55 protein-coding genes and 1 riboswitch (2 of these 56 cut by a window edge) are annotated in these 55,713 nt (G+C 71.0%); of the genes, 28 read left to right on the top strand and 27 right to left on the bottom strand.

Annotated elements, in window-relative coordinates; all coding sequences use genetic code 11:
* A protein-coding gene (gene guaB1 / locus QSK39_RS05120; RefSeq protein WP_285476492.1) for a GMP reductase crosses the window boundary here: on the bottom strand, positions 1-110 show its beginning. 1,330 nt of this gene lie to the left of the window's left edge; 110 of the gene's 1,440 nt are visible here — the first part of the coding sequence; the start codon lies at positions 108-110; its stop codon lies beyond the left edge, outside the window.
* A 67-nt stretch (positions 111-177) separates the two neighbouring features.
* Between guaB1 and QSK39_RS05115 the strand changes: the two genes are divergently transcribed.
* Positions 178-645: a DUF309 domain-containing protein gene (locus QSK39_RS05115; RefSeq protein WP_285476491.1), complete on the top strand. Its 468-nt coding sequence runs from the start codon at positions 178-180 to the stop codon at positions 643-645.
* Positions 639-1,145, top strand: a complete 507-nt coding sequence (locus QSK39_RS05110; RefSeq protein ID WP_285476490.1) for a hypothetical protein — start codon at positions 639-641, stop codon at positions 1,143-1,145. Before QSK39_RS05115 ends, QSK39_RS05110 begins: the two co-directional genes overlap by 7 nt.
* Here QSK39_RS05110 and QSK39_RS05105 read toward each other — a convergent pair.
* The 7 genes from QSK39_RS05105 to QSK39_RS05075 all read right to left on the bottom strand — a co-directional run bounded on the left by QSK39_RS05105 (position 1,142) and on the right by QSK39_RS05075 (position 8,797).
* Positions 1,142-1,765, bottom strand: a complete 624-nt coding sequence (locus QSK39_RS05105) for an MBL fold metallo-hydrolase (protein ID WP_285476489.1) — start codon at positions 1,763-1,765, stop codon at positions 1,142-1,144. The genes QSK39_RS05110 and QSK39_RS05105 overlap by 4 nt on opposite strands.
* Positions 1,762-2,394: a Pr6Pr family membrane protein gene (locus tag QSK39_RS05100; protein ID WP_285476488.1), complete on the bottom strand. Its 633-nt coding sequence runs from the start codon at positions 2,392-2,394 to the stop codon at positions 1,762-1,764. The genes QSK39_RS05105 and QSK39_RS05100 overlap by 4 nt, the downstream gene beginning before the upstream one ends.
* Before the next feature lie 212 nt (positions 2,395-2,606).
* On the bottom strand, positions 2,607-3,101 hold the full coding sequence (locus QSK39_RS05095) for a hypothetical protein (protein WP_285476487.1): 495 nt from the start codon (positions 3,099-3,101) through the stop codon (positions 2,607-2,609).
* 100 nt (positions 3,102-3,201) lie between these two features.
* Complete coding sequence (locus tag QSK39_RS05090; protein WP_285476486.1) at positions 3,202-4,494, bottom strand: S53 family peptidase; 1,293 nt, start codon at positions 4,492-4,494, stop codon at positions 3,202-3,204.
* Positions 4,495-4,630: 136 nt separating this feature from the next.
* The gene (locus tag QSK39_RS05085; protein ID WP_285476485.1) at positions 4,631-6,163 is read right to left on the bottom strand and encodes an ATP-dependent DNA ligase; all 1,533 of its coding nucleotides are present in this window, start codon (positions 6,161-6,163) and stop codon (positions 4,631-4,633) included.
* 40 nt (positions 6,164-6,203) lie between these two features.
* On the bottom strand, positions 6,204-7,883 hold the full coding sequence (locus tag QSK39_RS05080; protein ID WP_285476484.1) for a PstS family phosphate ABC transporter substrate-binding protein: 1,680 nt from the start codon (positions 7,881-7,883) through the stop codon (positions 6,204-6,206).
* A gap of 50 nt (positions 7,884-7,933) precedes the next feature.
* On the bottom strand, positions 7,934-8,797 hold the full coding sequence (locus QSK39_RS05075) for a helix-turn-helix domain-containing protein (RefSeq protein WP_285476483.1): 864 nt from the start codon (positions 8,795-8,797) through the stop codon (positions 7,934-7,936).
* Between the two features lie 99 nt (positions 8,798-8,896).
* Between QSK39_RS05075 and QSK39_RS05070 the strand changes: the two genes are divergently transcribed.
* Entirely contained in the window at positions 8,897-9,922 is a 1,026-nt protein-coding gene (locus QSK39_RS05070; protein ID WP_285476482.1) for an aldo/keto reductase, read from the top strand.
* A 32-nt stretch (positions 9,923-9,954) separates the two neighbouring features.
* On the opposite strand, the gene QSK39_RS05065 is transcribed toward QSK39_RS05070, so the two are convergent.
* Both QSK39_RS05065 and QSK39_RS05060 read right to left on the bottom strand, forming a co-directional pair.
* Positions 9,955-10,119, bottom strand: coding sequence for a hypothetical protein (locus tag QSK39_RS05065; protein WP_285476481.1), 165 nt, complete (start codon positions 10,117-10,119; stop codon positions 9,955-9,957).
* Positions 10,120-10,347: 228 nt separating this feature from the next.
* A complete protein-coding gene (locus QSK39_RS05060) occupies positions 10,348-11,745 on the bottom strand; it encodes a class II fumarate hydratase (RefSeq protein ID WP_285476480.1) in 1,398 nt (465 codons plus the stop codon).
* Between the two features lie 149 nt (positions 11,746-11,894).
* On the opposite strand from QSK39_RS05060, the gene QSK39_RS05055 reads away from it, so the two are divergent.
* The 3 genes from QSK39_RS05055 to QSK39_RS05045 all read left to right on the top strand — a co-directional run bounded on the left by QSK39_RS05055 (position 11,895) and on the right by QSK39_RS05045 (position 14,963).
* Positions 11,895-13,205, top strand: a complete 1,311-nt coding sequence (locus QSK39_RS05055; protein WP_285476479.1) for a lipase family protein — start codon at positions 11,895-11,897, stop codon at positions 13,203-13,205.
* Positions 13,206-13,258: 53 nt separating this feature from the next.
* A complete protein-coding gene (locus tag QSK39_RS05050) occupies positions 13,259-13,906 on the top strand; it encodes a TetR/AcrR family transcriptional regulator (RefSeq protein WP_285476478.1) in 648 nt (215 codons plus the stop codon).
* A gap of 67 nt (positions 13,907-13,973) precedes the next feature.
* A complete protein-coding gene (locus QSK39_RS05045) occupies positions 13,974-14,963 on the top strand; it encodes an NAD(P)/FAD-dependent oxidoreductase (RefSeq protein ID WP_285476477.1) in 990 nt (329 codons plus the stop codon).
* A 1-nt stretch (position 14,964) separates the two neighbouring features.
* Here the strand turns inward: QSK39_RS05045 and QSK39_RS05040 are convergent, their stop codons facing one another.
* The 6 genes from QSK39_RS05040 to QSK39_RS05015 form a co-directional block, all read right to left on the bottom strand.
* A complete protein-coding gene (locus QSK39_RS05040; RefSeq protein WP_502873269.1) occupies positions 14,965-15,702 on the bottom strand; it encodes a S1 family peptidase in 738 nt (245 codons plus the stop codon).
* A 20-nt stretch (positions 15,703-15,722) separates the two neighbouring features.
* On the bottom strand, positions 15,723-16,772 hold the full coding sequence (gene glpX / locus QSK39_RS05035; RefSeq protein ID WP_285476476.1) for a class II fructose-bisphosphatase: 1,050 nt from the start codon (positions 16,770-16,772) through the stop codon (positions 15,723-15,725).
* Between the two features lie 177 nt (positions 16,773-16,949).
* Positions 16,950-17,177 carry an exodeoxyribonuclease VII small subunit gene (locus tag QSK39_RS05030; protein ID WP_285476475.1) on the bottom strand — a complete coding sequence of 76 codons (228 nt, stop codon included), beginning with the start codon at positions 17,175-17,177 and terminating at the stop codon, positions 16,950-16,952.
* Entirely contained in the window at positions 17,174-17,542 is a 369-nt protein-coding gene (locus QSK39_RS05025) for a hypothetical protein (RefSeq protein ID WP_285477932.1), read from the bottom strand. Before QSK39_RS05025 ends, QSK39_RS05030 begins: the two co-directional genes overlap by 4 nt.
* A 32-nt stretch (positions 17,543-17,574) precedes the next feature.
* Complete coding sequence (xseA, locus tag QSK39_RS05020) at positions 17,575-18,810, bottom strand: exodeoxyribonuclease VII large subunit (protein WP_285476474.1); 1,236 nt, start codon at positions 18,808-18,810, stop codon at positions 17,575-17,577.
* Complete coding sequence (locus QSK39_RS05015) at positions 18,807-19,523, bottom strand: lipid droplet-associated protein (protein ID WP_285476473.1); 717 nt, start codon at positions 19,521-19,523, stop codon at positions 18,807-18,809. The genes xseA and QSK39_RS05015 overlap by 4 nt, the downstream gene beginning before the upstream one ends.
* A 151-nt stretch (positions 19,524-19,674) precedes the next feature.
* Here QSK39_RS05015 and QSK39_RS05010 point away from each other — a divergent pair, with 151 nt between their 5' ends.
* Positions 19,675-20,670 (top strand): 4-hydroxy-3-methylbut-2-enyl diphosphate reductase, encoded by a 996-nt coding sequence (locus QSK39_RS05010; RefSeq protein WP_285476472.1) that lies wholly within the window; start codon positions 19,675-19,677, stop codon positions 20,668-20,670.
* A 372-nt stretch (positions 20,671-21,042) separates the two neighbouring features.
* Here QSK39_RS05010 and QSK39_RS05005 read toward each other — a convergent pair whose 3' ends face one another.
* Both QSK39_RS05005 and QSK39_RS05000 read right to left on the bottom strand, forming a co-directional pair.
* Positions 21,043-21,948, bottom strand: a complete 906-nt coding sequence (locus QSK39_RS05005; protein ID WP_285476471.1) for a DUF6542 domain-containing protein — start codon at positions 21,946-21,948, stop codon at positions 21,043-21,045.
* Positions 21,949-22,970: 1,022 nt separating this feature from the next.
* Complete coding sequence (locus tag QSK39_RS05000) at positions 22,971-23,885, bottom strand: DNA recombination protein RmuC (protein WP_284747575.1); 915 nt, start codon at positions 23,883-23,885, stop codon at positions 22,971-22,973.
* Between the two features lie 226 nt (positions 23,886-24,111).
* On the opposite strand from QSK39_RS05000, the gene QSK39_RS04995 reads away from it, so the two are divergent.
* The 3 genes from QSK39_RS04995 to QSK39_RS04985 are packed head-to-tail and all read left to right on the top strand — an operon-like array spanning position 24,112 to position 28,418.
* Positions 24,112-25,263 (top strand): exonuclease SbcCD subunit D, encoded by a 1,152-nt coding sequence (locus QSK39_RS04995; RefSeq protein WP_285476470.1) that lies wholly within the window; start codon positions 24,112-24,114, stop codon positions 25,261-25,263.
* The gene (locus QSK39_RS04990; RefSeq protein WP_285476469.1) at positions 25,260-28,211 is read left to right on the top strand and encodes an AAA family ATPase; all 2,952 of its coding nucleotides are present in this window, start codon (positions 25,260-25,262) and stop codon (positions 28,209-28,211) included. Before QSK39_RS04995 ends, QSK39_RS04990 begins: the two co-directional genes overlap by 4 nt.
* Before the next feature lie 15 nt (positions 28,212-28,226).
* The gene (locus QSK39_RS04985; protein ID WP_285476468.1) at positions 28,227-28,418 is read left to right on the top strand and encodes a DUF1737 domain-containing protein; all 192 of its coding nucleotides are present in this window, start codon (positions 28,227-28,229) and stop codon (positions 28,416-28,418) included.
* A gap of 86 nt (positions 28,419-28,504) precedes the next feature.
* Here QSK39_RS04985 and QSK39_RS04980 read toward each other — a convergent pair whose 3' ends face one another.
* A complete protein-coding gene (locus QSK39_RS04980) occupies positions 28,505-29,902 on the bottom strand; it encodes an AlkA N-terminal domain-containing protein (RefSeq protein ID WP_285476467.1) in 1,398 nt (465 codons plus the stop codon).
* A 102-nt stretch (positions 29,903-30,004) separates the two neighbouring features.
* Here QSK39_RS04980 and ychF point away from each other — a divergent pair, with 102 nt between their 5' ends.
* From ychF to QSK39_RS04960, 4 genes are read left to right on the top strand one after another with little or no spacing between them, the layout of a single operon-like run.
* The gene (gene ychF / locus QSK39_RS04975; RefSeq protein ID WP_285476466.1) at positions 30,005-31,087 is read left to right on the top strand and encodes a redox-regulated ATPase YchF; all 1,083 of its coding nucleotides are present in this window, start codon (positions 30,005-30,007) and stop codon (positions 31,085-31,087) included.
* Positions 31,088-31,138: 51 nt separating this feature from the next.
* A complete protein-coding gene (locus tag QSK39_RS04970) occupies positions 31,139-31,726 on the top strand; it encodes an ArsR family transcriptional regulator (RefSeq protein WP_285476465.1) in 588 nt (195 codons plus the stop codon).
* The gene (locus QSK39_RS04965; RefSeq protein WP_285476464.1) at positions 31,726-32,193 is read left to right on the top strand and encodes a hypothetical protein; all 468 of its coding nucleotides are present in this window, start codon (positions 31,726-31,728) and stop codon (positions 32,191-32,193) included. The genes QSK39_RS04970 and QSK39_RS04965 overlap by 1 nt, the downstream gene beginning before the upstream one ends.
* Entirely contained in the window at positions 32,190-32,528 is a 339-nt protein-coding gene (locus tag QSK39_RS04960; protein ID WP_285476463.1) for a hypothetical protein, read from the top strand. Before QSK39_RS04965 ends, QSK39_RS04960 begins: the two co-directional genes overlap by 4 nt.
* Before the next feature lie 459 nt (positions 32,529-32,987).
* On the opposite strand, the gene QSK39_RS04955 is transcribed toward QSK39_RS04960, so the two are convergent.
* Complete coding sequence (locus QSK39_RS04955) at positions 32,988-33,272, bottom strand: 4a-hydroxytetrahydrobiopterin dehydratase (RefSeq protein WP_285476462.1); 285 nt, start codon at positions 33,270-33,272, stop codon at positions 32,988-32,990.
* A gap of 32 nt (positions 33,273-33,304) precedes the next feature.
* Positions 33,305-33,412, top strand: a riboswitch (TPP riboswitch).
* Positions 33,413-33,433: 21 nt separating this feature from the next.
* On the opposite strand from QSK39_RS04955, the gene QSK39_RS04950 reads away from it, so the two are divergent.
* The 3 genes from QSK39_RS04950 to QSK39_RS04940 are packed head-to-tail and all read left to right on the top strand — an operon-like array spanning position 33,434 to position 37,109.
* Positions 33,434-34,486 carry a thiamine ABC transporter substrate-binding protein gene (locus QSK39_RS04950; RefSeq protein ID WP_285476461.1) on the top strand — a complete coding sequence of 351 codons (1,053 nt, stop codon included), beginning with the start codon at positions 33,434-33,436 and terminating at the stop codon, positions 34,484-34,486.
* The gene (locus QSK39_RS04945; protein WP_502873244.1) at positions 34,462-36,102 is read left to right on the top strand and encodes an ABC transporter permease; all 1,641 of its coding nucleotides are present in this window, start codon (positions 34,462-34,464) and stop codon (positions 36,100-36,102) included. Before QSK39_RS04950 ends, QSK39_RS04945 begins: the two co-directional genes overlap by 25 nt.
* Positions 36,102-37,109 (top strand): ABC transporter ATP-binding protein, encoded by a 1,008-nt coding sequence (locus QSK39_RS04940; RefSeq protein ID WP_285476460.1) that lies wholly within the window; start codon positions 36,102-36,104, stop codon positions 37,107-37,109. Before QSK39_RS04945 ends, QSK39_RS04940 begins: the two co-directional genes overlap by 1 nt.
* Before the next feature lies 1 nt (position 37,110).
* Here QSK39_RS04940 and QSK39_RS04935 read toward each other — a convergent pair whose 3' ends face one another.
* Positions 37,111-37,920 (bottom strand): helix-turn-helix transcriptional regulator, encoded by an 810-nt coding sequence (locus QSK39_RS04935; RefSeq protein ID WP_285476459.1) that lies wholly within the window; start codon positions 37,918-37,920, stop codon positions 37,111-37,113.
* A gap of 134 nt (positions 37,921-38,054) precedes the next feature.
* Between QSK39_RS04935 and QSK39_RS04930 the strand changes: the two genes are divergently transcribed.
* On the top strand, positions 38,055-38,786 hold the full coding sequence (locus tag QSK39_RS04930) for a dienelactone hydrolase family protein (protein ID WP_285476458.1): 732 nt from the start codon (positions 38,055-38,057) through the stop codon (positions 38,784-38,786).
* Here QSK39_RS04930 and QSK39_RS04925 read toward each other — a convergent pair.
* The 3 genes from QSK39_RS04925 to QSK39_RS04915 are packed head-to-tail and all read right to left on the bottom strand — an operon-like array spanning position 38,756 to position 41,705.
* Positions 38,756-39,634 carry an ABC transporter permease gene (locus QSK39_RS04925; protein WP_285476457.1) on the bottom strand — a complete coding sequence of 293 codons (879 nt, stop codon included), beginning with the start codon at positions 39,632-39,634 and terminating at the stop codon, positions 38,756-38,758. The two genes, QSK39_RS04930 and QSK39_RS04925, sit on opposite strands and share 31 nt — an antisense overlap.
* Positions 39,631-40,617 (bottom strand): ABC transporter ATP-binding protein, encoded by a 987-nt coding sequence (locus tag QSK39_RS04920; RefSeq protein ID WP_285476456.1) that lies wholly within the window; start codon positions 40,615-40,617, stop codon positions 39,631-39,633. Before QSK39_RS04920 ends, QSK39_RS04925 begins: the two co-directional genes overlap by 4 nt.
* Positions 40,614-41,705, bottom strand: a complete 1,092-nt coding sequence (locus tag QSK39_RS04915; RefSeq protein WP_285476455.1) for a LolA family protein — start codon at positions 41,703-41,705, stop codon at positions 40,614-40,616. Before QSK39_RS04915 ends, QSK39_RS04920 begins: the two co-directional genes overlap by 4 nt.
* A gap of 147 nt (positions 41,706-41,852) precedes the next feature.
* Between QSK39_RS04915 and QSK39_RS04910 the strand changes: the two genes are divergently transcribed.
* The 3 genes from QSK39_RS04910 to QSK39_RS04900 all read left to right on the top strand — a co-directional run bounded on the left by QSK39_RS04910 (position 41,853) and on the right by QSK39_RS04900 (position 44,420).
* On the top strand, positions 41,853-42,569 hold the full coding sequence (locus tag QSK39_RS04910; RefSeq protein ID WP_285476454.1) for a response regulator transcription factor: 717 nt from the start codon (positions 41,853-41,855) through the stop codon (positions 42,567-42,569).
* Positions 42,566-43,885 (top strand): sensor histidine kinase, encoded by a 1,320-nt coding sequence (locus QSK39_RS04905; protein ID WP_285476453.1) that lies wholly within the window; start codon positions 42,566-42,568, stop codon positions 43,883-43,885. Before QSK39_RS04910 ends, QSK39_RS04905 begins: the two co-directional genes overlap by 4 nt.
* 145 nt (positions 43,886-44,030) lie before the next feature.
* The gene (locus QSK39_RS04900) at positions 44,031-44,420 is read left to right on the top strand and encodes a (deoxy)nucleoside triphosphate pyrophosphohydrolase (protein WP_285476452.1); all 390 of its coding nucleotides are present in this window, start codon (positions 44,031-44,033) and stop codon (positions 44,418-44,420) included.
* Here QSK39_RS04900 and trpS read toward each other — a convergent pair.
* Positions 44,413-45,378 carry a tryptophan--tRNA ligase gene (gene trpS / locus QSK39_RS04895; protein WP_285476451.1) on the bottom strand — a complete coding sequence of 322 codons (966 nt, stop codon included), beginning with the start codon at positions 45,376-45,378 and terminating at the stop codon, positions 44,413-44,415. The genes QSK39_RS04900 and trpS overlap by 8 nt on opposite strands.
* Positions 45,379-45,548: 170 nt before the next feature.
* On the opposite strand from trpS, the gene QSK39_RS04890 reads away from it, so the two are divergent.
* On the top strand, positions 45,549-45,848 hold the full coding sequence (locus QSK39_RS04890) for a YciI family protein (protein ID WP_285476450.1): 300 nt from the start codon (positions 45,549-45,551) through the stop codon (positions 45,846-45,848).
* Positions 45,849-45,861: 13 nt separating this feature from the next.
* On the opposite strand, the gene QSK39_RS04885 is transcribed toward QSK39_RS04890, so the two are convergent.
* Positions 45,862-46,011 carry a hypothetical protein gene (locus tag QSK39_RS04885; RefSeq protein ID WP_284747598.1) on the bottom strand — a complete coding sequence of 50 codons (150 nt, stop codon included), beginning with the start codon at positions 46,009-46,011 and terminating at the stop codon, positions 45,862-45,864.
* Between the two features lie 194 nt (positions 46,012-46,205).
* On the opposite strand from QSK39_RS04885, the gene typA reads away from it, so the two are divergent.
* From typA to QSK39_RS04855, 6 genes are all read left to right on the top strand, one after another.
* On the top strand, positions 46,206-48,131 hold the full coding sequence (typA, locus tag QSK39_RS04880) for a translational GTPase TypA (RefSeq protein WP_285476449.1): 1,926 nt from the start codon (positions 46,206-46,208) through the stop codon (positions 48,129-48,131).
* 381 nt (positions 48,132-48,512) lie between these two features.
* The gene (locus QSK39_RS04875; protein ID WP_285476448.1) at positions 48,513-50,249 is read left to right on the top strand and encodes an ABC transporter family substrate-binding protein; all 1,737 of its coding nucleotides are present in this window, start codon (positions 48,513-48,515) and stop codon (positions 50,247-50,249) included.
* A 285-nt stretch (positions 50,250-50,534) separates the two neighbouring features.
* Positions 50,535-52,346: an ABC transporter family substrate-binding protein gene (locus tag QSK39_RS04870; RefSeq protein WP_285476447.1), complete on the top strand. Its 1,812-nt coding sequence runs from the start codon at positions 50,535-50,537 to the stop codon at positions 52,344-52,346.
* Positions 52,347-52,531: 185 nt separating this feature from the next.
* Positions 52,532-53,548: an ABC transporter permease gene (locus QSK39_RS04865; RefSeq protein ID WP_285476446.1), complete on the top strand. Its 1,017-nt coding sequence runs from the start codon at positions 52,532-52,534 to the stop codon at positions 53,546-53,548.
* Positions 53,541-54,470 carry an ABC transporter permease gene (locus QSK39_RS04860; protein ID WP_502873243.1) on the top strand — a complete coding sequence of 310 codons (930 nt, stop codon included), beginning with the start codon at positions 53,541-53,543 and terminating at the stop codon, positions 54,468-54,470. The genes QSK39_RS04865 and QSK39_RS04860 overlap by 8 nt, the downstream gene beginning before the upstream one ends.
* Before the next feature lie 79 nt (positions 54,471-54,549).
* Positions 54,550-55,566: an ABC transporter permease gene (locus tag QSK39_RS04855; RefSeq protein WP_285476445.1), complete on the top strand. Its 1,017-nt coding sequence runs from the start codon at positions 54,550-54,552 to the stop codon at positions 55,564-55,566.
* A 64-nt stretch (positions 55,567-55,630) separates the two neighbouring features.
* Here the strand turns inward: QSK39_RS04855 and QSK39_RS04850 are convergent, their stop codons facing one another.
* Positions 55,631-55,713, bottom strand: the final stretch of a protein-coding gene (locus tag QSK39_RS04850) for an ABC transporter ATP-binding protein (protein WP_285476444.1). 1,699 nt of this gene lie beyond the right edge of the window; 83 of the gene's 1,782 nt are visible here — the last part of the coding sequence; its start codon lies beyond the right edge, outside the window; it ends in the stop codon at positions 55,631-55,633.

The raw sequence follows: 55,713 nt of genomic DNA, 5'->3' as shown, positions 1-55,713 counted from the left end.
GTGGAGAGGTCTACGTCGAAGCGGGACTCCACGTCCGAACGGTTCGGCAGCAGGAACACGTCGTCGTAGGTCAGGTCGTGAGCGGGCCGGTGGCCGTCGAGGAAACGCACGAGTCCCCAGGCTACGTGGCTCGCCGGGAGACGGCGAACGCGGCCGGGCCCGTGGCAGGATCGGGGCATGAGCCGCCGCGACCGGGACGCCGAGGGACGCGCACGCAACGCACGGCCGCGCGACGGCCTGGGCCGCCCCCTGCCGTACGGCGCCGACGGTGTCGAGCGCCAGCCGGAAGGCATCGCGAGGACCCCGGCGCAAACGCTTGCGGAGGCCCAGCAGCTCCTCGACGACGGCAAGCCGTTCCACGCGCACGAGGTCTTCGAGGACGCCTGGAAGACGACCGACGGGCCCGACCGCGAGCTGTGGCGCGGGCTCGCCCAGCTGGCGGTGGGGCTGACGCACGCGGCACGCGGCAACACGGCGGGGGCGGCGTCGCTGCTGGAACGCGGCGCCGAGAACATCGAGCCGTTCCGGGGTGACCCGCCGCACGGCATCGACGTCGCGGGACTGCAGGAGTGGGCGCGAAGCCTGGCCGACGAGGCGAAGCAGCACGTGCGGGTGTCGCCGACGCCGCCGAGGTTGACGTGCTGACGGCGGTCGGTGCCGCGAGCATCGCGGCCATCGCCTCGCTGGTCGGGGTGACGCTGGGGGCGCTGCTCGAGCCGTGGAAGCTCAACGCGGCACGGCGCGCGAAGCTGCGAAACGACCGCGCCGACCGCTGCGGCCGGTTCATCGAGGCCGCGGCCCGGGCGCGGCAGCACCTCATCAGCCTCAATGTCAGTCACCGCCAGCACAAGCTCGCCGGAGCCGAGGCCGATCGCGTCGCGGGCTACGAAGACGACTACTACACGGCGCGCGCGGAGGTGCGGTCCCTGCTCGGGCTCCTGGTGATGAGCGGGCCGGACGAACTGGTCAGCGCGGCCAAGAACGTGCGGAAGCAGGACATGAACCTGCACCACGTGCGCCACGAGGTGGACGAAGGCGCCAAGTTCGACCGGCTCCGGCTGCCGCCGCTCGTGCAGACGGCCGTGGCCGCGCTGGACCGGGCGATCGAGGAGTTCGCCCTCGTCGCCCGGAAGCACACGGCCTAAGCTTCGTCCCAGCCGCTCGAAGCGGTCTTCTCCGCGCCGAGCGTCGTGCCCTCGCCGTGGCCGGTGTGCACCTTCGTCGCCTCCGGGAGCGTGAACAGCTTCTCGCGGATGGACTTCACGATCGTCGGGTAGTCCGAATAGGACCGTCCGGTCGCGCCCGGGCCGCCGTGGAAGAGCGTGTCGCCGGTGAACAGCACGCCCAGCTCCTCCGCGTACAGGCACACCGCGCCCGGAGCGTGCCCCGGCGTGTGGATGACGCGCAGCGCCGTGCCCGCGATCGTGATCGTCTGGCCGCCGGCCAGCTCGCCGTCCGGCGCGCGGTCCGGGTGGGTCTGGTCCCAGAGGACGCGGTCGTCCGGGTGCAGCAGGATCGGCGCGCCGGTGGCCTCGGCGAGCTCCGGGGCCGCGTTGACGTGGTCGTTGTGCGCGTGGGTGCAGACGATCGCCGCCAGCTTCCGCTCGCCGACGACGTTCTCGATCGCCTTCGCGTCGTGGGCCGCGTCGATCACGATCACTTCCGCGTCGTCGCCCACGATCCACACGTTGTTGTCGACGTCCCAGCTGCCCCCGTCGAGCTGGAAGGTGCCGGACGTCACGAGGTTCTGCACGATCGCCGTCATGCGCCCGACCCTAACGCGGTCGGCCGGGTGTTCGACAGCCGGCGATCCAAGAAGCGCGCCCCGATCGCCAGCGCGGTGAAGAACAGGCCGATGACGATGCAGTTGAGGGTCACACGGCCGTAGCCGAGCGCGGTGGCGTCGACGAACGGGTACGGGTAGAAGCCGGTGATCGCGCCGCGCGGCAGGGTGAAGGCGAGCCAGGCCAGCGGGTAGAGCAGCGACCACCAGACCGTGCGCCAGGTCAGGGCGCCGCGCGGGCCGGCGACGAGCCAGCCGAGCACGAACAGGATCGGCGTGACCTTGTGCAGCATGGTGTCGGCGAACAGCGAGAGGCCGTGCAGCTCGTACAGGCCGGCGAGGGCGACCTGGTAGACGATGCCGGTCACGATGATGCCGACCAGCGCGTCGAGCCAGAGGACGGCGAACAGCTTCGTGCGCGCGGTGCCCAGGGCGACCAGCGCCGAGGTCGCGGCGACGAGCAGGTTCGAGTCGATGGTGAAGAAGCAGAGCAGGTTCGCGAGCCGGCCGCCGGGATCCGTCGCGGTGGCGATCACCTGGGTGACGAGGCCGGTGAGCGCGACCAGCGTGGTGACCGCGAACCAGCCGCGGGTGAGCTTTTCGCTGCGCATTCCCGGAGGATAGTTCCACTGTGGACCACCCGATCGAGTCGAGCCGCTCACCCGGCGCGTCCTATTGTCGGCGGAGATGGTCTGCGCCGGCGGGCCGCTGAGGGGCGGGGCGACGAAGGTCGTCTCGCACGGCGTGCTCGGCGCCCCGCCCGTCCGGCCGCTGCCACTGAAGCCGGACGCGCCCCGGTGTGGTGCACCGGGGCGCTCGGTCGTCAGGCCGTGGTGAGGGCGTCCCGGAGGGTGGTGAACGCCTCGTACTCGGCCTTCTGCTCGACCGGCAGCTGGTAACTGGCGGCGAGGAGCTTCGGCACGGAGGGGAGGATGCTGAGCTTGAAGCTCTGCCCCTCCGTCGTCTTGATCACGAACCGGCCCTGCAGATCACGCTTCTTGACCGACGCCCGGTTCGCGTCCGTGATCGTCAGCGGGGTGCCCGCCGTGACCGTGCCGCTCTTTTCCTCGAGCGGCACGATCACGAGGTCGGTCTGCCCCGGCCGGAAACCCACCGCGAAATTGCTGACGGTGGTGGTGCGGAAAACGATGAAGTTCTTTTGCTTGATTTCCGCGGCGTACACCTTGGTGTAACCCGTCCCGTCGGCGACGGCCGCGTCGAAAGCGGCGTGGATCGCCGCTTTCAGTTCTTCCTTGCTTGCCACTTGTACTCCTCCATGACCGCTCGGGGAGTGAGCGGGTTCTCCGAGGAGCAGCATCGTACTGACGGACGCCTTCGCGATCTGTGGGGAAAATTGCTGACACCGGCGCGGATTTCCGCGTCGAATAAACCGAATGCCACCGATTCCGGTGAAATGGTCAGCGCAGTGCTTTCACCAGTGCGGGGACGAAGACCGACGCGTCGACCGTGCCCCAGCCGCTGGCGATGTCGAATCCCTTCGCCGCGGTGAAGCCGGTGACACCGTCCTGGCTGTTGTCGCCTTCGGTCACGTCGACGATGCCCGCCTTCGGGCCGGCCGGGCCGAGCTTCGTGTACAGCGCCGGGTTGATCTGGCCGAGCTTGCCGCCCTTGGCCTGCACCGCGAGCGCGAGCACGCCGGCGAACAGCGGCGCGGACTGCGACGTCCCGAAGACGCCCTCCATGCTGATGTCCGGGAACGAGCGCATCTTGCTGCCGGTGATCTTCTTGACGCCGTCCTGCCAGTTCGGCCGCGCGTAGGTCTTCGACAGCCCGGAGCCCTCGGAGAAGCCGTTGTCCGCGACGTTCACGACGTCGTCCGCCTTGGTGCGGTTGCCGTTCGCGTCGAGGTGCAGCTGCGTGCCGCCGAGCGTCGTGACGCGCGGGTCGGACGCCGGCCAGCTCGCGACGCGGTACGGGTAGTTGCCCGGGCCGTAGAGGTACCCGCCGGTCGGGCCGTCGTCGCCGGAGGAGGCGACCATCGTGATCCCGGCCTTGCTCGCGCGGTCCAGCGCCGGGTCGAGCGTCTTGATCGAGTCGAACGACGGGAAGTTCTCCTCGGTGGTGCCGAAGCTCATCGAGATGACGTCGGTCAGCTTGTGCTCGGTCATGTAGTCGACCGCGTGCATCATCTCGGGCAGGCCGGTGAAGCCCTGCGTCTCCGCGACCGGCGTCGCCGCGACGATGATCTTCGCGTTCGGCGCGAGGGCGTGCATCATCGTGACGTCGAGGTCGGTTTCGCCGCCCCAGCCCTGGCAGGTGGCGGTGTCGACGCCGGGGTCGGTGCACGCGGGCACCGGGCCGGACGGCTGGATGACCTCGACGTTCGCCGGCGGCAGGCCGTGGTTCTTCGAGTACGTGTCGAGCACCTGCTTGACCTGGTCGTCGCCGAAGGACACCAGCGTCGCGACGGTGCTGCCCGCGCCGGTGATGCCGGCGTTCCACAGCTTCGTCGCGTTGTACGCGGTGCTCTCCTTCGGCAGCGACGCCATCGCCGCCTCCAGCTTGGCGACGCGCTTCTCCACGGTGTTCGCGCCGACGAACGACTGCGCGGCCGCCGAGAAGTGGTGCTTCGACGGCTGGTGCCCGGCGCCCGGCGTGTTCGGCACCGGTGTGGCCGAAGCCGGTGCGGCGAACGCGGTCACGAGCAGCGTGGTGCTCGCGAGCAAGCCGGACACAGCGCGCAATCTCATGCTTTCTCCCTGGCTGAAGGAAAACTCCGTCAGCCACTCTGCTCAGATGCGGGAGAAGGCAACATCGACTTTCGTCTTTCCTTTTACGAGGAAAGCACCCCGAAGACGCGCGATGTCGCGATCGAGACTTTCGTAGTCAGCTCCCTTCCGACCGGTCGCCGTGCAGGAGGCCGCGGACCGTGTCGATCGTGTCCGCGTCCGCCGGGTCCTTGTCCGGGCGGTAGCGGACCACCCGTGCGAACCGCAGCGCCAGCCCGCCCGGGTAGCGCGTCGACACCTGGGCGCTGTCCAGTTCGATCTCCACAACGACCTCCGGGCGGACGTACACCGTCCAGTCGTCGCGGTGGGTTTCGATCTCCTGGAACGTCCTCGTCTGCCACGCCAGGATCTCGTCGGTCATGCCCTTGAACGTCTTGCCCACCATGATCGGCGGGCCGCCGTCCGGGTCGCGCGCGCCCAGGTGCAGGTTCGACAGCGTGCCCGTGCGCCGGCCGTGGCCCCACTCCGCCGCGAGGACCACCAGGTCGATCGTGTGCACCGGCTTGACCTTCAGCCACGCCCGCCCGCGCCGCCCCGCCGCGTACGGCGACGCCAGGTCCTTGACCATCACCCCTTCGTGCCCGGCTTCCATCGCCGCCTCCAGCACTTCGGCCGCACGCGAAACGCCCAGCTCGCCGGGGATCACGTGCGCCCCGGCGACCTTGCGCAGCACCGCGTTGCGCTCGGACAGCGGCGCGTCCAGCAGGTCGACGCCGTCGAGGTGCAGGCAGTCGAAGAAGTACGGCCGCAGCAGCAGCGCCTTCACCTGCTCCTCGCGCGTGCTGCCGAACCGGCTCATCGTGTCCTGGAACGGCCGGGGCCGCCCGGCGTCGGTCAGCGCCAGGGTTTCGCCGTCCAGCACCACCGATTCGCACGGCAGCGCCCGCACGAGCTCGACCAGCTCCTGCACGCTGCCGGTGATCTCGCGCAGCGTCCGCGTCCAGACGTGCACCTCGTCACCCTGGCGGTGCACCTGGATCCGCGCACCGTCCATCTTGTACTCGACGATCGCCTCGGCGTGCTCGGCGACCGCTTCCTCCAAGGACTCCGCCGGCGACGCCAGCATCGGCTTGACCGGCGTGCCCAGGGTGAGCCGGAACTCCGCCAGCGCCGCCTGCCCGCCGGTCAGCGCCGCGACACCGGTGACGCCGAGCTTCCCGGACAGCATGAACGCGCGCCGCACGTCCACGGCCGGCACCTCGGCCGCCGCCGCGATCGCGTCGACCATCACGCCCTCCAGTGCACCTTGCCGCAGCTCGCCGGTGACCAGCCGGAACAGGAACTGCTGCTCGTCCTGCGTCAGCCGCTCGAACAACGCGCGCAGGATCTCTTGACGACGCCCCGCGGAGCCCGTGCCCGCCGCGACGCCGGCCGCGGAGGTCAAGGCCGTGTCCACTTCGAGCACCGTCACGACCGGGCCGGGAGCCGGTGCCGCGCCGAGCCCGGCCAGGGTGCGCCAGCCCGCACCCAGCCTGTCCTGCGCCGTCTGCCCGGTGAGGTACGCGATCACCGTGGCCAGCTCGGTGCTCCCGGCCGCGCGCAGCACCGAGGCCAGGAGGGCGATCTTCGCCTTCCTGGACCGCGTCGCCGCCAGTTCGGCGGACGTCCGGACTATCTCGCTGAGCAACACCCGGACATCATGACCCGGACCACCGACAATTTCCTGCCGATCAGATGTCCGGCCTGGTGCAGAGGGGGTCGAGCAGGCCGTCCTTGGCCACGCACGGCGTGTACCCGGCGTCCTGCAGCTCGGCCCGCGCGGTCGGGCTCGCCAGGTAGTCGAGGAACCGCTTCAGCACGCTCCCGTTCGAGGGCACGCCCTTCGTGTAGAGGTACTCGACGGTCCAGAACCGGTACCCGGCGCCGACGGTCGTGACGTCGGGGTAGTGGCCGTCGAGCTGCACGACCGTCACCTGCTGGTCGCGGGCGGCCGCGGTTTTGGCCGCCGGGACGTCGGCGTACCCGATCGCGCCCGGCACCGCGCCGACCTCGGTGAGCACCTCGGCGGTCGTGCCGCGCTCGCAGCGCGTGGTGGCCGCCGCCGGGTCGCGCTCCGGCTTGCGGCACGAGTCCGACGTCAGCCGGTCTTCCGCGCCGCCGAGCACTTTCTGCTCGAACGTCTTGCGCGTGCCCGACTCCTGCCCGCGCCCGACGATCCCGATCGGCACCGACGGGCCCGGCCGCAGCTGGTCCCAGTTCCGCACCCGGCCGCTGAAGATGTCCTTGACCTGCTGGGTCGTCAGCTTGTCGACGCCGGCCGCGCGGTTCACGACCAGGCTGTACACGACCACCGCGACGGCCTTTGCCTCCAGGTCGGGGCCGGCTTCCCCGGACCGGCCGTCCGAGAGCACCGCCAGCTCGTCCTTGCCCGCCGCGCCGACCGGGGCGAGCGCGCGGACGCCGGTGACGCTGCCGGTCGCGCGGGTCGTGATGGCCGCGCCGTCGCACTGGCCGTGGTACTCGGCGGCGATGCTGTCGATGATCGGCACGAACGCGCTCGACCCCTCGACCGACAGCTTCCCGGTGGCGCACTGCGCGGAGTCGGCCGGCCGGGACCACGAGACGAGCAGCGTGGCCAGCAAGGCACCCGTCAGCAGCACCCCGACCGCTGTCGTGATGACCGGCCAGCCGAACCGGCGCTGCTTGCGGTCGTCCTTGATCCGGCCGGCCGCGAGCCGGGCGTGGTGGTCGATCTCCTTGCTGATCTCGCCTTCGTGGCCGTCGGACTCCCGCAGCACGACGACCAGCTTGAACTTCTCCTTGCGCTTCAAGGAAAGCCGCGCGAACCGCACGCCGTGCCACTCGGGTGCCTCAGGCGGGACTTCGGACGCGGCGAGCCCGGCCAGCCGTTTCGGCAGCAGCGCGCGCACACGCGACAGCTTCACGCCTTCGACGGGCCGTTGCGGTGTCTCGCGCGTGAAGAACTCGAGGCCGTCGCGGACGTGCTGGCGCAGGCCGTCGTCGGTCGCGTCGGACACCCGCGCGTCCCAGACGATCCGGCTGCCGAAGGTGAACGACAGCGGGATCTCGAAGTCGTCCGGCGCGATGTCGAACCCGCCGGTGTTGTGGATCCGGATCACGACGACGCTCATCCGGTTCAGCAGCCGCGCGGTGCGTTCCAGCTGCGGATCCGCCTGTGCGCTGCCGTTCTCGCCGTCGTGCAGGTCGATCGGGGAGAGCCCGATCTTGGAGTTGTAGAGGACGCGGAACGTCAGCCGGCGCCGCCGGATGAAGTAGCGGTCGATGAACGGCGCGGCGATCGCGACCAGCGCGGCGATGCCGAGGACGAGGCTGCCGGAGTCCGAGCTCAGGATTTCGGCGAGGGACTGCATCGTCGCGCCGACGCCCACCGGACTGCTCCTCTACCCCGACTCCCCAGGGCAAACAGCCTAGGCAGCCGTTACGCCGGGTGGGTGCGTGATGGCCGAGTGTTCACCGGTCGTTCATCGGCGGCGATCCAGCTGGCCAGCAGGCCGAGCGCGCGTTCGGTCTCCGAGCCCGGTTCGGCGTGGTAGATCACCATGCCCTGGTCGGGGTCCTGGGGCAGGCGCAGCGTCTCGTAGCGCAGCCGCAGCTCGCCGACGACGGGGTTGCGCAGCACCTTCCAGCCCTGGGCCTTCTCCTGCACCGCGTGCTCGGCCCACAGCTTCCGGAACTGCTCGCTGGCCAGCGAAAGTTCGCCGATGAGCTGGGCGAACCGCGGGTCGCCGGGGTGGCGGCCGCTTTCCGCGCGCAGGTTCGCGACGAGCTCGCGGCAGACGGCGTCGTACTCCGGGTGCAGCTGCTTCGCGCGTTCGTCGGTGAAGATGAGCTTCGGCATGTTGCGCTCGTCGAGGTCGGCGAAGGCGAACGCGACGGCCCCGCCGAGCGCGTTCCACGCCAGCACGTCCATGTACTGGCCGAAGACGAACGCCGGCGCCTGGATGGCGTCGAGCAGCTGCTGCAGCTCGGGGCGGACCCGCTCCGGCGCGCGCTCGTCCCGGCGCGTCGGCGCGGCGAGGTTGCGCAGGTAGGCCTCCTCGCCGGCGTTGAGCCGCAGCGCGCGGGCCAGTGCGTCGAGAACCGCGTCCGAGACGTTCTTCGCGCGGCCCTGCTCCAGCCGCGTGTAGTAGTCGACGCTGATGCCGGACAGCTGCGCCAGCTCCTCGCGGCGCAGGCCCTGGACGCGCCGCTGCGTGATCCCGGGCGGCAGGCCCAGGTCGGCGGGGTCCAGTGCGGCGCGGCGCGCCTTCAGGAAGGCGCCCAGCTCGGCTGCGTCACTCATGCCTCCAGTATCCCCGCCTCGCGGCTGCCCGCCTGGTACTGGCAGACCCAGGTTGAACGTGACCTGGTCCGTGCTTCTCGCTCGCCGCAGGGTGGTGGCATGAAACGACGAATTCTGGGCGGCACGGGGATCTCGGTCAGCGAGTACGCGTTCGGCGCGATGATGCTGGGCAAGTGGGGCAATCCGGACCACGAAGAGGGCGTCCGGATGCTGCACACGGCGCTCGACGCCGGGGTCAACTTCTGGGACACCGCGGACATGTACAGCGACGGCGAGAACGAGCGGATCGTCGGCCAGGCGCTGAAGGGCCGCCGCGACGAGGTCGTGCTGGCCACCAAGGGCTTCTTCCAGATGGGTGCCGACCCCAACCAGGGCGGGCTTTCCCGGCGCTGGCTCACTCGCGCGCTCGACGACAGCCTGCGGCGGCTCGACACCGACTACGTCGACCTCTACCAGGTGCACCGGCCGGACCCGACGACCGACATCGAGGAGACGCTGTCGGTGCTGACGGACTTCGTGCGCGCCGGGAAGGTCCGCGCGATCGGGTCGTCGGACTTCCCGGCCGAGCAGATCGTGGAAGCCCAGTGGGTGGCGGAAAGGCGGGGCCTGGCCCGGTTCCGCGCCGAGCAGCCGCCGTACTCGATCTTCAACCGGGCGATCGAGGCGGCGGTGCTGCCGACTGCGCAGAAGTACGGCATGGGCGTGCTGACGTGGAGCCCGCTGGCCAGCGGCTGGCTGTCCGGCAAGTACCTGAAACCGTCCGATGTGGACCTTTCCGAAGGCCGCCGGACGTTGCAGGCGCACAAGTTCGACCCGGCGCTACCGGAGAACGCCGTCAAGTTCGAGGCGATCGCGCAGCTGAAGAAGATCGCCGACGACCTGGGCCGCCCGCTCACGCACCTGGCGACGGCGTTCGTCCGGGCGCACCCGGGCGTGACGTCGGCGATCATCGGCCCGCGCACGCCGTCCCAGCTCGACGACCTGCTCGCGGGCGCGGACCTGGTGCTGGACGACGAGGTGCTGGACCGGATCGACGAGATCGTCCCGCCGGGCACGGACTTGAACTCGGCCGAGAAGGACTACACCCCGCCGGCGCTGGCGGACAAGCGCCTGCGCCGGCGGTAAGGAGTCACTTGCCGCCGCGAACGGGTTTGCCCTCAGATCGCCTTGACCGCAACGACGATCGCGAACGTCAGAGCGCCAACCCAGCAGATGATCTTGAAGGTCGCCTCGGCGCCGACTGCTTTCCCGAGCATCCTGACAAGGTTGACGACGAAAGCCGTCGCGAGTCCGATTCCGAGGTATGTGAAGAAGTGCCCCACCAGTGATCCGTTCGTCCGTGAGCTGTTCGACTCGTCGTTTGCGGATCGGGGTGGGCTGGCGTGGCGTTACGGATCGTCACCGGGGCGAGTCCGGTTCATGGCTTCGCGACGGGTGCACCTCACGAACGAGAATCGCCTGGTAGATCGGCCAACCGGCAGCCGAACTCGCCGGAAACTGGCTCGGCTGCCGGTATCGAGTTGTTACTCGCAGCTACACTTCGGTGGCGGTCACTTGCCGCCGCGGGCCATGCGGAGGACGTCGAGTGCTTCGTCCAGCTGCTCTTCGGTCAGCTTGCCGTCCTTCACGTACCCGCGCTCGATGACCACTTCGCGGATCGTCTTCAGCTCCTTCAACGCCTGCTTCGCCACCGCAGCCGCCTCTTCGTAGCCGATGTACTTGTTCAACGGCGTCACGATCGACGGCGAACCCTCGGCGTAAGTACGCGTGCGCTCGGTGTTCACGGTGATGCCCGCGAAGACCTTGTCCGCCAGCAGCCGCGAGACGGCGGCGAGCAGGCGCGCCGATTCGAGGACGTTGCGGGCGATCACCGGCAGGTTGACGTTGAGCTGGAAGTTGCCCGCGGCACCGGCGAAAGCCACGGCCGCGTCGTTGCCGATCACCTGCGCGACGACCTGCAGCGTCGCCTCCGGGATCACCGGGTTCACCTTGCCCGGCATGATCGACGAGCCCGGCTGCAGATCCGGCAGCGCCAGCTCGGCCAGGCCGGTGCGCGGGCCGGAGCCCAGCCAGCGCAGGTCGTTGGCGATCTTGTTGAGCGACACGGCGATCGTGCGCAGGTGGCCGGACGTCTCGACGACGCTGTCCTGCGTCGCCTGCGCCTCGAAGTGGTCGCGGGCCTCGGTCAGCGGCAGGCCGGTCACGGTGGCGAGTTCCGCGGCGACCGAAGCGCCGAAGCTGTCCGGCGCGTTGAGGCCCGACCCGACGGCGGTGCCGCCGATCGGCAGCTCGCCGAGGCGCGGCAGGCCCGACTTCAGCCGTTCGATGCCGAACCGGACCTGCGACGCCCACGCGCCGGCTTCCTGGCCGAGGGTGATCGGCACGGCGTCCATCAGGTGCGTGCGGCCGGACTTCACGACGTCGGTCCACTCCGCGGCGCGCACCTCGATGGCGCCGGCGAGGTACTCGAGCGCCGGGATGACGTCCTTGAGGACGGCTTCGGTGGCGGCGACGTGGATGGTCGTCGGGAAGGTGTCGTTCGACGACTGCGACGCGTTGACGTGGTCGTTCGGGTGCACGTCCCGGCCGAGGGCGCGGGTGGCCAGCGTCGCGATGACCTCGTTGGCGTTCATGTTCGACGACGTCCCGGACCCGGTCTGGAAGACGTCGATCGGGAAGTGCGCGTCGTGGGCGCCCTCGGCGACCTCGTCGGCGGCGGCCGCGATGGCGTTCGCGACGTCGGCGTCGAGCACGCCGAGCTTGAGGTTCACGCGCGCGGCGGCGGCCTTGAGCAGGCCGAGCGCGCGGATCTGGGCGCGCTCCAGGCCCCGGCCGGAAATGGGGAAGTTCTCGACGGCCCGCTGGGTCTGCGCCCGGTACAGCGCGTCGGCCGGCACGCGGACCTCGCCCATCGTGTCGTGTTCGATCCGGTATTCCTGATCAGCCATGACACCGATTCTGGACCTGTTCGCGAGTCACCGCGTGGTGTCGTTGCGCACCCGCGGTCCGTCGATCGTGTACGCGGCTGTACATGACACCTACTCGCTGGTAGGTTACGGCGATCCGCGTGATCCACCTCATGATTCAAAGGGGAGTCATGATCCGTACCCGCGTTCGCTTCGCCGCGCTCACCGCCGCATTCGCGCTGACGCTCGCCGCCGCGCCGGCGAGCCCGGCCGCCGCCGCGTCGTCCGATTCCTTCTACTCCTACGACGGCAGCGCACCGCTGTCGTCGTACGCGCCCGGGACGGTCCTCAAGACCCGGACGCTGAACTACCACGTCGTCGGGCTCCCGACGCCGGTGAAAGCCGTCCAGCTGCTCTACCGCACGACCGACGCGCAGGGCCGGCCGGCCGCCAACGTCACCTCGGTCGTCCGCAGCATCACCGGCGACACCACCAAAGCCGTGTCGTACCAGTCGGCCTACGACTCGCTCGACCCCGCCGACGCGCCGTCGCGGGCGATCGCCGGGGACTTCACCCTCGGCGGCCTGCTGCCCAACGGCGAGTCGCTGCTGCTCCTCCCGTCGCTCCTGCTGGGCTACAACGTCGTCGTGCCCGACACCGAAGGGCAGACCGCGAACTTCGCCGCCGGGCCGGAGTACGGCACGAACACGCTCGACTCGATCCGCGCCGTGACGAGCTCGGCCGCCACCGGCATGAACGACGGCACGAAGTTCGGGCTCCTCGGGTACTCGGGCGGCGCCATCGCGACCGGCTGGGCGGCCGCGCTCGCGCCGAGCTACGCCCCGGACGTCAACCGGAAGCTCGTCGGCTTCACCGAAGGGGGCGTGCTCGTCGACCCCGCGCACAACCTGAAGTACGTCGGCGGGAGCCCGGTCTGGTCCGGGGTCATCCCGATGGCGCTGATCGGCGTCGCGCGCGGCTTCGGCATCGACCTGCGGCCGTACGCAAGCGAGTACGGCCTGAAGGTGCTCGACGACCTCGAGCACGCGTCGATCATCAACGCCCTCGGCCGGTACCCGGGGCTGACGTGGCAGAAGATCGCGAAGCCGGAGTACGCGAACCCGAACTCGGTGCCGCCGTTCGTCGACGCGGTCAACAAGGTCAACATCGGGTCCGCGCCCACCCCGTCGGTGCCCGGCTTCATCGCCCAGGGCAACGCCGGATTCCTCGAAGGGACCACGAGCACCCTCCCGGGCATCGGCACCGGCGACGGCGTGATGGTGGCCGGCGACGTGCGGGCGCTCGCCCGGCAGTACTGCGCCACCGGCAACGGCTCGATCAAGTACACGCAGTACGACCTGCTCAGCCACGTCGGCGGCGCGGCGGCCTGGGCGCCGACGGCGATCGCCTGGCTGGCCGACCGCTTCGCGGGCAAGCCGGCGCCGACGAGCTGCGGGCACATCCCGGCGGGCAACTCCCTGGCTCCGGAGCAGCCGGCCTGACCCGCCCCGGCGGACCGGTCCTCTCGGCCGGTCCGCCGGGTACGGTGCCGCGGATGAGAACCGAGGACCGCCGGCTGCCCAAGGGGCCGCACAGCCTCAGCCGTGCGGAAGTGGCCGGGGCCCAGCGCGCCCGGCTGATCGAGGCGGTGCTGGCCAACGTCGGCGAACGCGGTTACGCCGCGACGACGGTCGGCCACGTCACGGCGTCCGCCGGAGTGTCGCGCACGTCGTTCTACGAGCAGTTCACCGGCAAGCAGGACGCGTTCCTCGCCGCCTACCGCGCGCTGACGGGGGAGTTCCTCGACCAGGGTGTCGCGGTCGCGACCGAGGCGCCGAGCCCGCTGGCCGCCGTCACCGCGTGCGGCGACTTCGTCGTCGGGTACGTGCGCCGCCGTCCGGTGGTCGCCCGCGCGGTCCTCCTGGAGATCTACGCCCTCGGCGACGTCGGCCTCGAAGCGCGTGAAGAGGTGCTGCGCGCGGGTGAAGCGGTGTTCGACCGGACGGCCGTGTGGCTGCGCACGACCGATCCGGACCTGCCGCTCCCGCCTCCGTTCACCGCGCGCACCGTCATCGCCGCGACGATCGAGCTGCTCACCCAGGCCATCTGGCTCGCCTCCGACGAGGCCTACGACCGCGCTCGCGAAGCCATCCGCCACACCTGGCTGCTCGGCTTGTTCGGGCACCGCGACATCCCCGCCTGACGCGTCCGGCAACGCTAGGATCGGCTGTGTTCTCGATCACCGCCATCCACCGCTGGCTGGAGCGAGCATGACTGAAGCTTCTGGGGACTCCTACGACCTCGTGATCATCGGCGCGGGCCCGACCGGGTTGTTCGCCGGCTACTACGCCGGGTTCCGCGGGCTCTCGATGGCCATCGTCGACTCGCTGCCGGAGCCCGGCGGCCAGGTGACGGCGATGTACCCGGAGAAGATGATCTACGACGTCGGCGGGTTCGCCGAGGTCCGCGGCCGCGACCTCGTCGACGGGCTGGTGCGGCAGGTCGCACCGTGGAAGCCGAAGTACCTGCTGGGGCGCAAGGCCGAGAAGCTCGAGACGCTCGAAAACGGCGTCGAGCTGACCCTCGACGGCGGTGAGACCCTGCGCGCGGGCGCCGTTCTCGTCACCGCGGGCATCGGCGAGTTCACCCCGCGCCCGCTGCCCGCCGGCGACGGCTGGCTCGGCCGCGGCATGGTCCACTTCGTCCCCTCGTTCGACGCACACGCGGGGCAGCACGTCGTGATCGTCGGGGGCGGGGACTCGGCGTTCGACTGGGTGCTCGCGCTGCACCCGGTCGCGGAGAGCGTGACGCTCGTGCACCGCCGCGCCAAGTTCCGCGCGGCCGAGTCCATCGTGCGGCAGGCCCGCGAGCTCGGGATCCGGATCATCACCGACGCCGAGGTCACCCGGTTCGTCGAGAACGAAAGCGGTGCACTCGAAGCCGTCGACCTCGCGATCAAGGGGGCCGGCGACGAGCGGCTGCCGGCCCACGCCGTCGTCGCCGCGCTCGGGTTCACCGCCGACCTCGGCCCGATCGAGAGCTGGGGCCTGGAGATCGACCACCGCGCCATCGCGGTCGACTCGACGATGGCGACCGCGCGCGACCGCGTCTACGCCGCCGGCGACGTCGCCGCGTACCCGGGGAAGGTCAAGCTGATCGCGACCGGCTTCGGTGAGGCGGCGACGGCCGTCAACAACATCGCCGTGCTGCTCGACCCGGAAGCCCACCTGTTCCCGGGCCACTCGAGCAACGCCGAATAGCTCAGGCCTTCGTCTTCTCCGCGATCCACGGCGCGTACGCGACGACGGACGTGTAGATCGACGGCGCCGACGCGCACACCGGGTCGTTGTTGCCCGGCCGGCTCGTGACGCCCACGAGCAGCCAGTGGTCGCCGTCGCGCACGACCTCCGGGCCGCCGGAGTCGCCGAAGCACGCTCCGGCCTTGCCGCCGGGGTTGTCCGTGCACAGCTCGGCCGTGCCGTCGAACACCGACGTGCACTTCGCGCCCTCGACGATGTGCGTGTCGAGCTGCTGCAACGTCGTCGGGATCTGGCCGCAGTTCACCTTCGGGCAGGTCTGGCCCCAGCCGAGGATCCGGGTGGCCGTGCCCGGCGCGGCGGCCGTCGCCAGGGCGATCGGGGCGGCCTTGGCCGGTGTCGCCAGCCGCAGCAGCGCGATGTCGCCCGCCGGGCTCTGGGTGTTGAAGGCCGGGTTCACGACGATGGCGGCGACCTGGTCGACTTCGCCGCCCTGGCCCACCTCGCTCGTGCCCGCCCGCACGGAGATCCCGGCGGGGGCCTTGTCGAACGCGCAGTGCGCGGCCGTCACCACCCAGCTCGGGGCGATCAGCGCACCGGCGCAGAACAGCTTGCCGGTCGAGGAGTGCAGCGACACCGCGAACGGGTACGGCTGGTCGGCGTCGCCGCCCCCGACGATGGCGGGTTCGGCCGACGCGGTGGCGGGGACCGAGGCGAACATCAGGACCAGCAGGGCCAGCAGTCGCCTGGGCACGGAACTCCTTACGGCAGCGGGGGAACGACGTCGTCGTCGGGCGCGTCCAGGTGGCCGTCGAAGTTGACCGAGGAGTACGCCCGCAGCTTGGTGAGCCGGTGGTAACCGTCGATCATTCTGACGGTCCCGGACTTGGACCGCATCACGATGGACTGCGTCGTCGCGCCGCCCTCGCGGTAGTGGACGCCGCGCAGCAGGTCGCCGTCGGTGACGCCGGTGGCGCAGAAGAAGACGTTGTCGCCGGTCACCAGGTCGTCGTTCAGCAGCACGCGATCGAGGTCGTGCCCGGCGGCGAGGGCCTTCTCGCGCTCGGCGTCGTCCTTCGGCCACAGCCGGCCCTGCAGCTCGCCGCCGAGGCACTTCATCGCGCAGGCCGCGATGATGCCTTCGGGGGTGCCGCCGATGCCGATCAGCATGTCGACGCCGGTGGTCGGGCGGGCCGCGGCGATCGCGCCCGCGACGTCGCCGTCGGAGATGAACCGGATCCGCGCGCCCGCGTCGCGGATCTCCTTGATGATCTGCTCGTGGCGCGGCCGGTCGAGGACGCACACGGTGACGTCGCCGACGCTGCTGTTCTTCGCCTTGGCGACCCGCCGGATGTTCTCCGCGATCGGGGCGCCGAGCTCGACCTTGCCCGCCGCCTCCGGCCCGACGGCCAGCTTCTCCATGTAGAACACCGCGGACGGGTCGAACATCGCGCCGCGCTCGGCGACCGCCAGCACGGCGAGAGCGTTCGGCATGCCCTTGGCCATCAGCGTCGTGCCGTCGACCGGGTCGACCGCGACGTCGCAGTCCGGGCCGTCGCCGTTGCCGACCTCTTCGCCGTTGAACAGCATGGGCGCTTCGTCCTTCTCGCCCTCGCCGATCACCACGACCCCGCGCATCGAGACGGTCGACACGAGCTGGCGCATCGCGTCGACGGCCGCGCCGTCCCCGCCGATCTTGTCGCCGCGGCCGACCCAGCGGCCGGCCGCCATCGCGGCGGCCTCGGTCACCCGGACCAGTTCCATCGCGAGGTTGCGGTCGGGCGCTTCACGACGGCTTTCTGCGGTGGACATCATTGCCTCCCGGATCGTGGAACTGGCGGGTCAACGGTGAACCTTATTCAGCCGTCGGCCGGCGCGAGAGTCACCGCAGGCGGATCGGTTGCGTTCCGTAGCGCCAGCCTTGCCCGAATAAGGTTCAGTCTGTCAGATGACCTGTCCGGTTTCCCGATGCCGAAGGCATGGCAAACGTCACTGATCGTTGCCGGTTTCGTCCTCCACGGACGCCAGAGCAGCCTCGATGCGCTCGCGGGCGCCTTCGAGATGGCGCTCACAGACCTTCGCGAGCTTCTCGCCCTTCTCCCACAGCGCGAGCGACTGCTCGAGGGACAGACCGCCGGCTTCGAGCTCGCGGACGACCTCGACGAGGCGGTCCCGGGCCTGCTCGTAGCCGAGTTCCTCGCTGGCTGCTTCACTCACGCTGGGCGTTCTCCGACCTTCCGGCTTGGGCTGTGCGCGCACACTACCGCGCTGGCCATGGCGTGGTCGTACCCGACGAACGCCAGCGCGAACTCCTGGCCGTCACCCTCCGCAATCGCCTCTTCGAGGTTCTCCTGCGCCCCGGCGACGCGCTTGCGGTGCCCCGCGCCCTCGGCGAACCACCAGCGCGAGCCGACCTGCATCGAGGTCGCCTCGGACAGCCGCCGCAGCTGCGGCCCCAGCTCGCGGCGGGCGGCGCCGCCGCAGCCGGCGAGCAGCGCCGTCCAGCACTCGGCGGCCGCCCGGTCGGTGCGGATCGCCTGGTCCAGCAGCGGACGCGCGCCCAGGCGCCGGGCCGCGTCCATGGTGAGGGGGAGGAACGTCGCCGCCTTCAGCGTCACTCCTGTGCTCCTTCCGCCACCGCGCCGATCGCGCCGTCACCCACCCGCACGCGCAGCTGGGCTCCGGCCTCGACTTCGGAGACGGAGCGGAGTACCTGGAGGTTGCCTTCGGAGTCGAGGAACTGCACGACGGCGTAGCCGCGGGCGAGCGTCGCGGCCGGGCCGAGCGCGGTCAGCCGGGCCCGCGCGCTCGCGAGCTCGGCCTGGTCCTTGGCGAGCAGCGTCAGCATGGCGCGGCGCGCGCGTTCGCGGTGGACGTCGACGTCGTCCTGGCGCCGCTGGACCGGGCCGAGCGGATCGGCCAGCGACGGACGGCTCCGCAGCTGGGTCAGCAGGCGCGCCTGCGTGTCGACCCAGCCGTGGAGGGCGCGGCGCCCGCGGTCGCGCATCTGCCGGACCCGCTCGGTCTCCTCGCGGTGGTCCGGCACGATCCGCTTGCTCGCGTCGGTCGGCGTCGAGCAGCGCAGGTCGGCGACGTAGTCGAGCAGCGGGGTGTCGGGCTCGTGCCCGATGGCGCTGACCACCGGCGTCCCGGCGGCCGACACCGCGCGGCAGAGCGCCTCGTCGGAGAACGGCAGCAGGTCCTCGACACTGCCGCCGCCCCGGGCGATGACGATGACGTCGATCTCGGGGTCGGCGTCGAGGATGCGCAGCGCGCGCATGACCTGCGGGACGGCCTGCGAGCCCTGCACGGCGGTGTTGATGACCTTGAACCGGACGTGCGGCCACCGGGTTTGCGCGTTGACCAGGACGTCTCGCTCGGCCGCCGACGCGCGGCCGGTGATCAGCCCGACGCCCTTCGGCAGGAACGGGATCGGCCGCTTGCGCTGCGCCGAGAAGAGGCCTTCGGCGGTGAGCAGCTTCTTCAGGCGCTCGATCCGGGCCAGCAGCTCACCGATGCCGACCGCGCGGATCTGGTCGGCACGCAGGCTGAGCGTGCCGCGGCCGAAGAAGAACGACGGCTTCGCGTGCACGACGACGCTCGCGCCTTCGCGCAGCGGCGGTTCCATCTCGCGGATCAGCCAGTTCGGGCAGGTCACCGACATCGAGACGTCCGCCGACGGGTCGCGCAGCGTCAGGAACGCGGTCTGCGTGTTCGGCCGGGAGTTGACCTGCGTGACCTGGCCTTCGACCCAGACGCTGCCGAGCCGGTGGATCCAGTCGCCGATCTTGCGCGCGACCGTGCGGACCGGCCAGGGCGCTTCGGCGGTGCTCGCTTCGGTTTCGGTCACTGGCCGTTCTCTTGACCGTCTTCCTTGGCCTGTTCGGCCTTGCGGGCGTTGGCGATCCGCCGCGACAGCATCCCGGTGAAGGACGAGCGGTCGGCGTGCGCGCGCTCGTACTCGAGGATCGTCTCGAGCTGGGGGATCGAGAGCTGGCGCAGGCGGGCCCGCAGCTGCGGGAGGGTGAGCTGGTCGTAGCCGGTCAGCCCGGCCGGGCCCTCGTAGCCGCCGGCGCTGGTCCGGGTCTCGTTCTTGGTCTTCTTGTCGATGGCGGGCGTGCCCGGCTTGGGCTTGGTTTCCGGGGCGTCGTTCTCGCCGTCGGCGTGGTCTTCGGCGAGCGCTCGCTCCTCTTCGGCCCACGGATCGCCCAGTTCCGCTTCGAGTTCGGCCGCTGACGGAATGTGACCGTTGATCTCCGAGCGCGGCTCCGGCACGTCGGCGACCGGTGCGAGGTTCGGCCGCGCGGGCGGGACGTCGGGGAGGTCCTCGTCGAAGGTCGCCCAGCTGGGCGCGTCCTCGACGGGGCGGAGGTTCGACAGGGCGTTGTCGCCCTTGATCGCCAGCTCGGTGACGTGCTGCTGGACGCGCATGGACGCCTGCAGCACCTGGCTGACCACGGTCACCGGAAGCCCGGCGAGCTGCCGGGGAAGCTCACGAACCCGCTCGGCGGTGGAGACGGCGAGGCCCGCGGCGACCCGGAGGGGGAGCGGGAATGGCTTCATGCGTCTAGCCTGCCGCATTTACGCCATCCTGCCCAACCGAACGAGTGGACTTGGGCGCGTTGCGTGACCCCGCGCACAGCACGGTAGGGGGACGAAGCTCACCCGAAAGGGACTTCGAGTTCGCTGCCGGGCTGCCCGTACCCTGGGTGCCATGAGTTCAGCGAGTCCCGGAATCGAGCCCGCGGGTACCCCGACGATCACCGGCACCGCTTCCGGCAAGCGGGTGCTGCTCGCCAAACCCCGTGGTTACTGCGCCGGTGTCGACCGCGCGGTGATCGCCGTCGAGAAGGCCCTCGAGGTCTACGGCGCGCCGGTGTACGTCCGCAAGGAGATCGTGCACAACAAGCACGTGGTCGAGACGCTGCGCGAGCGCGGCGCGATCTTCGTCGACGAGACGTCCGAGGTGCCCGAGGGCGCGCTGGTGGTGTTTTCGGCCCACGGCGTCTCGCCGATGGTGCACCAGGAGGCGGCGGACCGGAACCTGCGCACGATCGACGCGACCTGCCCCCTGGTGACGAAGGTGCACAAGGAGGTCAACCGGTTCGCGAAGGACGACTACGACATCCTGCTGATCGGCCACGAGGGCCACGAAGAGGTCGAGGGCACGGCCGGCGAGGCGCCGGACAAGGTCCAGCTGGTCGACAAGGCGGAGGACGTCGACAAGGTCGAGGTGCGCGACCCGTCGAAGGTGATCTGGCTGTCCCAGACGACGCTGTCGGTCGACGAGACGATGGAGCGCGTCGACCAGCTCCGCGAGCGTTTCCCGGGCTTGGCGGACCCGCCCAGCGACGACATCTGCTACGCGACGACGAACCGCCAGGTGGCGGTCAAGGCGATGGCGGCGGAGTGCGACCTGGTCCTGGTGGTCGGGTCGACGAACTCGTCCAATTCGAAGCGCCTGGTCGAGGTGGCCTTGAAGGCGGGGGCGCGGGCGTCGTACCTGGTCGACTTCGCGCACGAGGTCGACGAGGCATGGCTTTCGGGTGTGACGACGGTCGGTGTGACGTCGGGCGCGTCGGTTCCGGACGAGCTGGTGATGGAGCTGCTCGCTTGGCTGGCCGAGCGGGGTTACGGCGACGTCGATGAGGTGACTACCGCGAACGAGAAGATCACCTTTGCGCCGCCGAAGGAGCTGCGGAAGGTCTGAGGTTTTAGAACGAAGTCCGGTTCGGCGGCGGGTCGCGGGTGCGGCTCGTCGCCGAACTGCGTTGGGGGGGCTTGCGGCGGCCGAGTTCGGTTTCGTGCACGCGGGTTCCGCTCGCAGTCGCGCGAGTTCGGCTTTCGCGCACGTGGTCTGGCCGCGGTCACGCGAGTTCGGTCTTCGATCGCGCGAGTTCTGTTCGCGGTCACGTGGTTGCGCCCGCGGTCACGCGAGGCTGGTTCTTCGATCCACGTGGGTGGCGTCCGCATTCGCGCAAGTTCGGTCCTCACGCACGCGAGATCCCTCGGTGATCACGTTCGCTCGAGTCGCGAAAAGGCGGTCACCTTCCGCGGAAGGTGACCGCCTTTTCGGTGGTCGTCAGCGCTCTTCTTCGTCCCATGGACGGTTGCGGCGGGGCGGGGCACCGCGTCCGCCGGATGGGCGGCGGGGCGGGGGCGTGTCGCGGCCGTCTTCTGCGGGTGGGCGCGGGCGTCGGCGGGGGGCGTCGCCGCGGCGGCGGGGGTCGCTGTCCGCCGGGGGCGGTGTGCGGCGGCCGGCCGGCGGTGGCTTGCGTGCGCCACGGTCGCGTTCGGCCGGGGCGCCTGCGCGCGGGGTCCGGCGGTCGCCTTCGGCGGGCGGTCGCGGGCGGCGGGGTGGTTCGCCGTCGCGGCCGCGGCGGGCACCCTGGGGCAGCGGCGTCTGGCCGGTGCGGTTCGACCCGGGCGGCCGCGGGCGTCCGCCTGCCGACGTCGCGGCGGCGCGCGTCGAAGGCTTTTCGTCGTCCTCGTCCGCAGGCCTGCGGGCCGCCTTGCCCTTTTTCGGGGCGTCGGGGTCGCGTTCGCGGACCATCCGGATGATGCCGATCAGCAGCGTGATGCCGGTGGTGATCGCCATGATGGGGAAGCCGTTGATCAGCGGGGTGCCGATGCTCAGCACCTTCGAGAGCATGTCGTCGCCCTCGGACCCCGACGTCAACAGGATCACGCCCGGCACGGTGACGGCCAGCACCAGCGGCGGCATGACCATCGGCCCGAACACCCCGCGACGCCGGACCGCGCAGACCGCGATCACGGCCCCGGCGATGTAGAGGACGGTGAAGATCACCGGGATGGTGCTCTGGCTCGGCTTGCCGATGAGGGCACCCACGACCGCCAGGACGAGGCCGACCAGGACCGCCGCCCACCAGGGCAGTCCACGCCTCGAACCGACGACAGGACGCTCATCCCACGGCACGGGGACGTCGTCGGCATCTGGATCGCTCTGGCGATCGCGAATCGCGGTCACAGCACAACACCGTATCTCGTGGTTGTGAAGATCTTGCCAGCACCGCCGCCGACGTGGGTGTATCGCCACCCGGCGGCGTGACCCGAGTGGCCCGCCGGGTGCTGCTGTGATGTGGTCCAGTCCTTTGCTTGCGTTTCCGGTTTGTCTCCTTTCCATGGCGCGGGGAGTGCGGGTTATTGCAGGTGAGCGGCTTGCCGGTCGGTTGCTCCGCAGGTCCGGCCGACCGGCCAGGGGAGGGCGCGGATCCAGCGGAGGCGTCGACCGCGGACGGTCGCCGGGGCCGGGTGACGGTGACCAGGCTGACTTTTTGCTCGCCGGCTGGTGGTGGCCCCGGTGAAGGAGGGTGTGGGCTTGCGGGCTGCCGGTCCGGCGGGTCGGCCGCGGGTGAGGCCCAGCGGACGCATCGATCGCGGGCGGTCTCCGAGGTCGGGTGATGGTGACCAGGTCGACTTTCGCTCGCCGGACGGTGGTCGCCCCGGTGGAGAAGGGTGCGGGCCTGCAGGCTGCCGATCCGGCGGGTTGGTGGCAGGTGCGGATCCGGTGGACGCGTCGACAGCAGGCGGTCGCCGGGGCCGGCGATGGTGATCGGGCCGACTCTTTGCTCGCCGGCCTGTGGTCGCCTCCGGTGAGGGGAGTGCGCGGGCCTGGCGGGCTGCCGGTCCAGCGGGCGCCGGCTGGTGGTCGCCTCCAGTGAGGGAGCGCACGGGCCTGGCATGCTGCCAGTCCAGCGGGCGTCGGTTGTGGGCATCGCCCGCCTGCACTGCCGCGCGCACACGCGGCTGCCGCGGCAGCCGGGGCCGGACGCGCCCGTGCCTCGCTCACGGTCACACGTTGCCACCCGGGCCACTCGTTGCCCCGGGCCACCCGTTGCCGCCCCGGGCTACCCCTTGTGTCGGGATAGCTCCTTGCGGTCGGACAGCCCCTGTGGCCGGACTACCCCTCGCGGCCAGACTTCCGCCTATGGCCGGATTTCCCTCGCAGCCGGACCGACCTCTCCGCCGGCAGCCCCGCGCCGGGAGCACTCAGCTGGCCGCCAGTTCGTCCCCCTTCCGCACCTGGGGAACCTGCGCCGGACTGCCCGCCGCGTCCGTCAACGGCGCCACCGTTGCTCGGAACGTCTCCAATGCCTCCAGCTCCCGCCGGCGCGCCGACAGGAACCGCTGCAGGTGCGTGCTCGACAGATTCAATGCGTCCACCGCGCCGCCTGCCGCTCGGTGGGCCGCTGCCGCTCCGGCTCGTACCTGCTCTACGTCGGCCTCCAGAGTTCGGTCGCTTGCCGCGAACAACGCCGCCGAAGCCAGTACCCCGAACCCCGTCGGCCCGCACAGGAACACCCGGCGGTCGATGAGCCAGCGCAGCAGCTCCGGATCCGTGTCCAACGCCGCGACCACCGCCGCGTCGGACGGGATGAACATGATCGTCCCGTAGATCGCGTCGGCCCAGCGCTGGTAGCCCTTGCCCGCCAGCTCGGCCGCGCGGGAACGGACCTGCCGGACGTGCGCGCGCAACGCGTCGATGCGCTCGGCCGGGTCGTCGGTCTCCACCGCCTCGGCCCAGATCGCCATGCTCGCCTTGGCATCCACCGGGACCGTGCGGTCGCCGCCCACCCGCAGGACCATGTCCGGTTTCGCCGAACCGCCGCCGCCCACGTCCGTCTGCAGGGTGAAGTGCAGGTTCTCGCGCAGCCCGAGCGCCCGCGCCGTCTCCACCAGCACCTGCTCGCCCAGTTCGCCGCGGCCGCTGATCGAGGCGAACGCGACCTCGTAGCGGCGCAGCGCCAGCTGCTGCTGATCCGACTTCGCCCGCTCGGCCGCCACCTGCCGGGCCGCCGCGTCGGCCCGGCGCATCCCGTCGTTGTACAGCCGCCACAGCACCGCGACGGCGAACAGCAGCAGGACCGCGAGCACGATCGCCGCGGTGGTCAGCACTGTCGCCACTTCCGCTCCTCCTTCCGGGCCGCCTGGTTCGGACCGCGCAGACATCATGGCGGACGGCACCGACAAAAACCGCGCCCGATCCGTCGCTCTGGGTAGCTGACCTGCGAACAAATCGAATCCACGCAGGGCGTGTCCGAACCGGCACGCTCGTGTTAGTACACACGTTCGAGTGAGGACCCGGCGAGCCTTCGCCTTTTCGTCGGGGCCGGGTCGTACCTTGGCCACCGTGAGATTCCTGCACACCTCCGACTGGCACATCGGCCGCACGTTCCACGGCGCCGATCTGCTCGCGGAACAGGAAGCGGTGCTCGGGCACCTCGCCGGCCTCGTGGCCGGCGAGGCGATCGACGCCGTCCTGGTGGCAGGCGACATCTACGACCGCGCGGTGCCGTCGGCCGAGGCCGTCCGGGTGGCCACCGCGGCGGTCGCGCGGATCCGCGCCGCCGGCGCGCAGCTCATCGTCACGCCGGGGAACCACGACTCCGCGCCACGGCTCGGCGCCTTCGCGGAGTTCGCCGCGGCGGGCGGCCTCCACTTGCGCACCACCGTCGGCGGGCTGGCCGAACCGGTGCTCCTGGACGACGGCCACGGCCCGGTCGCCGTCTACGGAATCCCTTACCTGGAGCCGGAACCGGCGCGCCACGCGCTGGGCGTGCCGGACGCGCGCGGCCACACCGGCGTGCTCACCGAGGCCATGCGGCGGATCCGCGCGGACCTCGGAACCCGGCCGGGCGTCCGGTCGGTCGTGCTCGCGCACGCGTTCGTCACCGGCGGCGCGCCGACCGAGTCCGAACGCACGATCGCGGTCGGCGGGGTCGAGCAGGTGCCCGGCTCGGTCTTCGACGGCGTCGACTACGTCGCGCTCGGCCACCTCCACGGCCCGCAGACCCTCGCCGAGCACCTGCGGTACTCCGGCAGCCCGCTGGCGTACTCGTTTTCCGAGGCGCGGCAACGCAAATCGGTCTGGCTGGTCGACCTGGACGCGAGCGGGCTCGCGGAAGTCCGCCGGCACGAACTGCCGGTGCCGAGGGCGCTGGCCACCCTCCGCGGCCGGCTCGAGGACCTGCTCGCGGACCCGGCGCACGACGAGGTCCTCGAACACTTCCTGTCGGTCACGGTCACCGACCCGGTCCGCCCGGTGGACGCGATGCGGCGCCTGCGCGAGCGGTTCGCGCACGCCGTGCACCTGGAGTGGGAGCCCGAAGGCGGCTCCGGCGGTGCCCCGCTGCGGTACTCCGACGCCGTGCGCGGCCGGTCGGACATCGAGATCTCGCGCAGCTTCCTTGACGACTGCCGTGGCGCCCCGCCCACCGAGAGCGAAGAAAAGCTGCTCTTCCACGCCCTCGAAGCGGCCGACCGGGGGGCACTCGCGAAATGAGGCTGCACAGGCTGGAGGTGGAAGCCTTCGGGCCGTACTGCGCGCGCGAAGTGGTCGACTTCGACGTGCTCGGCGCCGACGGCCTCTTCCTCCTGCACGGCGAAACCGGCGCCGGCAAGACCACGCTGCTCGACGCGATCGCGTTCGCGTTGTTCGGCGTGGTTCCCGGCGCCCGCAACGAGGCCAAGCGGCTGCGCTGCGACCTGGCCGAGCGCGACCAGGTCACCGAGGTCGCGCTGGAGCTCACCGTGCAGGGCCACCGCCTGAAGATCGTCCGCAACCCGGAGTACCAGCGGCCGAAGCGGCGCGGTGAGGGCACGACCACGCAGCAGGCGAGGGTGTCGTTGAGCTGGGTCGGCACGGCGCCGGCCGGGCTCCCGCCGGAGGGCCTGATCCGGATCGAGGAGGTCGCGCGCACCGTCGAGCGGCTGCTCGGGATGACCGCGGCGCAGTTCTTCCAGGTGGTGCTGCTGCCGCAGGGCGAGTTCGCCCGGTTCCTGCGCTCGGACACCGCCGAGCGCGAGAAGCTGCTCGAACGGCTTTTCGGCACCGAACGCTTCGCCGACGTCGAACGCTGGTTCGCCGACCTGCGGGCCGAGCGGGGCCGGGAACTCGAGCAGCAGCAAGGAAAAGTGCGCGAACTGCTGGCGCGCTACGCGCAGGAGGCACAGCAGGACCCGCCCGAGACCGACGTCGGCGAGTGGGTCGGCACCGTGCTAACGGCGTCCGCCGAACGCGCCGGGCAGGTCACGGCCGAGGAGGAACGCACGCGCGCGGCGGCGCAGCGTGCGGACGCCCACCTGCAGGAAGAGCGTTCCGACGCGGAGAAGATCCGCCGGGTCCGCACCGCGCACCTGCGGCTCGTCGAGATCACCGAGCAAGCGCCGCAACGCGCCGAGTGGGCCCAGGAAGTCGCGGCCGCGCGGCGGGCCGCCGGGGTCGCCGTGGAGGCCGATCTGCTCGACAGGCGCTCGGCGGAGCTGGCCGAAGCCGAACAGACCGAGAAGGCACGCGGCGCGCAGCTGCGCGAGTTCGGCACCCGCGCGACCGGCGACCTCAAGGCGCGGGCGGCTACCGCGCGGGAAGAAGCCGGTGCGGTCGCGGAACTCGTCGCCGAGGCCGAGCAACAGCAGTTCGACGTCATGCGGCGGGACGATCGGAAGCTGGCCGCCGTCACCGCCGGACAGCAGGTCAAAGAGCTGACCACCGAGCTGGCTGCCATTCCCGGCCAGCTGGCCAAGCTACGAGCGGACGCGCTCGCAGCGGCGGAAGCCGAGGCGAAAGTCGAGGGCGCCAAAGCGAAGGTGGACGAGCTGAGGGCCTTCGCGCGGGACGCGGCCGAGCTGCCCGAGGCTCGCGCGAAGGTCGAGCGCGGCGAGGCGAAGCTGCGCGAGGTCGTCGACGCGCACCAGGCGGCCCGGCAGCACCGGCTCGACCTGCGCGAGCGCCGGCTCGACGGGATGGCGGCCGAGCTGGCCGCCGCGCTGCCGGACGGCGCGCCGTGTCCGGTCTGCGGGTCGGCCGAGCACCCGGCGCCGGCGAACCGGGACGTCGCACTCGTCGACCCCGCCGAGGAACGTGCCGCCGAGGAAGCCGAGCAGGCGGCCGACGCGGTGCGGCAGCGGGTCGTCGTCGCGCTGGAAGAGGCGAAGGCGCGGCTGGCGGGCCTGCTGGAGCGGCTGGGCGAGCGCACGGCGGAGTCGATCACGGCCGAGCTGGCCGAAGCCCGTGCGTCGGTCGCGTCGCTGACGCATCGGGCGGCCGGGAAGGCGAAGCTCGGCGAACAGGTCGTCCTCCTGGAACGTGACCTCGAGCTGCGGACCGAACGTCGCCGGCGGGCCGAACAAGCGGCGACCGAGGCCACGACCGACGTCCGGGCGCTGGAGGAACGGCTGGCCGAGCGCGAACGCCGGCTCGTCGCGGGGCGCGGTGAGTTCGCGGACGTCGGCGCCCGGCGGGAGCACTTGGTCGGGCTGGCCGAAGCCCTCGAAGGGGTCTCCGAGGCCCGGACGGCCGTCGCGGGCGCCCGTGAGCGCGTCGCCCAGCAGCGCGCGCTGGTCGACGCGGCGGTCAAGGCGAAGGGGTTCACGTCGCTGAAGAAGGCGCGGGCCGCGATGCTGCCGGACGAGCAGATCGAGAAGCTGGAGCAGGGCATCGCCGAGGCCGAGGCCGCCGCGGCGGGCGCGCGGGCGCTGCTGTCCGAGCCGGACCTGTTCGGGATCTCGCCGGACGACGTCGCGGACGTCGGCCGCGCGGCCGACGCGGCCCAGCTGGCGCGGGCGCGGGCCGACTCGGCGTACGCGGCGCTGCGGGTGGCGACCGCGCAGCACGAGGAACTGACCCGGCTGGCGGGTCTGCTAGGCAAGGCCCTCGCCGGCCTCGCGCCGGCCGAAGCGGCGTACGCCGAGCTGCGCGCACTCGCGGACGTCGTCAACGGGCGGGGGCAGAACAGCCGGAAGATGTCGCTGCGCTCGTACGTGCTGGCGGCGCGGCTCGAAGAGGTGGCGGTGGCGGCCACCCACCGGCTGCGGACGATGAGCCAGGGGCGGTACTCGTTCGTGCACTCGGACGCGGCCGGCGCGCGCGGCACCCGCGGCGGGCTCGGCATCGACGTGCTCGACGACTACTCCGGCACGATCCGCCCGGCGAAGACGCTGTCCGGCGGTGAGTCGTTCCTCGCGTCGCTGGCCCTGGCGCTGGGCCTGGCCGACGTCGTCGCCGGGGAAACCGGCGGCGCGCTGCTGGACACGCTGTTCGTCGACGAGGGTTTCGGCACGCTGGACGCCGAGACCCTCGACGTCGTGATGAACATCCTCGACGAGCTCCGCGCGGGCGGCCGGGTGGTCGGCCTGGTGTCCCACGTCGAGGAGCTGCGGCAGCGCATCCCGACGCGGCTGCGGGTCCGGAAGTCCCGCACGGGCTCGACAGTGGAGGTGCGCGCCGGTTGAGGACAAGATGAAGGCATGACGGACCAGCCACCGGACGGCCTGCCCCGCTACCGCCTGCTCACCGGGCCGGACGACGCGAAGTTCTGCCACCGGATCAGTGAGGCGCTCGACCTCGGCTACCGCTTGCACGGCTCGCCGGCCGCGACCTTCGACGGCGCTCAGGTGATCGTCGCGCAAGCCTTGCTCTGGCGCGGCGAGCAGGGCTGACGCGAGCGCCGGGCGGAGCAGGCCCGCGCAGACCATGCTCCGGCGCGGCGAGCAGGGCTGACGCAAGGCCGGCGCCGGGGCTGATCTCAACCGAGCCCGGCCTGCCGGAGGTACATCCCGGCGTAGGAGCACCACGGCGTCCACCCCCGGGCTCGCTCGGGCAGCGACTCCGGCGAGATGCCCAGCGCTTCGGCGCCCCGCCGGACGGCGGCGTCCGCGGCCAGCAGGATGTCCGGGGCACCGAGCACGCGCATCAGCACGTAGTCCGCCGTCGACGCGTCGATGCCCGGGCACGCCAGCAACTCCGCCCGCAGCTCGGCGGCGTCGCGGCCGACGTGCACGTCCAGGCGTCTCTCGGCCAGTGCGGTGAGGGCCGCGTGGTCCGGCATGGCCGTCGCGACCCGGGCCGCGGCCGGGAAGAGCCGCGTCACGCCCCACTCACCCGGCACCTCTTCGCCGAGCGCAGCCGGGATCTGGTCGCCGAGCAGGGCACGAACCATCAGCTCTTCACCGTCGACGGTGCCCGGGACGCGGATCCCCGGCACCGCTTCGACCACCGGAGCCAGCGCCGGATCGGCACCGAGGACCCGGGTGACCGCCGCGGGATCGGCGTCGAGGTCGAGCAGCCGGCGCACCCGGCTGACCGCGCTGCCGAGGTCGCGCAGGTCGGTCAGCAGCAGCTCGCAGCGCACGTGATCCGGCTCCGGCGTCAACCGGACGACGCCGGTGCCGTGGGCGAGCCGCAACGTCCGTGCGTAGGACGTCGAAGTCACCTTCTCGACGCCCTCAACCGCGTGAGCGGCGAAGAAGCGAAGCAGTCCGACAGCGTCGAAAGGCGGTCTGAACGGCAACCGCAGGCTGAGGCGCGTCCCGCCTGCGTCGCCCTGGCGTCCACGTCGCGAAGCGGCGAAGGCGCGAAGCTGCGACGGTGTCGTCGCGAACACCTCGCGGATCGTCTCGTTGAACTGCCGGACGCTGGAGAAGCCCGCCGCGAACGCGACGTCCGTCAGCGGCAGCCCCGACATCTCGATGAGCAGCCGGGCCGAGTGCGCGCGGTGCGCCCGGGCCAGTGCGAGCGGACCCGCGCCCAGCTCGGCGGTCAGCACCCGGCCGAGCTGGCGTTCCGAGTAGCCGAGCCGTCGGGCCAGGCCCGGGACGCCTTCGCGCTCCACGGTGCCGTCGGAGATCAGGCGCATCGCCCGCGCGGCGAGGTCGGCGCGCACGTTCCAGTCCGGCGAGCCCGGCACGGCGTCGGGCAGGCAGCGGCGGCAGGCGCGGAAGCCGTTGGCCTGCGCGGCCGCCGACGTCGGGAAGAAGCGGACGTTCTGCTCCTTCGGCGTCGACGCCGGGCAGGACGGCCGGCAGTAGATGCCGGTGGTGCGCACCGCCATGATGAACTGGCCGTCGAAGCGCGGGTCGCGGGCGGTGACCACGCGGTAGCAGCGCTCGGCGTCCCGCCAGAGGGCGAGCGTTTCGGTGACCATGCCTTCGAGCATGACAGCAGGTCAGCGCGGTCGCTGGCGGAAATCCGACGCTGCGTTGGGGGTGTGGGCCCCGGTCGGGCGAGCCACGTAGACTGCGGGGTCGTGAGCCTCACCCTCGGTATCGTCGGCCTGCCCAACGTCGGCAAGTCCACCCTGTTCAACGCGCTGACCCGCAACGACGTGCTCGCCGCGAACTACCCGTTCGCGACGATCGAGCCGAACGTCGGCGTGGTGCCGCTGCCGGACCCGCGGCTGGACAAGCTGGCCGAGCTGCACAAGTCGGAGAAGATCGTCCCGGCCGTGGTGTCCTTTGTGGACATCGCGGGCATCGTGAAGGGCGCCTCCGAGGGTGCCGGGCTGGGCAACAAGTTCCTCGCGAACATCCGTGAGGCCAACGCGATCTGCCAGGTCATCCGCGTGTTCGACGACCCGGACGTGATCCACGTCGACGGCCGGATCGATCCGCTGAGCGACATCGAGACGATCAACACCGAGCTGATCCTGGCCGACCTGCAGACCCTCGAGAAGGCCGTCTGGCGGTTGGAGAAGGAAGCGCGGACCAAGAAGGAAGCGAAGCCCGCGCTCGAGGCCGCGCAGAAGGCGAAGGAGATCCTCGACAGCGGACGCACGCTCTTCTCCGCGCAGAAGGACGTCGACCTCGAACTGCTTCGCGAGCACAGCCTCCTGACGACGAAGCCGTTCCTGTACGTCTTCAACGCCGACGAAGGCGTCCTCACCGACGAGGCCCGCCGCGAGGAGCTGACGAAGCTGGTCGCGCCGGCGGACGCGGTGTTCCTCGACGCGAAGGTCGAGGCGGAGCTGCTGGAGTTGGACGACGAGGAGTCGGTCCGCGAGTTGCTCGAGTCGGTCGGCCAGCCGGAGCCGGGCCTGTATTCCCTGGCCCGCGCGGGTTTCCACACGCTGGGGCTGCAGACGTACCTGACGGCGGGCCCGAAGGAGTCCCGCGCCTGGACGATCCCCCAGGGCGCGACCGCCCCCCAGGCGGCGGGCGTGATCCACACGGACTTCGAGCGCGGCTTCATCAAGGCGGAGATCGTCTCGTACGACGACCTGATGGCGGCCGGCTCGATGGCGGCGGCCCGCGCGGCGGGCAAGGTCCGCATGGAGGGCAAGGACTACATCATGGCCGACGGCGACGTGGTGGAGTTCCGCTTCAACGTCTGACGGTCGGTTACTAGTTGTTATTTTCATTGGACGCAGGATATGCTGCGCCCAATGAAAGCTTCGCCGAGTCTGCTGCCCCTGCTGCGTTCGCGCATGCAGGGGGAGCTGCTCGCGCTCGTTCTGCTGCACCCGGACCGCGAGTACACCATCACCGAGCTCGCCGACGCCTGTGGTGTCACGCCCACCGCAGCCCTGCGCGAGGTCGAGCGGCTGGTCGAGGGCGGGATCCTCGAAGCCCGGCGGGTGGGCCGGAGCCGGCTCGTCAAAGCGCGCACGGACACGCCCCTCTACCGGCCGTTGAGCGATCTCATGGCGGTCACCTACGGGCCGCTGCCGATCCTCGCCGAAGCCCTGTCCGGGCTCGACGGCGTGACCGAGGCCTACATCTACGGGTCCTGGGCGGCGCGCCACAGCGGTGAACCGGGGCCGCCGCCCGGCGATGTCGACGTCCTCGTGGTGGGTTCGCCGGATCCGGACGCGCTCTTCGACCTGGCCGAGCGTGCTTCGCGGCGGCTGAGCCGTGAGGTCAACGTGCACCGGATCTCGCCCGAGGCCTGGGCGGCGGACACGGCCGATCCGTTCGTCACCAGCGTGCGTGAACGTCCGCTGGCCCCGCTGAACCTCGACCGGGAGTCTTGATGCCCCAGTGGAACCAGGGCCGCGAAAAGATCGACGCGTTCATCGCGCGCGGCGCCATCGAGCACGTCCCGGCGTCGCGGGAGGCGGCCGAGGCCGAGCTGGTCCGAGCCCGCACGCACCTCGCTTCGGCGCGGCAGCTGCAGGACACGGATCCGGAAGGTGCCTACACGCTGGCCTACGACAGCGCCCGGCGGGCGCTGGCGGCCGTCCTGCAGAACCAGGGGCTGCGGGTGACGAGCCGGGGTGGGCACGTCACCGTCTACGAGGCGGTGCTCGGTCAGCTGGATCCGCCGCTGGGGTCGGTTCTGCGGCCCTTCAACCGGATGCGGGCCCGTCGCAACGAAGTCGCGTACCGATCTTCGGAGGCTCCGTCGCTGACGGCGGAGGACGTCGCGGCCGATGTGCCGAAGGTCGAGGCCCTCATCGAGGTGGCCGAGAAGGCGATCCCGAACATGCCACGCTATTGACCGCCGCGCGGCGGCCGCTCACCCCGCGTGAGCGAGCGGTCCTGGACCTGGTGCTGGCCACGGACTTTCCCGGCGCGGCGGAACTCCGCGTCCAGGCGCGCACGGCTTGGGTGACCGGCCGGTGTGCCTGCGGCTGTCCCACGATCGATCTGGCCGTGGACGACGCGGCCCCGGTGGCCGACGTCGGCAGCGGGGTGGCCGTCGAGGTCGACGTGGCCGACGGTGGGCTCATCGTGTTCGTCGACGACGGCCGCCTGTCAGGGCTGGAGTACTGGACGGTCGGCGACACCCCGGCGGAGTTCCCGCCGCCGGGGGCGATCCGGCCATCCGGGTAGTGACGGCACCACGCCCCACCACCGCTCACCGGGGCCGGTAGGGCGACGGCGCTCGATCGGCGGCTGCTGCTCGTCGACGGGGTGGATTAACCGAGGAGGCCCATCAGCGCGATCGCGATCAGCACCACGGCGGGGGCGAGGGCGTTGATCCAGGCGCGCTGGACGGGGGTCAGGGTGGCGGTGCTGTTCATGGCGCTTCCTAGGGCCGAAATCCGATGCTTCCGCCCTGCTCAGCGCGCCGATCATGCGCTTCGTTAGCGGCTGTGATCGAACTCACCGGCATCCGGGTGACGACGGCCCCGGACGGTGAACCAGAGCACACCTCCGGCCGCTGCCACCATCGATGCGAATGCTGCTGTGCCCACCACGATCGCCTGCGTCATAGCCCGTCTCTCCTAGCAAATGTCGTTTACCGAGAGACGTCGAACCGGCCGGAAAGTGCACTCAGCGTAACCAGAGTCACAACGAAGAAAGCACCGAGTCGATCTCGGCCGCCAGCGAGAAGTCCTTGTCCGTCAACCCGCCCGCCGAGTGCGTCGAGAGCCGGAACGTCAGCGTGCGCCAGCGGATGTCGATGTCGGGGTGGTGGTCGGCGGCTTCGGCCAGCACCGCGACGCGGTCCACCACCTCGATCGCCTGCGGGAAGCTCGCCAGCTCCGCCTCGCGCGAGATCACCGCCCCGGAGCGGGTCCAGCCCGCGCCCAGTCGTCCGTCGGCCTCGGAGTCGCTCAAGATTTCCGTCATGACTCCATCGTCGCGCCTCCTGGACTACGCTGCACGGTTGCCACGGGAGTCCGGTCAGCCGGGCTGAGAGGCGGGGTCACCCGCGACCGTTCGCACCTGACCGGATCATGCCGGCGAAGGGAGGGCTTTCCCTCCTCGTCCGGCGAAGTGCAGGAGGGTAGATGAAAAGCAGGGCTGTGCGCGCCGCGACGGCCATCGCCGCGGTCAGCGCCGTCGCCGCTGGGTGCTCGCTGTCGGACGGTGACGGTGGCACGCAGCAGACGCCCACCGTCACCCTCGTGACGCACGACTCCTTCCTGGCGCCGCAGGAGGTGCTCGACGCCTTCCAGAAGCAGTCGGGCATCAAGATTTCCGTGCTCAAGCAGGGCGACGCCGGTTCGCTGACCAACAAGCTCGTGCTGACGAAGGCCAACCCGATCGGCGACGTCGCGTACGGCGTCGACTCGACCTTCGCCTCGCGCGCGCTCAAGGAAGGCGTTTTCGAGCCCTACACCAGCCCGGAGGCCGATCGCGGGCCGCAGCGCTACGCCGTCGACCCCGAGCACCGGCTCTCCGCGGTCGACGTCGGCGACGTCTGCGTCAACGTCGACACGAACTACTTCACCACCAAGGGCATCCCGGCGCCGGAGACCTACGACGACCTCGCCGACCCGAAGTACAAGGACCTGCTGGTCGCCGAGGACCCCGCCACCGCGTCGCCCGGGCTCGCGTTCCTCCTCGGCACGATCGCCAAGTACGGCGAAACCGGCTGGAAGGACTACTGGACGAAGCTGAAGGCCAACGGGCTCAAGGTGGTCAGCGGCTGGGAAGAGGCCTACACCAAGGACTTCTCCGGCTCGTCCGGCAAGGGGCCGCGGCCGATCGTCGTCTCGTACGCTTCGTCGCCCGCCGCGGAGGTCGGCGACGACGGCAAGCCGCGCACCAAGGCCCTGCTGGACACCTGCTACCGGCAGGTCGAGTACGCGGGCGTGCTGGCGAACGGCAAGCAGGAGGAGAGCGCGCGCAAGGTCGTCGACTTCCTGCTGTCGCAGCAGTTCCAGGCGACGGTCGCGGCCACCATGTACGTCTACCCCGCGCGCCAAGGCGTCGACCTGCCCGCGGGCTGGGCGCAGGTCGCGCCGCTGCCGCAGAAGCCGCAGGCGCTGACGGCCGACCAGGTCCAGGCCGGACGTGAGAAGTGGATCGGCGAATGGCGCACGCTCGTGCAGTCTTAGCCCCACCGCGGACCGCCCGGGGCCTCGGCCTGGCGTTGCTTGGCCTGGCCCCGATCGGGTTCCTGGCGGTGTTCTTCGCCTGGCCGGTGCTGGCGATCATCGGCCGCGGGTTCGCCGCGGGCGGGCTCGACGTCGTCCTCGGCGACGCGCGAACCTGGCAGCTGGCCGGCTTCACCGTGGCGAGCGCGGCCGCGTCGACGCTGGTGGCGGTGCTCGCCGGGCTGCCGGTGGCGTTCCTGCTGGCCCGGGTGAAGCTGCCCGGCGTCGGCCTCGCGCGGACGCTGGTGCTGGTGCCGTTCGTGCTGCCGACCGTCGTCGTCGGGCTGGCGTTCCGGGCGCTGTGGCCGGACGGCGGGGTGCTGCCGATCGTGCTGGCGAACGCCTTCTTCAACGTCGCCGTCGTCGCGCGGACCGTCGCCGGGCTCTGGGCGCGGCTGGACTCCCGGACGACCGACGCCGCCCGCGCACTGGGCGCGTCGCCGTGGCGGGCGTTCCGCTCGGTGACGCTGCCCGCGCTGGCGCCGGCGATCGCGTCCGCCGCGGCCGTCGTGTTCCTGTTCTGCGCCACCAGCTTCGGGGTCGTCCTCATCCTCGGCGGTGCGAAGTACCGGACGCTGGAAACCGAGATCTACCTGCGGACCGTCGACCTCCTCGACCTCTCGGGCGCGGCGGCGCTGTCGCTGATCCAGTTCACCGCCGTGGTCGCCGCGCTGGTGCTCGGCGGGCTGGCCCGGCGGCGCAAGGACGGCGCCCGGATCGGTGCCACGAAAATACGACGTCCGCGCGGCGGCGAGTGGTGGGCCGTCGGCGCCGCCGGGGTCGTGCTGGCCCTGCTGCTGACGCCGATCGTCGCGCTGCTCGCCGAGTCGGTCTCCACTCCGGAAGGCTGGAGTTTCGCCGGTTATCGAGCGTTGACCAGCACCGGCGAGAAGGGTGCGCTGCAGGTGTCCGGGTGGGACGCCGCGGTGAACTCGCTGAAGGTCGCCGTCGACGCGACGCTGCTCGCGATGGTCGTCGGCGTGCTCGCGTCCGTCGTGCTGGTGGCGCTGCGGCGGTCGCCCGCCAAAGCCGCGCGCGGGCTCGGCGAGACGATGGACGCCGTGCTGATGCTGCCGCTCGGGGTGTCCGCGGTGACCGTCGGCTTCGGCTACCTGGTGACGCTCGACGCGCTGCCCGGCGACCTCCGGACCTCGCCCTACCTGGTGCCGCTGGCGCAGGCGCTGGTGATCATCCCGCTGATCGTGCGGATGGTGCTGCCGGTGCTGCGCTCGGTCGATGTCCGATTGCGGCAGGCCGCGTCGACGCTCGGCGCGAGCCCGCTGCGCGTGTGGCGGGAGATCGACCTGCCGCTGGCGTTGCGGCCGCTGGTCGCGGCGGCCGGGTTCGGGTTCGTCGTGGCACTCGGCGAGTTCGGCGCGACGAGCTTCCTCGCCCGGCCGACGGCGCCGACGCTGCCGGTCGCGATCGCGTCGCTGATGGGACGTCCGGGGGAGCTGAACAACCAGATGGCGTACGCCGCGTGCGCGTTGCTGATGCTCGTGACGGTGCTGGCGGTCGCGCTGATCGAACGGCTGGGACACGAACGGCTGGGACGCGGCCGGGTGGGAGAGTTCTGATGGCGCTGTCGGTGCGGGACCTGACCGTCCACTATGGATCGTTCGCCGCGGTGCGCGACGCCCGGCTGGACATCGCCGACGGTGAAGTGCTGGCGCTGCTCGGCCCGTCGGGTTCGGGGAAGTCGACGCTGCTGCGCGCGATCACCGGCCTCGAGCCGTCGGCGCGCGGCTCGGTGAGCTGGGACGGCGAGGACCTCGGCGCGGTACCGGTGCACCGGCGCGGGTTCGGGCTGGTGTTCCAGGACGGCCAGCTGTTCGGCCACCGCGACGTCGCCGCGAACATCGCGTTCGGCCTGCGGATGCACGGCGTACCGCGCGCGCAGTGGGCTCCGCGCGTCGCCGAGCTGCTGGAGCTGGTGGGTCTCGCCGGCTTCGAACGGCGGCGCGTCACGGAGCTGTCCGGCGGGCAGGCCCAGCGGGTCGCGCTGGCCCGGGCGCTGGCGCCGAAGCCGCGGCTGCTGCTGCTCGACGAGCCACTGTCCGGTTTGGACGCCGGGCTGCGCGAGCAGCTGGCCATCGACCTGGCGGACCTGTTGCGGCGCAGCAAGATCACGGCCCTCCTGGTGACGCACGACCAAGAAGAAGCCTTCACGCTCGCCGACCGCGTGGCGGTGCTCGACGCGGGCGAGGTCCGCCAGGAGGGCGCCGTCCGGCGCGTGTGGCGCAACCCGGCGGACGACGACGTGGCCCGGTTTCTCGGTGTGACGACGTTCGTCGACGCGGTGGTGGCGGGCGGAGTGGCGCATACGCCGCTCGGCGATGTGGCGATGCCCGACACCGACGACGGCCCGGTCCGCCTGGGGCTGCGGCCGCACGCGCTGCGCGTGGCCGCCGAAGGTGTGCCCGGCGAAGTCGTCGCGGCCGTGCACCGCCGCGAGCACGTCCGGCTCGTCGTGAAGCTTGAAGAGTCCACAGTGGACGCGGTCGCGCCGGCGGCGTCGGACCTGCGGGCCGGGGACGCGGTGACGCTGGACTTCGACCCGGACGGCGTCGCGCTGGTCGGCTGACTCAACTGGCCCAGTGCGCGAGGAGGTCCAGCGCGGACTCCGACGGGCTGCCGGGGTCCGCGGTGAAGGTCACCAGCCGCTGGCCCGAGGAGTCCGGCAGCTCGAAGTTCTCGAACCGCAGCGTCAGCTCGCCCGCGACCGGGTGGCGGAAGCGCTTGCGCCCGTGCGTGCGCTGCTGCACCACCCGGCCCGACCACAGCGTCCGGAACGGCTCGCTCCGCAGCGTCAGCTCCCCGATGAGGGTCGCGAGCGCTTGGTCGGTCGCGTAGCGCGCCGCGACCAGCCGCAGCTGGCCGACGGTGGCGCGGGCGACGTCGGGCCAGTCCGGGAACACTTCACGGCTCGCCGGGTCGAGCAGGCAGAACCGGGCGAGGTTGCGGGACGGCGTCGCCGCGAAGTCGAAGAACAGCTGCGCGGACAGCGGGTTCCACGCGAGGACGTCGAGCCGGTGGTCGAGGACGAGGGCGGGGACGCGGTCCAGCTTCGCCAGCAGCCCCACCAGCTCGGGGCGCGCCCGGCGGGCCGACGGCGGCCGGGCGGGCCGGGCCGAGGCGAGGTCGTGCAGGTGACCGCGTTCGACGTCGTCGAGCCGCAGGGTCCGGGCCAGCGCGTCGAGGACCTCGGGTGACGGGCCGCGCGCCCGGCCCTGCTCCAGGCGGACGTAGTACTCGACGCTGATCCCGGCGAGCTGCGCGACCTCCTCGCGCCGCAGTCCCGCCACCCGTCGCCGGGGGCCGGTGAGGATTCCGCTGCCGGCCGGCGTCGCGGCTTCGCGGCGCGACTTCAGGAAGCGGCCCAGTTCCCGGTCCATGCGTGCCAGTGTGCGGCTTCCCCGCGCCGCGGACCTGGCCCTGCTGGTACCAGGACCGGCGGACCGCCCCCACGACAGGGGCTGGGACCGCGGACCGGTGCGCGGCAGGCTCGGCCGGGACGAAAGGACTTCCCATGTGCCACCGCACCGAAAGCCGCCCGCCCGCACCGCCGATCCGCGGCGAGGTGGCGGCGGACGGACCCCTGACGCTGACCTCGAGCGTCGAGTTCCTCGCCCACCACGCGGTGCCCGCCGCACCGAACGGCCGCAAGATCGTCCTGCTGCCGGACGTCCGCGGGGTGCACGCCTTCTACCGCGACCTGACCCGAAGGTTCGCCGAAGCCGGGTTCGAGACGGTCGCCGTCGACTACTACGGCCGCACCGCGGGCCTCGGCGACCGGGACGACGCATTCGACTGGGAAAGCCACCTGCCGCAAGTGCGGCCGGACGACGTCGCGGAAGACGTCGCCGCCGCACGGGACTTCCTCGGCGGCGGACCGGTGTTCACCGTGGGCTTCTGCTTCGGTGCCGGTCAGTCGTGGCGGCTCTCGGCGGCGGACCTCGGCCTCGCCGGGGTGATCGGTTTCTACGGCCTGCCGAAGCTGGTCGAGGACGTCGTCGACGACCTCGCAGCACCGATGTTGCTGCTGCTGGCCGGTGAGGACGTCGCGACGAGCCGTGCCGAGTTCGACGCCTTCACCGGTTCGCTCGACGCGGCCGGGGTGCCTTACGAGCAGCACGTGTACGCGGGCGCGCCGCATTCGTTCTTCGACCGGTCTTACGCGGAGTGGGGCGAGGCCTGCGACGACGCGTGGCGCCGCATCCTCGCCTTCACTCAGCCGTCGCGAGTGGACAGTCGTGCGTAGGCCAGCGACAGCCCGATCACGATGTAGCAAGCCGCCCGCAAGGCGCCTTCGCCGAGCATCTGCCCGCCCATCGGGTCCTGCAGCACCTCCGCCGGGGCCACCGACCAGTTCTGCGTCAGCAGGAACGGGTGCAGCCAGTCCAGCGACGTCAGGAACCCGAGGATGGTGAACACGATGTCGGCCGCCAGGACCGAGGCCACGACCAGCATCGGGTGCTCGGTCCAGCTGGAGATCGCCAGCGCCACCGCGCCGACCGCCCACAGCTGGAGCACCACCCAGCCCGCCATCAGCAGGATCCGGGCCAGCGCGCCGCCCAGGGACAACGTCGTGCCGGACAACGTGAACAGCGAGTCCGTGCCGTTGATGACCAGCCCGGTCACCACCCCGGTGACGCACATCGCCAGCACCGAGACCACCGACACCGTCGCGACGCCGAACGCCTTGACCGCCAGCAGGCGACCCCGGCCGACCGGCGCGATCAGCCAGCCGCGCAGCGTGCCGTGTGCGGTCTCGCCGGCGATCGCGTCCGCCCCGGCCATCGCCGAAGCCAGCGGCAGGAGCAGCGCCAGCGACATCACGACCGCCGCGATCGGGAGGACGAACGCGTTGTTGACCGCGGACGCCAGCAGGGCGCCGCCGCCTTCGTCCGGGCCGCCGCCGGCGGCCGGGTTGTCGTCGACCAGGGTCAGGCCGATGCCGATGATCACCGGGATCAGCGCCAGGAGCCCGAGCACGGCCAGCGTCCGCGGCCGCCGGAAGATCCAGCGCAGCTCCGCGGCCAGCAGGCGGGTCAGCGGCACCGTGTCGTGGCCCGTGCGGGCCGCCGGTGCTTCCAGGACGGCCGTCATTCCGATCCCTCCCCAGTGGATTCCGTCAGCCGGGCGAACAGGTCTTCCAGCCCCGTGCGGGCCCGCGTCGCCTCGTGGACCGCGACCCCCGCGCCCACCAGGACCTGCAGCACCCGCGGTGCTTCCGTCGTCGTGAGGTCGGCCCGGACGCCGTCGGGCGTGAGCCGCGCGCCGATCCGGTTCTCCCGCAGCACTTCCACGGCCTGTTCCGCGTCCGGCGTGCGGACCAGCAGCGCCGCGTTCCCGGACTCCAGCAGCTCGGTCAGCTCGCCCTGCGCGACGACGTTGCCTGCCTGCAGCACGGCGACGTGCGTGCAGGTCGCCTCCACCTCGGCCAGCAGGTGCGACGACACGAGCACGGTGACCCCGGCGGCGTGCAGCTCGGCCACGATCCTGCGGATCTCCCTGGTACCCGCAGGATCGAGGCCGTTGGTCGGCTCGTCGAGCACGACCATCTTCCGCGGCACGAGCAACGCCGAAGCGAGCCCGAGCCGCTGCTTCATGCCGAGCGAGTAGCCCTTGTAGCGCCGGCGCGCCGCACCGGTCAGCCCGACGCGCTCGAGCGCCGAATCCACCGCGGTGGGGATCCCGGACGACGCCAGCCGCGGCTCGGCCGCGGCGAAGCGCAGCAGGTTGTCACGCCCGGACAGGAACGGGTGGAAGCCCGGCCCCTCGACCAGCGCGCCGACGTCCGGCAGCGCGTGCGCGGCGGCGTCGGGCATCTTGCGGCCGAGCAGCTCGACCTCGCCCTCGGTCGGCCGGACCAGGCCGAGCAGCATCCGGATGGTGGTCGTCTTGCCCGAGCCGTTCGGCCCGAGCATCCCGACGACCGCGCCCTCCGGGATGTCGAGGTCGACGTGGTCCACCGCGACGGTGCTGCCGTAGACCTTGCGCAGCCCCCGCGTGCGCGCGGCCAGGGGAACCGCCGGGGCGGACGTCTCCGAAGAAACGTCCGCCCCGGACTCCACAGCCGTGCTGGTCACTTCGCGCCCAGCGCTTCGTAGAGGACCTGCTCCGGCACCGCGCCGGCGGCGAACCGGCCGTCGTCGGTCAGGATCGCGGTGCCCACCTTCGTGGTGACGAGGTGGCCGCTGCCCCAGGCGCCGCTGACCTTCTTCGCGAACCGGTCGAGCAGGGCCTGCGGGTCGGCGTTGCGGCCCTGGCGGTCACCCTGCTGCTTCGGCGCCGCGTTCAGCGCGTCGGCCGGGATCTTGCCGGTGACGACGGTGTCCCAGCCGTCGCCGACGACCTTGACGTCGTCCTTCGCCTGCTCGGCGAGGGCCTTGTCCTTGTCGTCCACGGTCGGCGTCTTCTCCTGCACCTTGGCGCCCTTCGGCGGGGTGAAGGTGAAGAGGTCGGCCGGCTGCTGGGTGAACTCGATCTCGCTGAACGCGACCTCGAGCGCCGGCGTCGAGGTGCCGTTGCTCAGCACCGACACCCGCAGCGGCATCCGCGTCTGGGAGTCGACCGCGACGCGGATCTCGCGCAGCAGCGTCCGCTCGCCCGGCTTCGGCGTCAGCACCAGCTCGTAGGCCGGGCGGTCGGCGACCGTCGCGGTGCCGTCGACCGACACGGTGCTGCTCTCGCGGACCTTGGCGAGCAGTTCGGTCGAAGCGGCGACCGGGTCGGGCGTCTTCTCGCTGCCCGCGCCCTTCTGCTTGGCCACGTCGGCCGGGATGGTCACCTTGGTCGCGGTGTTCGTCTTGGAGCTGTAGTCCCAGACGGTCGTGCCGTCGTGGACCACGGTCTCCTGGCTGGCGCCCTGCGTGGCGGCCAGGCGGCTCTTGCCGGCGCCGTCGCTGAAGATGTGCGCCGAGTCGATGTTCAGCGCCGACGCCCCCGGCAGCGCGTTCCCCACCGACGGCAGGCCCAGGTCGTTGCTGATCTTGACGGTGCCGTCGAACGCGCCCGGCTTCGCCTTCATGACCGACTGCACCAGGTCCTCGGCGCTCACCTGCGGCAGTGCCGGCTTGTCGTCGGCGCTGGCCGGCATCGCGATGAACGCGAGCCCGCCCGCACCGAGCGCGGTGCCGACGACCGCGGCGGTGATGCCCTTCGTCTTCGGTTTCATGCGTCTCTCCCTGTGGTGTCCCGGGCTCGAGTGTGCCCGGCTCCCTGGCCACGACGCTTCCCTCTCGAGGCTGAGATACCCCTGAAGGTTCTCCCTTCCCGGCTGAGATCGTGCTGAGAGATCCCGCGCGACCTGCGGGAACCGGCCATGATGAACCTCGTGAAACCTCGGGTGCTGGTGGTCGACGACGAACCGGGCGTGCGCAAGGCGCTGCAACGCGGGCTGCGCGCGGAGGACATGGACGTGGTCACCGCCGCGGACGGCCCCACCGGGCTGCAGCTGGCGAGCACGGGGTCCTTCGACGTCATCCTGCTCGACATCATGCTGCCGGGCCTGTCCGGCTACCGCGTGCTGGAGCGGCTGCGCAAGGACGGCGTCATGACGCCGGTGCTGCTCGTCTCGGCCAAGGACGGCGAGATAGACCAGGCCGACGGCCTCGACCTCGGCGCCGACGGCTACCTCGTCAAGCCGTTCTCCTTCGTCGTGCTGGTCGCGCAGGTCCGGGCGACGCTGCGCCGCGCGGGGCCGGAGGCCGGCCGGGGGACGCTGCGGCTCGGCGCGCTGGAAGTCGACCGCGGGCTGCGGCAGGTGCACTGGAACGGCGAGGAGGTCGGGCTCAGCCCGCGCGAGTTCGCGCTGCTCGAGGTGCTCGTCGGGCGGGCCGGCACGGTCGTCACGAAGGACGAGCTGCTGCGGGCGGTCTGGGGTGAGGAGCAGGCCGTGACACGCAACCTCGTCGAGGTCTACGTCGGGTACGTGCGGCGCAAGCTGGACGCGGTCGGCGCCGGCGCGTTGCTGCGCACGGTGCGCGGGCACGGCTACCTGGCCTCCGACGCGCAGCTCGACGAGGTCATCACCCCGTGATCCCGTGGTGGCGGGGCCGGTCCCTGCAGGTCCGGATCACCGTGCTGGCCGCGACGATCACCCTGGGCTGCCTGCTCGGGCTGGCCGCGCTGGCCGCGTCGAACCTTTCGCCACTGCTCATCGGCTCGGTCGACCGCGAACTCTCGGCAGCCCTCGGGCCGGCCGCCGCCGAGGTGGGCGCCGGGCGGCCGCTGTCCGGAGCGGCGCCGGTGACGCTGCGGGTGCTCGACATCGCGGGCGCGCCCGTGGACGGCGGGACGCCGACCGGCCTCACGTTGTACGACACCTCGACGCTCAAGGCCGGGCAGCCGGTCCAGCGCGACGGCGCGCGGTACCTGGGCACGGTCGTCAGCGCGCCCGACGGGTCGCAACGGCTGGTCGTGGCCGGCGCGGGCCTGGTCGGGTTCTCCGCCGCGGTGCACTACGGCGGCGTCTGGCTGGTGGTCGTCGCGTCGATCGGGGCGCTGGTGGCGGGGCTGGCGACGTGGCTGGTGGTGCGATTGTCGCTGCGGCCGGTGGCGCGCATGCGGGGTTCGGTGCGCGGGCTGCCGCCGGGGGCGCGGCTGGCGCTGCCGGACTCGCACGACGAGCTGCGCGCGCTGGCGGAGGAGTTCAACGCGCTGCTGGAGCGGCAGGAGCAGGCCAGCGACCGGCTCCGGCGCTTCACCGGCGACGCGGCGCACGAGCTGCGGTCGCCGGTCGCGTCCATCCGGGTGCAGGCCGAGGTGGCCGTGACGAACCCGGACCCGGAGCTGTCCCAGGAGACGCTGTCGGACATCTTGACGGAGGCCGAGCGGCTGTCGTCGCTGCTGGACGGGTTGTTGTCGCTGGCCCGGTCGGACGCGGGGGAGGTGCCGCCCGCGTCGCCGGTCGAGCTGGTGAGCGAGGTCCGCGCGGCGGTGGCACGGCTCCCGGCTGGGGCGCCGGAGACGCGGGTGAGCAACGCGGTCGCGCAGGCGTGGGCGTCGTCCGCGCACGCCGAGGTCGAGCTGGTGCTGGACAACCTGCTGCGCAACGCGTGCCGGTACGCGCGCGGGGAGATCGTGGTGTCGGTGCTGGCGTCGCGGTCGTCGGTCCGGGTGGTGGTCGACGACGACGGCCCGGGCATCGCGCCGGAGCATCGCGAGAAGGTGTTCGACCGGTTCTACCGGATCGCGGACGACCGGGCGCGGTCGTCCGGCGGGACGGGGCTGGGGCTGGCGATGGTGGCGGAGACGGTGCGCAGGCGGGGCGGCCGGGTGCAGGTGGGCGAGTCCCCGGACGGCGGAGCGCGGTTCGTGGTCGTCTGGCGCGCGGCCGCGGGCGGGGAGACGTGACCGAAGGGTCGGCTCGCGTGCTTGGAGGGTCGGCTCGCGTGTCTGGAGGGTCGGCTCGCGTGATTGGACGGTCGACACGCGTGATTGGCGGGTCGACACGGCGAGGCCGCGGGAGGCTCGGGGCTTCCGGGTAGATTCCGGGGCTGTGAACGGTGTGATCGTGGGTGCTGCCCTGGTGCGGGACGGGAAGCTGCTCGCCCAGCAGCGGGCCTGGCCGCCGAAGCACAGCGGGCAGTGGGAGCTGCCCGGTGGCCGGGTCGAGGAGGGCGAGTCCGAGGCCTTCGCCCTGGCGCGCGAGTGCAGCGAGGAGCTCGATGTCGTCATCGAGGTGGGCACGCGCGTCGGCGAGGACGTGCCGCTGCCCGGCGAGAAGGTCCTCCGGATCTACGCCGCGACGCTCGTTTCGCCCGGTGAAGAGCCGCGGGCCGTCGAGCACCGAGCCGTGCGCTGGCTCGGGCCCGACGACCTCGACGACGTCGACTGGCTGCCCGCCGACCGGATCCTGCTCCCGGCCCTGCACGCGCTGCTCAGTTAGCGCCGATCATCCGCAACGCCGCGTCGAGCCGGTGCGCGCCGCGCTCCCGGGCCCGCTCCGCGCCCGCCTTGCGGACCTTCTCCAGCTCGGCGGCGTCTTCCAGCAGCGTTAACGCGCGTTCACGCAGGGGCCGCAGCTCCTCGATCACCGCGTCCGCGACCGCGTCCTTCACCGCTCCGTACGACGAGAACTCCTCCGCCAGGTCGGCCGGCGCGCCACCCCGGCACGCGGCCAGGATCTCCAGCAGGTTCGCCATCCCCGGGCGGGTGTCGGGGGCGTGCACCGGCACCGTCCCGCCGTCGGTGACCGCGCGGCGGATCTTGCGGCGGATCTGGTCGGGCTCGTCGAGCACGAACACCACGCCCACCGCGTCACGCGCCGACTTCGACATCTTGCGGGCCGGGTCGGCGAGGTCCTTGACGCGCGCTCCCGCCGGCGGGAGCACCGCCCGGGGGACAGTGAACACGTCGCCGTAGGTGCCGTTGAACCGCTTGGCCAGCGTCCGCGTCAGCTCGACGTGCTGGCGCTGGTCCTCGCCGACCGGTACCTCGTCCGCGCCCTGCAGCAGGATGTCCGCGGCCATCAGCGCCGGGTAGGTCAGCAGCGACAGCCGCACGCCGGCCTGGCCCTTGGACTTCTCCTTGAACTGGATCATCCGCGCGGCCTCGCCGTAGTTGCAGGTGCACTCCAGGACCCAGGTCAGCGCGCCCAGCTCGCGGGCCAGGTCGGACTGGACGAACACCCGCTCCGGGTCGATCCCGGCGGCGATCAGCACGGCGAGCTGCTCGCTCGCCAAGGATCGGAGTTTCGCCGGGTTGTGCGGGGTCGTCATGCCGTGCAGGTCGGCGACGAAGTACAGGTCGTCCACGCCGCCCTCGCGAGCCCAGCGGCGCACCGCGCCGAGGTGGTTGCCGAGGTGGACGTGACCCGAGGGGGTGATCCCGGACAGCTTGCTCATGCTCTTCCCTTCCGCGGGGACCACCCCGGAGAAGGCATGAAAAAGGCCGCCCGTCCGGGGCGGCCGCTGGTGATCAGCGCAGGACTAGACGGCCGCCGGGGGCGGCCACCACTGGGACGTCTGCGCACGCATGGCAGCGACTATAGCCGAGCGGGTCTACCGTCGTAACCATGTTCGTCGTGCTGCTGACCTACACCGCACCGATCGAAGAAGTCGACCTGGCGCTGCCGGACCACGTCGAGTGGCTGGACCGGCAGTACGAGCGCGGCCTCTTCCTCGCCTCCGGGGCGCGGAAGCCGCGGGTCGGCGGCGCGATCATCACGCGCCCGATGTCCCGCGGGAAGCTGGACGCCATCCTGGCGGCCGACCCGTTCTCGGTGAAGCACCTCGCGCAGTACGAGGTCATCGAGTTCTCGCCGACCAAGACCGCTCCTGAGCTGCGGCTGTTCAACGAAGCGGTGACCCACTGAGGTTCTCGGACAGCTAGGCGGCGAGGTCCTGCTTGGCCTTCTTGAGGGCGAGCACCGGGCACTTCTTGCAGCGCGGCTTCGACCGGCAGCACTTCTTCTTGACCTTGCCGGCCTTCATCAGCTTGCGCACGACCTTTCGCGGGTCCTGCGGCTTCTTGCCCACGCGCACGCACCTTCCGGATCGGCGACGTTCACCGGGTTTCCACGTTAGGTCAGCCTAACCGACGTGGGGGCGTGGGGCCGCTCACAATGGGGTGGCAGGTATCCTGGGTGAGGTCCGCGTGTGACCAGAGCCGGTCACGGGATGCCTGACGGGCTTACGCGGCCATCCAACCCTTGAAGTTCAGGAGTTCTCGCGTGCCCGCAGCCAGCGCTACCGTCGAAACCGGCCGGCCGACCGGTAAGACCCGGCCCGACCTGCGCAACGTCGCGATCGTCGCCCACGTCGACCACGGCAAGACGACGCTCGTCGACGCGATGCTGCGCCAGTCCGGCGCCTTCGCCGAGCGGGCCGAGCTCGTCGACCGGGTCATGGACTCGGGCGAGCTGGAGCGCGAAAAGGGCATCACGATCCTCGCGAAGAACACCTCGATCCACCGCCAGACGCCCGACGGCTCGGTGACCATCAACGTCATCGACACCCCCGGCCACGCCGACTTCGGCGGCGAGGTCGAGCGCGGCCTGGCCATGGTCGACGGCGTCGTCCTGCTGGTCGACGCGTCCGAGGGCCCGCTCCCGCAGACCCGCTTCGTGCTGCGCAAGACCCTGGAAGCCGGCCTGCCGGTGATCCTGCTGGTCAACAAGACCGACCGCCCCGACGCCCGGATCGCCGAGGTCGTCGAGGAGACCCACGACCTGCTGCTCGAGCTGGCCAGCGACATCGAGGACGCCGACCACGACGCGATCCTCGACCTCCCGGTCGTCTACGCCTCCGCGCGCGCCGGCAAGGCGAGCCTGGAGCAGCCCGCCGACGGCGAGATCCCCGAGAGCGAGAACCTCGACCCGCTGTTCGACACGCTGCTCCGGCACGTGCCGCCGCCCGCCGCCGACCTGGACGCGCCGCTGCAGGCGCTGGTCACCAACCTCGACGCGTCGAACTTCCTCGGCCGCATCGCGCTGATCCGCATCCACGCCGGCAAGCTGCGCAAGGGCCAGACCGTGGCCTGGATGCGCGAAGACGGCACGGTGCAGAACGTCCGCATCTCCGAGCTGCTGGTCACCGAGGCGCTCACCCGCGTGCCGGCGACCGAGGCCAGCGCGGGCGAGCTCGTCGCCATCGCCGGTATCCCGGAGATCACCATCGGTGACACCCTCGCCGACTCCGAGACGCCGGTGGCGCTGCCCCGGATCACCGTCGACGAGCCCGCCATCTCGATGACCATCGGCGTCAACACCTCGCCGCTGGCCGGGCGCAACGGTGGCGACAAGGTCACCGCGCGGCTGGTCAAGGCCCGCCTCGACCAGGAGCTGATCGGCAACGTCTCGATCCGCGTCCTGCCGACCGAGCGCCCCGACACCTGGGAGGTCCAGGGCCGTGGCGAGCTGGCGCTGGCCATCCTCGTCGAGCAGATGCGCCGCGAGGGCTTCGAGCTGACCGTCGGCAAGCCGCAGGTGGTGCTGCGCACGATCGACGGCAAGCTGCACGAGCCGTTCGAGCGCCTCTACATCGACTCGCCGGAGGAGCACCTCGGCGCGATCACCCAGCTCCTGGCCGCGCGCAAGGGCCGCATGGAGGACATGAGCGGCAACGGCACCGGCCGGATCAAGCTCGAGTACGTGCTCCCGTCGCGCGGCCTGATCAGCTTCCGCACCGACTTCCTCACCGAGACCCGCGGCACCGGCATCGCGAACCACGTGTTCGAGGGCTACTTCCCGTGGGCGGGCGAGATCCGCACCCGGCACAGCGGCTCGCTGGTCGCCGACCGGACCGGCCCGGTCACCGCGTACGCGATGATCCAGCTGGCCGACCGCGGCTCGTTCTTCGTCGAGCCGGGCGCCGACGTGTACGAGGGCATGGTCGTGGGCGAGAACCCGCGCTTCGAGGACCTCGACATCAACATCACCAAGGAGAAGAAGCTGACGAACATGCGTCAGTCCTCCGCCGACGTGATGGAGACGCTGGCCCGCCCGCGCAAGATGGGCCTGGAAGAGGCGCTGGAGTTCTGCTCGGTCGACGAGTGCGTCGAGGTCGCGCCCGAGGTCGTCCGGGTCCGCAAGGTCACGCTGGACATCAACACCCGCGCGAAAGAGCGTTCGCGCGCGAAGAGCCGCGACAACGGCTGAATCGAAAAATCGCGTAAAAACCTCCCGGCGTACCGCGCCGGGAGGTTTTTGCATTGCCACCCGGTCACCCTGGGTGGATAATCGACCGACGCGAAGTCACGAATTCCGAGGCTCTTCTCCTTATATCTTTATAGGGGCATTCGGGGATTCGACGCCTGGTGTTCACCACCGGGTCGATCCCCGCCCGTGTCCCGGGCGTGTTCGTTCCGCCGTTCCGGAACGGTCCGGGAACCCGGACGGTCCTTCGCGCGTCCTTTTCCATAGCGCCACGGTGCGGCGCCGGGCCCGGCCGATCCGGGTACGGGAATCCCGGTTCCGGTCGCGGACGCGGTCGTGGGAGCATGGCTGACCCGATCGGGGAGATTCTGGGAGGAACGGGGCGTGCGGGTGAAACGCAAGGCGGTGCCGGTGCTGGCGCTCGCGGCCGTGCTGGTCACCGCCTGCTCGAACACCCCGCCACCACCGGTGGTGTCCTCGTCGGTCCCGCCCGCGTCGACCACCGGGAAGACGCCGTCGCAGATCGTCGTCGGGGTCGACGACGTGCTCGGCGGGTACAACCCGCACAACCTGGCCGACTCCTCGCAGGTCACCTCCGCGCTGTCGCAGCTGCTGCTGCCCTCGGTGTTCCGCCAGAAGGACGACGGCAGCACCCAGCTCGACAAGAACCTGATGAAGTCCGCCGAGGTGATCTCGCAGCAGCCGTTCGTGGTCGCCTACGAGATCCGCCCGGACGCGTCCTGGTCCGACGGCGCGCCCATCGCCGCCGAGGACTTCGACTACCTGCGCACCCAGATGCGCGACCAGCCCGGCGTGATCGGTCCGGCCGGTTACCGGCAGATCTCCGAGCTGCAGTCCCGCGAAGGCGGCAAGCGCGTCGAGGTCACCTTCGCGAAGCCGTACCCCGGCTGGCAGACGCTGTTCTCCGACCTGCTGCCCGCCCACCTGCTCAAGGACGCGCCCGACGGCTGGCGCGGGGCCCTGGCCTCGAACTTCCCGGCCATCGCCGGCCCGTTCTCGATCAAGAGCCTCGACATCGCCCGCGGCGAGGTCATCCTCGAGCGCAACGAGCGCTACTGGGAGAAGCCCGCGGCAATCGACCGGATCGTGCTGCGCCGCTCGGACCAGAACACGCTGCTGGCCGCGCTGCAGAGCGGCAACGACCAGTTCGCACTGGCCAGGACGACCGGCGACGAGCTCAAACGGCTCGGCGACCTCGGCTCGGCCGTGCAGCTGCACACCGTGGCCCGGCCGCTGGTCGCCGACGTGCTGCTGCGCCCGGTCAGCGCCACGCTGCACGACACCCAGGTCCGCGCCGGGATCGCCGCGCTGATCGACCGCGGCAAGCTGACCACCGAAGGCGTCAACGGCGGCCCGTCGTCGCAGCTGCACGCCGACGCCCAGGTCACGGCGCCTTCGGTCAAGGGCTACGCGGCGACCATCCCGCCCGGCCCGCCCACCGCCCCCGACGTCGCGAAGGCCGAAGAGTCGCTGAAGGCGGCCGGCTACGCCAAGACGGCGGGCACCTGGCGCAAGAACGGCAAGGCGCTCTCGCTGGTGATCGCCTCGCCCGGCACCCAGGAGCCGTACGCGACCATCGCCAAGGAGCTCACCGCCCAGCTCGTCGCGCAGGGCGTCGAGGTCAACGCGATCACGCCGCAGCCGCGCGACCTGTTCAGCGGCCTGCTCGCGATGCCGGTCGCGAGCGGGGTCCAGCAGCCGACCGGCGACTCGGCGGGCAGCGTCGGCATCGACATCGCGGTCGTGCCGCAGGCGGTCGGCGGCGACACAGCCTCGGTGCTCGCGTCGACCTTCGGCTGCCGTCCCGAGCAGACGGCGTCGGGGGCGGACCCGGCGAAACCCGTCGTTCCGGGCAATTCGGCGGGCTTCTGCGACGTGGCGCTGCAGCCGTCGATCGACGCCGCGCTGTCCGGGGCGACGCCGATCGCCGAGGCGCTGACCACCCTGGAGCCTGAACTTTGGCGCCAGAACGTGGTGATCCCGCTCTTCCAATTGGCTGACACCCTGGCGATCGGTTCGGGCATCTCGGGAGTGACCCCCGGTCCACCGATGGTGGGTCCGTTCGGGTCCGCCGTGAACTGGACTCGCGGCCCGAAGTAATCGCTCGGCTACGCATTCAGTACTACCGGGTGATCTTGACGCACGCCTTCGAGTGGGACCCAGTGAATCCGTGAGGTAACCGTCGTATTTCTGGATGTCGGCTGGAAGTCACCCTTTGGTCACGATCGACCCTGAACTGGTGACTGTCGGTGCTTTTCCTTTCTAGCGTGCTCCCGCAGTGCGCCAGTTGAGTGTCGCTTGGCGTGTCGTAGGCTCCGGCACCAAACCGGAGCGGTGTGGGTCCTTGTCACAATTCAAGGACTCAGTGCTAGGAGGGCACACTTCATGAGGAGAACCAAAGCAGTCTCCGCCTTGTCGCTCGTCGCAGGCGCCACGCTGCTGCTGAGCGCCTGCAGCGGTGGCGACTCGGGCTCGGGCAGCACCGACCAGAACGGCTCGTCGACCGACGTCAAGTCGATGGCGGTCGGCAAGGCCGAGCAGGGTGACTCGTTCAAGCTCGCGGACGTCCAGGGCTGGGACGGCACGGTCACGGTCGGGATCGACGACGGGTACTCCGGGTACAACAACAACACCCCGGACACCAACAGCTCGTACAACACCTACATCTTGACCACGGTCCTCGAAGACGCCTTCGTCCTCGACGGCAACAACAAGGTGCTGCTCAACAACGACATCCTCGACTCGGTCGACGTGACGTCCAAGGACCCGCAGGTCGTCACGTACAAGATCAAGCCGAACCTCAAGTGGTCCGACGACGCGCCGTTCGACTGCAAGGACTTCTACCTGGCCTGGCTGTCGGGTAGCGGGCAGGCCAAGGGCTCGGACGGCAAGAACCCGTTCAACGCCGCTTCGACCACCGGCTACGACAAGATCAAGACGGCCACCTGCAAGGACAACCTGACCTTCGAGACGGACTACAGCGAGCCGTACCTCGACTACAAGGGCCTGTTCAGCGGCGTCCAGATCCTGCCGGCGCACGTCCTCGAGAAGGCCACCGGCATCGCGGACATCACCAAGCTCGCGCCGACCGGTGACGCGGCCCAGCTGTCCAAGGCCGGCGACTTCTGGACGAACAAGTGGAAGGGCTTCGACAAGTCGATCATGCCGGCCTCGGGCCCGTACATGATCGACTCGTTCGACGCGAACCAGAAGTCCGTCACGCTGGTGAAGAACCCGAAGTGGTCGGGCGGCAAGGGCGGCCCGGCGAAGATCATCGTCCGCGCCATGGAAGACACCAAGGCCATGGCGACCGCGCTGCAGAACGGTGAGATCGACGTCGCGGCGTCGACCCAGCCGGACGCCACCGCGGCGCAGACGATGAAGAGCCTCGCGCCCCAGGGCGTGACCTACGGTTCGGCCCCGCAGCTGACCTACGAGCACCTTGACCTGCAGTTCAACCGCATGTTCAAGGACGAGGCGCTGCGCAAGGCGTTCTTCGAGGCGGTCGACCGCAAGCCGATCGTCGAGAAGCTGCTCAAGGAGGTGCAGGCCGACATCACCCCGCTGAACTCGATCGTGTTCTTCCAGGGTGAAGAGGGCTACACCGACCTGTACGGCAGCAAGGCCGGCCTGGGTGCCGAAGCCGCCGCCAAGACCCTGACCGACGCCGGCTGGGCCAAGGGCGCCGACGGCATCTTCGCCAAGGGCACGCAGCGGGCTTCGTTCAAGATCACGCACAACCAGAACACCCGCCGCAGCCAGACCGTCGAGATCATCATCTCGCAGGCCAAGGCGGCCGGCATCGAGGTCAAGGACGAGACCGACGCCAACTTCCTCAAGGGTGGCCGCGTCTCGACCGGTGACTACGACGTCGCGCTGTTCGGCTGGTCGTCGGCTCCGTTCAAGTCGCAGTCGCGGTCGATCTACGTCTGCCCGGACAAGGGTGGCGACCAGAACTACCAGAACCTCTGCGACCCGAAGATCGACGACGCGTTCAACACCGCGGTGAAGGCGACGGACGAGACCGTCAAGACGCAGAGCTACCAGGCTGCGGACAAGGCGATCGCCGACCAGTACGCGACCATCCCGCTGTGGCAGACGCCGTCGATGTGGGCGTTCAAGGGTATCGACCGCGTGTACATGCAGTCGTACAACGGTGCCCTGTGGAACGCCGGCGAGTGGGAGCAGAAGAAGTAGGGTCCGCCCTGCGTCTTCGCTTCCCTCGCTCCAGATGACCTGGGGGTACCGGGGTCCGGCCACGAGCCGGGCCCCGGTACCCACCGGAAGTAGCTGTTGACCGTAGGGTTACCCCCACTACGGTAGACAACCGGGTAGCGGTCCAGCGCACTTCTGAAGACCAGGCCCGGATGAGGAGCAGTTCGTTGAACCTGGTGATCTACATCCTTCGCCGCCTGGCGATATCGATCCCCGTCCTGCTGGTCGGGACCTTTTTGTCGTTCGTCATGGTCGCCGCGACCGGTGACCCGCTCGGCGAGCTCCGGCACAACCCGCAGATGAGCCAGGACGCCATCAACGCCCTGGCCCACAAGATGGGCCTCGACCAGGGAATCGTGCCGCGGTACTTCTCGTGGCTCGGGCACTTCCTCTCGGGTGACTGGGGCACGTCCATCGCGCAGGGCAACGCCCTCGCGCCGGTCGCCCCCAAGGTGATAGCCGCGTTCGGCGTCACGTTCAAGCTCGTGGTCGGTGCCGAGATCCTGGCGCTCATCATCGGGATCATCGTCGGCGTGCTCGCCGCGGTGAAGCAGTACTCGATCATCGACTACATCGCGACCACCCTGGCCTTCCTGCTGTTCTCCATGCCGATCTTCTGCGTGGCGATCGTGCTGAAGAACTACGCGATCGAGATCAACGGGTGGGTGCGCGACCTCGGCCTCACCGACGTCCTCGGCAATCCATGGCTCCGGACGACGAGCCCGGAACAGCTCAAAACCGACGGCGTCGGGGACTTCATAGCCAGCACCATCGGTGCCTACCTGCTGCCGGTCCTGTCGATCATGGCGATCAGCTTCGCCGCGTACAGCCGGTTCCAGCGGGCCTCGATGCTCGAGGTGATGAACTCCGACTACGTGCGCACCGCGCGCGCCAAGGGCCTCGCCGGCGGCCGGGTCATCTTCCGGCACGCGTTCCGCAACGCCCTGATCCCGGTGACCACGCTGTTCTCGGTGAACTTCGGCTCGGTCCTCGCCGGGGCGATCATCACCGAAACCGTGTTCAACTGGCACGGTATGGGCACATTGCTGGTGGAAGCCGTCTCGAAGAACGACACTCAGGTGATGATGGGCTGGCTCGTGGTGATCGCCACCAGCGTGATCGTCGCCAACCTGATCGCCGACATGATGTACGGCATCCTGGACCCGAGGATTCGCGTTGGCTGACTTGAACTCCCTTCTCGCGAGCGAGACCGCGACCAAGGACGGCACGCTCCCGCCGGAAGCCCTGCCCGAACCCCGGAGCCAGGGCAAGCTGGTCCTCCGGAAGTTCCTGCACCACAAGCTGGCCATGCTGTCGACCGCGGTGCTGGTGCTGATCGTCCTGCTCAGCATCCTCATGCCGCTGTTCTGGAAGCACAACTACGAGGACAGCTCGTTCCCCTCCTTCGCCAAGCCGAGCGGGGACTTCCCGCTGGGCACGACGCAGGTGGGCAAGGACATGGTGTCGCAGATCCTGCGCGGCACCCAGTTCTCGCTGCTGATCGCCCTCACGGTGTCGATCCTGTCGACGTTCGTCGGCGTCGTCCTCGGCGCCATGGCGGGCTACCTGCGCCGGTTCACCGACTCGGCGGTCTCGCGGGTGACGGACCTGTTCCTGATCATCCCGCAGATCGCCGCGGCGGCCATCCTGGCCAAGGTGTTCGGCTCCGGCTCCTGGTACATCGTCGCGCTGGTCCTGGCGGCGTTCGGCTGGATGCAGGTCGCCCGGATCACCCGAGCCGAAGCGATGTCGCTTTCCCAGCGCGAGTTCGTCGACGCGGCTCGCGCTTCGGGGGCCGGCACGTTCCGGATCATCTTCAAGCACCTGGTGCCGAACATGGTCGGCAGCATCACGGTCAACGCGACCCTCGCGGTCGCGCAGGCCGTGCTGGCGGAAGCCGCGCTGTCGTTCATCGGCCTCGGTGTCCAGCTGCCGGACACCTCGCTCGGCCGCGTCATCTTGGAGAACTACGCCCAGCTGCAGACGCGGCCGGCGCTGTTCTTCGGGCCGTTCGTCGTGCTCGTGCTGATTTCACTGACGATCAACTTCATCGGTGACGGTCTTCGCGACGCCTTCGACCCACGACAGCGGAGAATGAAGGCCTGAACGCCGACGCGGGGGTGACCGGTTCCGGTCGCCCCCGCGTCCGTTTTCGCGTGAAGATCGCCGGACCTGGGGGTTTCGGATGAATCTGGCGCTCTACGTGCTCCGCAGGCTGGCCATCTCGGTCCCGGTCCTGCTGATCGGCACGTTCCTCTGCTTCGTCATGGTGGCCAACACGGGCGACCCGCTCGGGGAGCTGCGCAACAAACCCGGGATCAACCCCCAGGCCATCGCCGACACGGAGCACAAGCTGGGTCTGGACCAGAGCGTTTTCGCGCGGTACTTCACCTGGCTCGGCCACTTCCTGAGCGGCGACTGGGGCATCTCCATCGCGCAGGGCAACGCCCTGCAGCCGGTGGCCCCGAAGGTGATGGCGGCCTTCAAGGTGACGCTCGAGCTGGTGCTGGCGGCGTCCGTGCTGGCCCTGGTCTTCGGCGTGCTGGTCGGGGTCCTCGCGGCGGTCAAGCAGTACTCGATCTGGGACTACCTCGCGACCACGCTGGCGTTCCTGATGTTCTCGATGCCGATCTTCTGCATCGCCATCGTCCTCAAGGGCTACGCGATCCGCCTCAACGGCTGGGTGCGGGACCTGGGCCTGGCCGACGTCCTCGGGGACCCGTGGCTGCGCACGACGAGCCCGGAGAGCCTCTCGGCGACCGGCATCGGCGACGCGCTCGCGAAGTACGTCGGCGCGTTCCTGCTGCCGACACTGTCCATCATGGCCATCACGTTCGCCGCCTATAGCCGGTTCCAGCGGGCGTCGATGCTGGAGGTCCTGGACGCCGACTACGTCCGCACCGCGCGTGCCAAGGGCGTCTCGAACGGCCGCGTGATCTGGCGGCACGCGTTCCGCAACGCGCTGATCCCGGTGATGACGCTGTTCTCGGTGAACTTCGGCGCCACGGTGACGGGCGCGATCATCACCGAGACGGTCTTCAACTGGCACGGCATGGGCACGCTGCTGGTGGAGGCGGTCAACAAGAACGACCCACAGGTGCTGATGGGCTGGCTGGTGGTGATCGCGGCCAGCGTCGTGGTGGCGAACCTGGTGGCCGACCTGATGTACGGCATCCTCGACCCCCGCATCCGCGTCGGCTGAGTCGCCCCGAAACCGGCGAAGGCCGCCACCCGAGCCCGGGTGGCGGCCTTCGTGCGTCAGGGCCTCAGTCGGCGACGGGGGCCAGCTTGCCGGCCTCCCAGGCCGCACGGCGCTCGGCCTGCAGCACCGGGTCCGCGACCGGCGCCG

It is taken from the genome of Amycolatopsis sp. NBRC 101858 (genome assembly GCF_030269325.1).
In the GTDB taxonomy this organism is placed as follows: domain Bacteria; phylum Actinomycetota; class Actinomycetes; order Mycobacteriales; family Pseudonocardiaceae; genus Amycolatopsis; species Amycolatopsis ponsaeliensis.
Note: the sequence above shows the minus strand (reverse complement) of the source record. Positions and strands in the feature narration are given on the sequence as shown.

Excerpts from the sequence above, each read along its gene's own strand:
- QSK39_RS05115 (WP_285476491.1), top strand. The coding sequence starts at position 178 with ATGAGCCGCCGCGACCGGGACGCCGAGGGACGCGCACGCAACGCACGG.
- QSK39_RS05105 (WP_285476489.1), bottom strand. The coding sequence starts at position 1,765 with ATGACGGCGATCGTGCAGAACCTCGTGACGTCCGGCACCTTCCAGCTC.
- QSK39_RS05100 (WP_285476488.1), bottom strand. The coding sequence starts at position 2,394 with ATGCGCAGCGAAAAGCTCACCCGCGGCTGGTTCGCGGTCACCACGCTG.
- QSK39_RS05095 (WP_285476487.1), bottom strand. The coding sequence starts at position 3,101 with ATGCTGCTCCTCGGAGAACCCGCTCACTCCCCGAGCGGTCATGGAGGA.
- QSK39_RS05090 (WP_285476486.1), bottom strand. The coding sequence starts at position 4,494 with ATGAGATTGCGCGCTGTGTCCGGCTTGCTCGCGAGCACCACGCTGCTC.
- QSK39_RS05075 (WP_285476483.1), bottom strand. The coding sequence starts at position 8,797 with ATGAGTGACGCAGCCGAGCTGGGCGCCTTCCTGAAGGCGCGCCGCGCC.
- QSK39_RS05070 (WP_285476482.1), top strand. The coding sequence starts at position 8,897 with ATGAAACGACGAATTCTGGGCGGCACGGGGATCTCGGTCAGCGAGTAC.
- QSK39_RS05060 (WP_285476480.1), bottom strand. The coding sequence starts at position 11,745 with ATGGCTGATCAGGAATACCGGATCGAACACGACACGATGGGCGAGGTC.
- QSK39_RS05055 (WP_285476479.1), top strand. The coding sequence starts at position 11,895 with ATGATCCGTACCCGCGTTCGCTTCGCCGCGCTCACCGCCGCATTCGCG.
- QSK39_RS05050 (WP_285476478.1), top strand. The coding sequence starts at position 13,259 with ATGAGAACCGAGGACCGCCGGCTGCCCAAGGGGCCGCACAGCCTCAGC.
- QSK39_RS05045 (WP_285476477.1), top strand. The coding sequence starts at position 13,974 with ATGACTGAAGCTTCTGGGGACTCCTACGACCTCGTGATCATCGGCGCG.
- glpX (WP_285476476.1), bottom strand. The coding sequence starts at position 16,772 with ATGTCCACCGCAGAAAGCCGTCGTGAAGCGCCCGACCGCAACCTCGCG.
- QSK39_RS05025 (WP_285477932.1), bottom strand. The coding sequence starts at position 17,542 with ATGGACGCGGCCCGGCGCCTGGGCGCGCGTCCGCTGCTGGACCAGGCG.
- QSK39_RS05015 (WP_285476473.1), bottom strand. The coding sequence starts at position 19,523 with ATGAAGCCATTCCCGCTCCCCCTCCGGGTCGCCGCGGGCCTCGCCGTC.
- QSK39_RS05010 (WP_285476472.1), top strand. The coding sequence starts at position 19,675 with ATGAGTTCAGCGAGTCCCGGAATCGAGCCCGCGGGTACCCCGACGATC.
- QSK39_RS04990 (WP_285476469.1), top strand. The coding sequence starts at position 25,260 with ATGAGGCTGCACAGGCTGGAGGTGGAAGCCTTCGGGCCGTACTGCGCG.
- QSK39_RS04985 (WP_285476468.1), top strand. The coding sequence starts at position 28,227 with ATGACGGACCAGCCACCGGACGGCCTGCCCCGCTACCGCCTGCTCACC.
- QSK39_RS04980 (WP_285476467.1), bottom strand. The coding sequence starts at position 29,902 with ATGGTCACCGAAACGCTCGCCCTCTGGCGGGACGCCGAGCGCTGCTAC.
- QSK39_RS04970 (WP_285476465.1), top strand. The coding sequence starts at position 31,139 with ATGAAAGCTTCGCCGAGTCTGCTGCCCCTGCTGCGTTCGCGCATGCAG.
- QSK39_RS04965 (WP_285476464.1), top strand. The coding sequence starts at position 31,726 with ATGCCCCAGTGGAACCAGGGCCGCGAAAAGATCGACGCGTTCATCGCG.
- QSK39_RS04955 (WP_285476462.1), bottom strand. The coding sequence starts at position 33,272 with ATGACGGAAATCTTGAGCGACTCCGAGGCCGACGGACGACTGGGCGCG.
- QSK39_RS04950 (WP_285476461.1), top strand. The coding sequence starts at position 33,434 with ATGAAAAGCAGGGCTGTGCGCGCCGCGACGGCCATCGCCGCGGTCAGC.
- QSK39_RS04945 (WP_502873244.1), top strand. The coding sequence starts at position 34,462 with ATGGCGCACGCTCGTGCAGTCTTAGCCCCACCGCGGACCGCCCGGGGC.
- QSK39_RS04940 (WP_285476460.1), top strand. The coding sequence starts at position 36,102 with ATGGCGCTGTCGGTGCGGGACCTGACCGTCCACTATGGATCGTTCGCC.
- QSK39_RS04935 (WP_285476459.1), bottom strand. The coding sequence starts at position 37,920 with ATGGACCGGGAACTGGGCCGCTTCCTGAAGTCGCGCCGCGAAGCCGCG.
- QSK39_RS04930 (WP_285476458.1), top strand. The coding sequence starts at position 38,055 with ATGTGCCACCGCACCGAAAGCCGCCCGCCCGCACCGCCGATCCGCGGC.
- QSK39_RS04925 (WP_285476457.1), bottom strand. The coding sequence starts at position 39,634 with ATGACGGCCGTCCTGGAAGCACCGGCGGCCCGCACGGGCCACGACACG.
- QSK39_RS04915 (WP_285476455.1), bottom strand. The coding sequence starts at position 41,705 with ATGAAACCGAAGACGAAGGGCATCACCGCCGCGGTCGTCGGCACCGCG.
- QSK39_RS04910 (WP_285476454.1), top strand. The coding sequence starts at position 41,853 with ATGATGAACCTCGTGAAACCTCGGGTGCTGGTGGTCGACGACGAACCG.
- trpS (WP_285476451.1), bottom strand. The coding sequence starts at position 45,378 with ATGAGCAAGCTGTCCGGGATCACCCCCTCGGGTCACGTCCACCTCGGC.
- QSK39_RS04890 (WP_285476450.1), top strand. The coding sequence starts at position 45,549 with ATGTTCGTCGTGCTGCTGACCTACACCGCACCGATCGAAGAAGTCGAC.
- QSK39_RS04870 (WP_285476447.1), top strand. The coding sequence starts at position 50,535 with ATGAGGAGAACCAAAGCAGTCTCCGCCTTGTCGCTCGTCGCAGGCGCC.
- QSK39_RS04855 (WP_285476445.1), top strand. The coding sequence starts at position 54,550 with ATGAATCTGGCGCTCTACGTGCTCCGCAGGCTGGCCATCTCGGTCCCG.